The following is a 57,671-nucleotide window of genomic DNA, read 5'->3' on the forward strand; positions in this document are numbered from 1 at the left end:
GCTTGCGGAGGCAAGCGGCGCCACCCCCACTCCTCACCTCTCTCCGCAAGGGGGAGGGGACCACGCGCAGCCTGACGGATGCGCGGATCCATCAAGAATCGTGACCTGTGAAGCCGGGAGGTATTCGCGATGGCGATGCTGAGTTTCGAACGAAAATACCGCGTCCGCGGCGGCACGCTGCTTGGCGGAGACCTGTTCGATTTCTGGGTCGGGCCGTTCTATGTCGGGTTCTTCGGCGTCACGACGCTGTTCTTCTCGGTGCTCGGCACCGCGCTGATCATCTACGGCGCCGCGCTCGGGCCGACCTGGAACATCTGGCAGATCAACATCGCGCCGCCCGATCTCAAATACGGGCTGGCGCTCGCCCCCCTCAAGGAGGGTGGCCTCTGGCAGATCATCACCTTCTGCGCGGTCGGGTCGTTCGTCTCCTGGGCGCTGCGCGAGGTCGAGATCTGCCGCAAGCTCGGCATCGGCTACCACGTGCCCTTCGCCTTCGCGGTGGCGATCTTCGCCTATGTCTCGCTGGTGGTGATCCGGCCGTTCCTGATGGGCGCCTGGGGCCACGGCTTCCCCTACGGCATCCTGTCCCATCTCGATTGGGTCTCGAACACCGGCTACCAGTATCTGCACTTCCACTACAATCCAGCGCACATGCTGGCGGTGTCGTTCTTCTTCACGACGACCTTCGCCCTGTCCCTGCACGGCGCCCTGATCCTCTCGGCCACCAATCCCGGCAAGGGCCAGGTGGTGAAGACGCCCGAGCACGAGGACACCTTCTTCCGCGACACGATCGGCTACTCCATCGGCACGCTCGGCATCCACCGGCTCGGCCTGTTCCTCGCCCTCTCGGCGGGCTTCTGGAGCGCCGTCTGCATCATCATCAGCGGCCCGTTCTGGACCCGTGGCTGGCCGGAATGGTGGGGCTGGTGGCTCAATCTCCCGGTCTGGCGCTAGAGGGGGGCACGACCATGGCCTATTACCAGAACATCTTCACCGAGGTCCAAGTCCGCTCCACCATTCCGGAACTCGGCGTTCCCGTCGATGTCGACCGGCGCTGGGGCACCCCGTTCCACAGCTACCTGTTCGGCCTGTTCGGCAACGCCCAGGTCGGCCCGATCTATATCGGCTATCTCGGGGGGCTCTCGGCCGTCTGCTTCCTCATCGCCTTCGAGATCGTCGGCCTCAACATGTGGGCCTCGGTGAACTGGGACCCGGTCCAGTTCGTGCGCCAATTGCCCTGGCTCGCCCTGGAGCCGCCGCGACCGCAATACGGTCTCAAGATCCTGCCGCCGCTGCAGGAGGGCGGATGGTGGCTGATCGCCGGCTTCTTCCTCACCGCCTCGATCCTGCTGTGGTGGGTGCGGCTCTATCGCCGCGCCCGGGCGCTCGGCCTCGGCACCCATGTGGGCTGGGCCTTCGCCTCCGCCATCTGGCTGTTCCTGGTCCTCGGCTTCATCCGGCCGGTCCTGATGGGGTCGTGGAGCGAGGCGGTGCCCTTCGGCATCTTCCCACATCTCGATTGGACCGCCGCCTTCTCGCTCCGCTACGGCAACCTGTTCTACAACCCGTTCCACATGCTCTCGATCGTCTTCCTCTACGGGTCGACGCTGCTCTTCGCGATGCATGGCGCCACCATCCTGGCGGTGAGCCGCTTCGGCGGTGAGCGCGAGATCGACCAGATCGTCGATCGCGGCACCGCCACCGAACGCGCCGCCCTGTTCTGGCGCTGGACCATGGGCTTCAACGCCACGATGGAATCGGTCCACCGCTGGGCCTGGTGGTTCGCGGTGCTGACCACCCTCACCGGCGGCATCGGCATCCTGCTCACCGGCACGGTGGTCGACAACTGGTACCTCTGGGCGGTCAAGCACGGCGTCGCCCCGTCCTATCCTCAGGTCTATGCGCCGGTCGTCGATCCCTTGAACATGCCGGGGGCGGTCCCATGAAGACGTTCTTCACTGTCCTCGGCGCCTCGATCGCCTTCTTCCTCACCATCGCGATGTTCGGCACGTCCGGCTGGGACCGGCCGCCGCTCCAGACCACCCAGAACGGCTTTCGCGGCACGGGGATGGACCAGATCCATACCCGCGACGGGGTGGCCGAGACCAAGGCGGCCAACGTCGCCCCGGCGCCGGCCGACCCGGCCGAGCCCGGCGAGGAGCTCGCCGGCGCCACCTACGAGAACGTCCAGGTCCTCAAGACCATCAGCGTCAACGAGTTCAACCGCCTGATGGTCTCGATGACCGAATGGGTCAGCCCCGAACAGGGCTGTACCTACTGCCACAACACCGAGAACATGGCCGACGACAGCCTCTACCAGAAGAAGGTCGCCCGCCGGATGCTGCAGATGACCCAGCACATCAACGAGAGCTGGAAGGACAACCATGTGGGGGGCACGGGCGTCACCTGCTTCACCTGCCACCGCGGCCAGCCGGTCCCGGCCCATGTCTGGTTCACCGATCCCGGCCCGAACCGGCCCGGCGGCTTCACCGCCCGCAACAACGGGCAGAACCTGGCCAAGGCCTCGGTGGGCCTCGCCTCGCTGCCCTACGACACCCTGACCGAATACCTCGCCGACAAAAACATCGACAACAACGCCATCCGGGTGAACGCCACCACGGCGCTTCCCACCACCAAGGGCAAGCCGATCCAGGATGCCGAGAAGACCTACGGCCTGATGATCCACATGTCGGAAGGTCTCGGGGTCAATTGCACCTTCTGCCACAACACCCGGGCGATCTCGAACTGGTCGCAGAGCACGCCCCAGCGCACCACCGCCTGGCACGGCATCCGCATGGTGCGGGACATCAACGGCAACTTCCTCGAGCCGCTGACCTCGACCTTCCCGACTGCCCGCCTCGGCGTGCTCGGCGACGTGCCCAAGGTGAATTGCACCACCTGCCACAACGGCCAGAGCAAGCCCCTCAACGGCGCATCGATGATCGAGGCCTATCCGGAACTGGCGAAATCCACCGAGACGGCGAGCGCGGCGGATCCCGTGCCCGCAGCCCCGGCGCCAGCCGACACAGCTCCGACCCCCGCGCCGCAATAGAAATCGGTGCGCATTCCCCTCTCCCCGCACGCGGGGAGAGGGCCGCGTCTCCCCCCCGTCGGGGAGCGCGGCGAGGCGGCAGCCGGCGGTGAGGGGACTGGAACGGAGATCTACGAGTTCACACGTCTCGCGGACACCGCAGGTCCCCTCTCCTGGAAGGAGAGGGACAGGGTGAGGTGTGTGACCTCTCCGGAGATGGACCACACCTCACCCCAACCCTCTCCTTCCAGGAGAGGGAGCCCGTCGCGCCTCATAGCGATGCGTGCGGCCAGAGAGAACAGCCGTCGAGCAGATCGGTGAACGAGTGCCCGGCCCCCCTCACCCTCGCCCTGACGGGCTCACGTCGCCTCCCGACGAGGGGAGGACGACGTCCTCTCCCCGCCGGGCGGGGAGAGGGGGGAACTGCCTCTTCCTGATCTGGGCGTTCTCCATGGCGGCTGTTCCGGAAGGCCGGTGCGCATTCCCCTCTCCCCGCAGGCGGGGAGAGGGCCGCGTCTCCCCCTCGTTGGGGAGCGCGGCGAGGCGGCAGCCGGGGGTGAGGGGGCTCGGCCGGAGATCTACGAGTTCACACGTCTCGCGGACACCGCGGGTCCCCTCTCCTGGAAGGAGAGGGACAGGGTGAGGTGTGTGACCTCTTCGGAAACGGACCACACCTCACCCCAACCCTCTCCTTCCAGGAGAGGGAGCCCGTCGCGCCCCATGTCGAACGCTCTGGCGTAGGGGCCCAGCTGTCCAGCAAATGTGTGAATCCGGTCGCCCGCAGAGGGGGGAGGGAATGCGCGGTTCTACGGCACCCGGCTGCTGGGGTCGTCGAGCATGCCGCCGGAGCCGGGACCGGCCATAACCCCCTCAGGCGACGGCGTGCTTGGCCCGGCCGCGCCGTCCGGACCAGCGCTGCAGCACCTCGGGGATGCTCCCGGCGTCCTCGGGGCGGCCGATATAGTAGCCCTGGCCCTCGTCGCAGCCTTCCTGGCGCAGGCGCTCGAACTGGATCTCGTTCTCGATCCCCTCGCCGGTGGTGCGCATGTGCAGGCTCGATCCGAGGCCGATGACGGCGCGGACGATGAAGGCGGATTCATCCGCCGCGGTGATGTCCCGGACGAAGGACTGGTCGATCTTGATCTTGTCGAAGGGGAAGCTGCGCAGGTAGCTCAGCGACGAGTAGCCCGTGCCGAAATCGTCCATGGCGATCTTCACGCCGAGGCGACGCAGGGCGTGGAGCGTGGCGAGGGTCGCAGCGTTGTCCTTAAGCAGGACCGATTCCGTGATCTCGAGTTCCAGGCGTGCGGCCGGAAGCCGGCTCACGCTCAGCGCGTCCTTGACGGATTGGATGACGATGCCGTCCCGGAACTGGGCCACCGAGACGTTGACCGCGACCCTGATCCCGTCGGGCCAGCGCATGGCCTCGATGCAGGCGGTGCGCAGGGCCCAGTCGCCGAGCGGCACGATCAGGCCGATTTCCTCGGCGACCGTGATGAATTCCGCGGGCGAGACGAGCCCGCGCTCCGGGTGGCGCCACCGCATCAGCGCCTCGAACCCGCCGACGCGCCGGCCGCGGAAATCGTAGATCGGCTGGTAGAACATCTCGAACGCGCCCTGGGCCACGGCCTCGCGCAGGTCGAGTTCGAGGGCGCGGCGGGCCTGGAGCCGGATGTCCATCTCCACCTCGAAGAAGCGCCAGGTGCCGCGCCCGTCGGCCTTGGCGCGGTAGAGGGCGACGTCGGCGTTCTTGAGGAGCTTGTTGCAGCTCGTACCGTCGCCGGGGGCGAGGCAGATGCCGATGCTGACGCCGACCGCGACCTGCTGGCCGTCGAGCTCGTAGGGGTTGCTCACCACGTCCACGATCCGCCGTGCCAGGATGGTGGCCTCCTCCGGGTAGGTCACGCCCGCGAGGATGATGGCGAATTCGTCGCCGCCGAGCCGGGCCACGGTGTCGACCTCACGCAGGCAGGCGGTCAGGCGGTTGCCCACCGCTTTCAGGAGTTCGTCTCCCACCGGGTGACCGAGGGTGTCGTTGACCTCTTTGAAGCGGTCGAGATCGAGGCAGAGCACGGCGAACATCCCGCCGCGCCCGAGATGCGCCAGGGCCTCCTCGATCCGCTCGCCGAACATGGCCCGGTTGGGCAGGCCGGTGAGGACGTCGTGGCGGGCCATGAAGGCGATGCGGGCATCGGCCTGGCGCCGGTCGGTTACGTCCTCGTAGGTGGAGACCATGCCGCCCCCGGCCACGGGCTTGTGCGTGACGGCGAGGACCCGTCCGTTGCTCATCTGGCGGAAGCCCGAACCGGCGGCCGAGATCTGCCGGCCCTCGATCTCGAAGACCGTGCCCTCCTCGGCCGAGGCCAGGTAGAGCGCCGCCACGTCCTCGTACGGAGTGCCGAGCGGCAGGTCTCCCGGCGCGAGATCGAACAGCTCGCAATAGCGCCGGTTGACGACGATGAGGTGCCCCTCGGCGTCGAACAGGCACAGGCCCTGGGACATGTTGTCGAGGGCGGTGTCGAGGCGAAGGTTGGTGGATTGGAGATGCGCCTTCTGGACCTTGAGCAGGGTGATGTCGCTGCAGACCGCGATGAAGCCGCCGGTGCGCGTGCGGCTGCGGCTGATCCGGAGCCAGCGCCCGTCGAAGAGCTGCGTCTCGCGCGGCGTCGCCCAATCGTCGTCCTCGGAGAGGAGGGTGCGGGCGAGCGCGTTGCCCTCGAAGGCGACGCGCGCCATCGAGGTGTCCCGCGGCAGAGGCTCGTGACCGAAGCCGAGGAAATCCTCCGCCTGCCCGTTGATGAGCGCGATCCGACCGGATTCGTCGACCACGACGATGCCTTCGAGGGAGGTCTCGAGGGCGTCGGCGAGATGGGCCTCCGCCGAGATGCGCTGGGCGACCTCCTGCTCCATCGCCCGGCGGATGTTGTCGCGCATAACGCCCATGGAGGCGAGGAGGGCGCCGAGCTCGTCGGCGCTGCCGGACGGGATCGTCACGCTGAGGTCGCCGGCGGCGATCCGCGACGCGACCATAGAGGCATCCGCCACCGGCCGCATGATGCGCCGGGCCAGCAGGAAGGCGACGGAGGCGGACATGAGCAGGGCGAGCAGGGTGCCGAAGAGGTTGATCTGGGTCTCGCGGGCGACGACGGCCCGGGCCTGCTGCCGGTAGATGAAACCGTCGCCGGCCGTGTGGTTGATGAAGAGGTCGAGATGCTCCTCGACGGCGCCGGCATGGCGGTCGACGGCGTCCCAATCGGAATCCGTGGTCTCGCGGCCGGCGAGGACGGAACGGGCGGCGTCCCAATCCTTCACCGCCCGCTCAACGGCCGCGGCCGCCTGGGTCGCACGCCTCGATTGGGCGCGCTCGACCGCCACGGCGAGATCCTCGGCGAAGACCCGGCGAAGGCTGTCGAGTCGGCCTTCGAGTTGCGCCTTCACGCCCGGATCGGCGCTCATGCGTCGCCGGGCCTCCAGCGAGCGCATGTTGGCGAAATCGGCGGCGGCGGCCCGCGCGTAGTTGATCGACATGAGCGACTGGTCGAAGGTCCGGCTCACGAGTTCGTCGGCCCGGCGAATCCCCGAGGCCGCCGACAGGCCGAGGATGCCCGTAATGGCGCTCATGATGAGAAAGGCGATCAGAATCCGACCGCGGATGGTGCCGGCGAAGGAGACGGCCGCGGCGACCGGGCTCGGCCATCGCCTCTCGCCTCCCTGAGCGGATTTCCAACCGTAGATAGATGTCATCCAGCGCGTCTCATCCGGCCCATCGTAAATTGTTCGCCTGCAATAGTTAAGTCGGGCTTGAAATCGCACTACATTTTGGCGAATTAACAGCCTGTTTACTTGACCCGGCGAGGGTGCGATCGGGCGGAATCGTATTGGCAGATGGCATGAGACGCATCACTTCACTCGGTCTCGCGTTCGCCCTCGTCGCCACCGGTGTGGCCGCCTTCGCCCTCCATGCATCGGCAGCGGGACAGGTCTACCGCATCTCGCAGAAGGGCCGGGCGTTCCAGCCGAGTGCGCTTGTGATCAAGAGAGGGGAGACCGTCCAGATCGTCAACGACGACGGCGATCTCCTGCATCACGCCTATGTCGACTCGCCGACGTTCCGCTACGATTCGGGCGATCAGGAACCGGGCGGCAAGGCCGAGATCGTCTTCCCCGTGAGCGGAACCTTCGCGGTCCTGTGCGGCATCCACCCCAAGATGAAGCTGGCGGTGCGCGTCGACGGCAACTGACCGCGACGCGTCGGGACGCCGGACCGGGCTATAGGGCCCCGGCCGCGGACAGCACGGAATGGGCGCCGTAATAGAGCCCGATGAAGCTCGCGAGGGCGGCCCCGTACCCCAGAGGAAGCGCCGCCAACTGGCGCACCCGCAGGGGAACCCTGACATCGTCGGCGGCGATGGCGACCATCGCCACGATGATCGGGGAATGGCCGATGGCGTCGACCTTGCCGAACTCGAAGATCGCCGAGACGAAGGCCGCCGCGAGCATGATCGCCGCCACGCGGCGCACCAGCGGCGTGCAGATCAGCGCGAAAGCGAGGGCGAACTCCACCGCCCCGGCGGCCTTCATGAAGAAGGCGCCGTCGAAGCCCATCGTCAGTTCCGGGCGGTCGATGAAGAGCGGGAACGACCATTGCGGATAGGCCCATTTCTCCACCGAGGCCCACATCAGCGTCACCGCGGCGGAGTAACGGACGATGTCGAGGGGGCGGATCCCGAACAGGTCGCGCCGGAGCCCCGTCAGGGCGAGGTAGGCGGCGACCCCGAGGAAGACGGGATAATCGGCCAAGTGGAACACGCCGTAATTCGCCACCGCGATCCCGAACAGGATGACGATGCCGAGAGCCGAGAGCGGCATCGTCTGCCGCCACAGGAACCCGGCCGCGATGGCGAGTTGGAACCAGGGCAGGGCGGTGCTGGTGGTGGTGAGTTCGGGCGTGAGGATGATACCGCCCAGCGTCCAGAGCGACACGAAGAAGCCGCCGCAGACGGCCCGGAACATCAGCTCGGTGTTCTCCCGCGCCCAGACGGTGACCCGGTCGAGGGACCGCATCATCGCCTCGCCGAGGATCGTCCGCTCGAGCAACGCGCCGACGAACAGGGCCAGGAACGAGACGATGACGAGCTGCTCGAAGCTATCGCACAGTACCTCGGCAAGGCCGACCGGCGAACCAGCGACGTCGAAAGCACAGAACCATTTAACGTGAGCACTGGCACCAGTGGAGCCCGTGACGAGAACAAACAGGGCGGCGGACAATGCACTGGGGCCGGGCAACCGACAACGCAGACTCATGTGATGAAGCCTTAGCGAGAGCTGAAACGCCGACGACCGGCGGCAGCGACATCGTTCTACGTAGTTTTGAGTGATCCTGGAAGGATTTCGTTAATGATTTTTAAGCATCGTTAACACGTTCGGCGATGTGTCGCTCCCGCCATGATTCCGGCGCCTGCCGGCATGATTCCGGTGCCCGCCGCTAGGATTCCGGCGCCCGCCGCCCGTGGACGCTCGCGGATGACGGGCGGTCGGCGTATGCGTTCTGGTGAGAGAGGGACCACCGCGTCACCCCCGAGCAAAAGCGTCGCCGTTCGTCGAGACCAGCGTTGGGATCATCGACGGGATCATTCGGCAAACTCTGATAGTCATGGAGAGGCGGGGTCCAAGCCCTCGCTTCGCATCAACCAGAAAGGCTCTCGCGTGATTACAACACTCAGCCTGTCCACCCTGATCGCAGGCGGCAGCTTCGCTTATGCTTCGACGCGGGTGGCGGCACGGGCCGCGACCTACGAGACCTGGGGCGGATCGCTGATGATCGTGGGCCTGTCGCTCGCCGGCGTCGGCTTGACGTTGTTCCGGTAAAACCGAAACGGGACTGCGCGGCAAACGGTCAGCGCAGTCGGCAGCGACGTCAACGGCGCGCTTCGAGACTGCGAAGCCCGCGCCGGAGACTCACTTCGATGCGGCTCTCTTCTTGGGCTCCGCGGCCGTCAGCGTGTCCAGGAACGCCAGGAGATCGGCTTTCTCGGTCTCGGAGAGGTGGAGCGGCCGGATCTTGGGCGATCGGCTCGGGCGTTCGATGCCGCCGCGATCGTAGAGATCGATCACGTCGCGCAGGGTCGGCACCGAACCGTCATGCATGTAGGGGCCGCGCTGCGCGACATCGCGCAGGGTCGGGGTCTTGAAGGCGTATTGCAGGCTCTTCGAGGTCGGGAACAGGCGTCCCCGTCCGATATCGTCGTCCCGGCCGACGCCGATATCGTGGAACGATCCGTCGGTGAACGCCCAGCCGCCATGGCATTCGTGGCACCCGGCCTTGCCGTTGAAGAGCGCGAACCCCGCCTTCGCGGAGGCCCCGATCGCCGAGGCATCGCCATCGCGCCAGCGGTCGAACGGCGCACTTTCCGAAACGATGGTGCGCTGGAACGCCGCCAGCGCCCGCTCGATCCCGCCGCGCGTGATCTGACGATCCTCGAAGGTCGCGGCGAAGGCGGCGACGTAATCCGGATCGGCGCGCAGGCGCGCGATGAGCTCCTCCTCCGACAGATTCATCAGGTAGGGGCCGGTGATCGGCGTGAAGGCGACGGATTCGAGATCCGGGAACTTGCCGTCCCAGCCGAGCGGCGCGATCCAGCCGATGTTGAGCAGGGTGGGCGTGCGCAGCTTCAGCTCGATCCCGGGCTCGCCGATGCCGCGCATGCGCCCGTCGCCCCAATGGCGCGACGGCTCGTGGCAGGTGGCGCAGGCGATGGTGCGGGATCGCGAGAGGACCGGATCGAAGAACAGCGTCCGGCCGAGGTCGACCTGCGCCTCCGTATCAGGACCGCCCTCGGGCACGGCCAGTTCGGTCGGGCGCGCGAAAGCGCTGCGCCAGGCGGTGGCGTCGTCGGTCATGCCATGGGTGGCGAACAGGCTGGCGCCGATCACGGCCGCGACCGAACCCATCAGTGCCACTTTGACGAACGCCGAGCCTGCCTTTCGATTCATCCTGCTCTCCGGCTGCGCAGCGTAGGATGCTTCATTTAAGATTGTCTTGCGTCACGGGTTTTTGACCGGGGGCGCGTCCTCACGCCGCGGAGCCCGTCCCGCGAACCGGAAGCGGTGCGAGAAACAGAACGGTAGCACCGGCGATCATGCAAGACACGGATCCGAGGAGCACGCCGATCTTCGTCTTGGCCTCGAGATCCGGGCTGTCGGCGAAGGCGAGGAGGCCGATGAACAGGCTCATGGTGAAGCCGACGCCGCAGAGCAGCGACAGGCCGTAGATCTGCCCCCAGCCGGCATGGGCCGGGCGCTGGGCGAGGCCGAGCTTCACGGCGGCGACGACGGCGCCGAACACACCGATCTGCTTGCCGGCGAACAGGCCGAGGCCCACGCCGAGGGTCACCGGATCGGACAGCATCGCCGGCGACAGGCCGCTGAACGAGACCCCGGCATTGGCAAAACCGAAGACGGGCAGGACGAGATAGGCCGACCAGGGCTGGAGCGCATGTTCCAGCCTGTGGAGCGGCGAGGCCGGATCGTCGGGCCTCGCCGGGCTCGGGCGCAGGGGAATGGTCAGCGCCAGGAGCACCCCGGCGATGGTGGCGTGGATGCCCGATGTCAGGACGAGGACCCACAGGACCGCACCGAGGGCGAGGTAGGGCGAAAGGCGGCTCACGCCCGCCCGGTTGAGCCCGAACAGGATCGCGACGACGACGCCCGCACCGGCCAGGCTCGGCAGCGACAGGTCGGCGGTATAGAACGCGGCGATGATCAGCACCGCGCCGAGATCGTCGAGGATGGCGAGTGCGGTGAGGAACACCTTCAACGAGACGGGAACCCGCGACCCGAGCAGGGCGAGGACACCGAGCGCGAAGGCGATATCCGTGGCGGTGGGGATCGCCCAGCCCCGCAGGGTTTCCGGCGAGGAGCGGTTGACGAGGACGTAGATCAGCGCCGGCGCGACCATGCCCCCCAACGCCGCCACCCCCGGCAGGACACGGTCCGGCCAGGTGCGCAGGCGCCCGTCGAGCACCTCGCGCTTGATCTCCAGGCCAACGAGCAGGAAGAACAGCGCCATCAGGCCGTCATTGACCCAATGCAGGACGGAAAGCCCGCCGACATAAGCCCCCAGCAGCGCGAAATAGCCCGGCGCGAGGGGCGAATTGGCCACGATCAGGGCGAGCACGGCGCTCGCCATCAGGATCAACCCGCCGCCGGCCTCGCTCCGGAGGACGTTGCGCAGGGCAGAGAAGGGACGGCGGGCGGGCGCGGTTTCCGGCATGGATGACGCCTGCCAGTGGACGAGCCCGACGGCAAGCGGGTGGGGGGGGGATTGGAAGGAAAAGCCGGGTCGGCTGCTGTCGACACCTCCAACTCTTCCAGCGAGTCGGCTGCCAATCCCGCCCCCCGTCATCTCTGATCGATGAGGCTCATGGCACGAGGGATCAGAGCGAGCAGCCGATCCCTTGGAACGCCATCGCGGGCCTGAACGGACAAGCCGTGCAGTAAAGCCGCGTAATGGTCGCCCAGCGCCCCTACGTCGGCATCGGGCGGCAACTCGCCATTGGCAGCCGCGCGTTCCATGCGCGCGGTGATCGATGCTGTCCGCATTCGGCGGCGCTCGGCCAGCCATTCGGCCACGGCCTCGTTCTCGGCGGTACAATTGGTCGCGGCCGACACGACCATGCAGCCCTTGGGACCCCCGGGACGCGTATAGAGGTCGATCGCTTCGCGCAGTATCCGCTCAATCGCTTGTCGCGCGGTGCGCTCCTCCTCGAGCGCGCGCGTGGCAAAACCTCCGTCCTCGATTTCGTAGAGTGCCACCGCTTCACGGAAGAGTGCCTCCTTCGAGCCGAAGGCCGCATAGATCCGCGCCGACGCTATTCCGAGCGCAGCGACGAGATCGGCCATGGAGGTGCCTTCGTAGCCACGCGTCCAGAAGGCCCGCTGAGCCTTTCCGAGCGCCGCGTCCCTGTCGAACTCTCGCGGCCGACCGGCCATTCAAACTTCCCTTTTTGGTCGATCAACAAATAATTCTCTTGACGACCCTCTACAAGCGTCTCATTCTTTGTTGATCGACAAAGAATGGCGATACGATGAGAACGATCAAAGGTCCGAGCATTCATCTTGCACAGTTCAGCGACGCACAGGCGCCTTTCAGCAGTCTCGACGCGATCGCCGAGTGGGCCGCAGAACGTGGATTCGCGGCGTTGCAGATTCCGGCGTGGGATACACGCCTGTTCGACGTGCGGAAGGCGGTCGAAAGCCGCGACTATTGTGACGAGGTCGTCGGCGTCGTCGCAAAGCATGGTCTCGTCATTGGCGAGCTGACCACGCACATCCTGGGTCAACTCGTCGCCGTTCATCCTGCCTACGATTCGATGTGCGACGCTTTTGCGCCCGAAGCGGTGCGGGGCAACTCCGGTGCGAGGAGTGAATGGGCGCTTCAGCAAATCCGGTTTGCCGCGCAGGCATCCCGGCGCTTGGGGCTGACTGAGATGGGGACGTTCTCGGGGTCGTTCGCCTGGCCGTATGTCTTCCCGTTTCCGCAGCGGCCCGAAGGATTGATCGATGCTGCCTTCGATGAGCTTGCGCGACGTTGGCGCCCCATCCTCGATGTCTGTGACGAGCAGGGCGTCAATCTCTGTTACGAACTCCACCCGAGGGAGGATCTACACGACGGCGTGACGTTCGACATGCTTCTCGACCGCGTCGGCAACCATCCCCGATGCCGGATCCTGTTCGATCCGAGCCACTTCGTCCTCCAGCATCTCAAGTATCTGGACTTCATCGACCTTTATCACGCGCGCATCGGCATGTTCCACGTGAAGGACGCCGAGTTCAATCCAACCGGACGCCAGGGCATCTATGGTGGCTATCAGCCCTGGATCAACCGGGCCGGTCGGTTCCGCTCGCTGGGCGACGGGCAGGTCGACTTCAAGGCGATCTTCTCGAAGCTGGCCCAGTACGATTTCAGCGGGTGGGCTACCCTCGAATGGGAATGTTGCTTGAAGGATCAAGACGATGGCGCACGCGAGGGCGCCGCGTTCATCCAGGATCACATCATCCGCGTCACCGACAGAACTTTCGATGACTTCGCCGGCACGCCGCTCGATGCGGCCAGCATGACCACGCTTCTCGGCATCGCCTGAGCGGAATGGAAGGACAGCTCCATGATCGACGAGTTTCACGCCGACGACGTGCGGCATCGCTACGTCCGGCTGGACGATACCCGCATGCATTGCGCGACGATGGGAGAGGGCATCCCGGTGCTGCTTATCCCGGGATGGCCGCAGACCTGGTACGCTTGGCGTCACATCATGCCGGTCCTCGCGGCGAACGGCTTCGAAGCCATCGCGGTCGACCCGATCGGCTCCGGCTATTCCGCCCGCCCCGATGCGGGCTACGACACGGGCGCCGCCGCTTCCGTCCTGCATCGATTGATGGCGGCGCTGGGGCACGAGACCTACCATGTCGTCGGGCACGACGTCGGCATGTGGGTGGCCTACGCCCTCGCGATGGACCATCCGGCGACCGTGCGCCGCTTGGCCCTGACCGAAGCGGTCATTCCCGGCCTCGCGCCAGCGCCGACGATCTTCGCGCCTCCAGACGAAAACATCTTCCTCTGGCACTTCATGTTCAATCAGGTCCGCGATCTGCCCGAGTTTCTGACCGCCGGGCGCGAGCGGGGATATCTGGAATTCATCTTCGACAATTGGTCCCATCGCCGCGACCGCGTCGCCGTCGATGTCTATACGCGGGCCTATGCGAGCCCCGGCGGCATCCGGGCGGGCCTCGCCTATTACCGGGCGATTCCGGAGACCGTTCGTCAGAATGCCGAGCGCTCGAAGCGGCCTCTGACGATGCCGGTCCTCGCCATCGGCGCCGAACATGCGACGGCGGATGCGCCGATGGCGACGCTTCGGCCGCATGCGGCCGACCTGCGCGGCGACATCGTCGCCGGGTGCGGGCATTTCATCATGGAGGAAAGCCCTCGGGACTTCGCCGACCAGCTGCTCCCATTCCTGCTGGAAGCGCCCGCGTGATGCCGCTCGATCCGGTGCTGATGGCACGAGACCGCACGGGACGGAAGGATCGCACATCAACGGCAATTCTATCCGCGCTGCCCTCATGGGAGCGACACGGGACATGAGCCTCATTGTTGTGCGAAGAAACCATGCACCGATCGATAGAAAAGATATCTCATTTTCGTGCTAAAAATGTAACATATTCCATCGTCTTCGAGAAGACTTACAGCTGCAAGCGACCGGTGACTGGCCTAAATCCAAACACGCGTAGCCGATCGACGTCGACGCACATCGAGGATGAAGGTGTCGTATGTCGGGATTGCCAAGTGACGCGCGAAGTCAGGGTTCTTCCGCCGAGATCGGGGGCTACCGACAGGAACTGAAGCGAACCTTGGGTTCGTTTCAAGTCTTTGCCGTCTCCTTCGCCTTCATTTCGGTGGCCGTTGGTATATTCGGTACCTTCGACGACGTCCTCCGCACTGCGGGACCCGTCGGAATTTGGCTTTGGGCCATCGTCGCCATCGGGCAAACCTTCGTGGCCCTCGTCATCGCCCAGTTCGCGGCCCGCATTCCGCTGACGGGCTCGTCCTATCAATGGGCCTCGCGGCTGGCCAATCCGGCGATCGGCTGGTGGTTCGGTCTGTTGAGCTTCTGCTACCTCGGCATCGGCGTGGTGGCGGTGGACAATGCCCTCGCGAGCCAGGCGCTCATGCCCCTGCTCGGCATGGAGCCGAACGAACAGACGGCCCGGTGGATCACCCTGGCGATCCTGCTGGTTCAGGCCGTGCTGACCATCGTCTCGACCCGCGTCGTCGGCCTGATCAACGGGACGGCCGTCGGCGTCGAGGTGGTCATCGTCATCCTGCTCGTGATCCTTCTGCCGATCGCCATCGCGATGAACGGGACGGGCTCCTTCTCCAACCTCACCTCCCGCGGGACGGCCGTCGCCGACGCCGATTATTTCAAGGTCGGCGGCGGCCTGATGCTCGCCATGCTCATGGGGCTCTCCACCCTGGTCGGCTTCGATGCGGCGGCCAACGTCGCCGAGGAGGCCAAGGACCCGTTTCGCAGCGTCCCGCGCGCCATCGTCGGATCGGTGATCGCCGCGGGCGTCCTGGGGCTTCTCTTCCTCATCGCCCTCACCGTCGCCATTCCGGATGTCGAGCGGATCACGCTGAGCGATTCTCCCGTCGCCGAGATCCTGCACGACCAGTTCGGTCCCACGATGAAGGCGGTCATGATGGCCGCGGTGACCTTCGCGTTCTTCGCCTGCGGGATGGTGGTGATGGCCACGGCCGCGCGGCTCGTCTACGCGATGTCGCGGGACGGCCGCTTTCCGGCCTCGCGCCTGATGAGCCAGGTCCATCCGCGCACGCAGACGCCGATTCCCGCAACCATCCTGGTCTTCGTCGGGGGCGTCCTGCTGATGCTCGCCCTTCCGGGCGAGGCCCTGCTGCAGCTGATCACGGCATCGACGATCCTGCCGATCCTCAGCTATGGGGTCACGGTCATCCTGTACCTCGCCGTGAGGAAGAAACTCGACAAGAAGATCGGCGCCTTCGATCTGGGCGCCTTCGAGATCCCGGTGGCCGTCATCGCCCTGGTCTGGCTGATCGGCGCCTTGTTCGTCCTGGTCACCCCCGCCGCCGCCTGGGTTCCGGTCCTGATCGTGGTGGGCCTGCTCCTGACGGGCGGCCTCTATTTCCTCTACCTGCTGACGTTCGATCGCGCGGTCCTCGAGATCGAACCGTCCGCCGCGTCTCCCGTCACGTCGTGATCTCACGGGAAGGCGGCCGGGGCACCCGGCCGGCAAGACCTTCGCTTGGCGACGCAAGACCCGCGCTTGGTGACGCAAGACCTTCGCTTGGTGACGACCGGAAAGTAAGCGCCGTGATACAGTCAGCCACCGGGTTCATCACCTCGCGGGCCATGGCGGGATGGCTGGGCGTCGCCCTGGCGACGTCCCTGTCCGGTCCGGCACGGGCCGACGAGGGCGGCGCGAACCTGTATCTGGCCGGCTCCTTCGCCAGCATGGCGGCGGTGCCGGGCGTGGCGGGGTGGTCGACGAGCCTGACCTATTACCATGCGACGGCGAAGATCCGGCCCGTCACCGAGAAGGCGGATCTCGCCTATGCGGGCGTGACCTATTCCTTCGCCACGCCGGTGCTCGACGGGCAGCTGGCGCTCAGCCTGTTCGGCGCGGTGGGCCGGATGGATGTCGGGATCGCCGACATCCGGAACGATACCCGGCTCGGAATCATGGACGTGACGCCGGCCGCGTCGCTGCGCTGGAGCGCCGGCAATCACAACTACCTCGTCTATACCCTCACCAACGCCCCGTCGGGCACCTACAACGCGTCGCGCCTGGCCAATTTCGGCATCGGGCACTGGGGCCAGGATGGCGGGTTCGGCTACACCTATTACGACAAGGACCTGGGCTACGAACTCTCGGCCGTCGCCGGAATGACGTACAACTTCGAGAATCCGAAGACGAAGTACCAGAACGGCATCGATGCCCATATCGACTTCTCCGCGTCGAAATTCATCGGGACGCAGTATCAGCTCGGTCTGGTCGGCTACGTCTACCAGCAGGTGACCGGCGATTACGGGCGAGGCGCCACCCTCGGTCCGTTCAAGGGCCGGGTCGCCGCCCTGGGTCCCCAGGCCGGCTACCTGTTCCCGGTGGGCGGCGCCCAGGGGTACATGAACCTGAAATTCTACCGCGAGTTCGCCGGGGAGAACCGTCCGGCGGGGTGGAATCTCTGGCTGACGATCTCGATCTCGCCGCAGGGCGCATAGGGGCCCGTCCGAACCGGCGGCGGCACCGAGGCCCGCCGCTTCGCTCAGCGCTGCGCGGGACCTGCACCGTCCGCCTCTGAACCTTCTGCCTTCTCGGGTCTCTGCGCCTTCTGATGCAGCAGGTTGAGGATCAGCGCCGTCCAGCCGGTCTGGTGTGAGGCGCCGAGGCCGCGCCCGGTATCGCCGTCGAAGAACTCGTGGAACAGCAGGGCGTCTTCGGCACCGGGGGCCGGGGCGATCGGCGGGCGGTCTCCGAAGGCCGGCCGCCGCCCGTCCTCGCCCTTGGCGAAGAGGGCGATCAGGCGGTCGGTGAGGGCGTCGGCGATGGCGTTCAGGGTGAGGAACGTGCCCGATCCGGTGGGATATTCCACCAGGAAGTCGTCGCCGTAATAGGAGTGGAACCGCCGCAGCGCCTCGACGACGAGGTAGTTGACCGGCATCCAGACCGGACCGCGCCAGTTCGAATTGCCGCCGAACATGTTCGAGGTCGAATCGGCAGGATCGTAGCGCACGGTGAACGCATCGCCGAACCCGTTCAAGGAATAGGGCCGGTCGAGATGCGCCTTCGATAGGGAACGCACGCCGTGGTCCGAGAGGAACTCGGCCTCGTCGAGCATGCGCCGCAGCAGCGCCTTCATCCGGTGCCCGCGCAGGAGCGACAGGAGCTTGCGATCGCCGACGCCGCCTTCGTCCCAGCGCGAGACGAGGCGGGCAAGGTGGGGGCGGTTCTCGAGGAGCCAGTTCAGGCGCCGGGCGAAATCCGGCAACCGCTGCAGCACCGAGGGCTCGATCACCTCGACGGCGAAGAGCGGCACCAGCCCCACCACGGAGCGGACGCGCAAGGGCAGCATGCCGCCGCCGGGGATGTCGACCTCGTCGTAGTAGAACTCGTCCTCCTCGTCCCACAGGCCGAAGCCCTCGCCGCCCATGTCGGTCATCGCCTCGGCGATGAGCAGGAAATGCTCGAAGAACTTCGAGGCGGTGCTCTCGTAGACGTCGTTGTGGAGCGCGAGTTCGAGGGCGATGCGCATCATGTTGAGGGAATACATCGCCATCCAGGCGGTGCCGTCGGCCTGATGGATGCGGCCGAAGCCGGGGGGCGGGCGCGACCGGTCGAACACGCCGACATTGTCGAGGCCGAGGAAGCCGCCCTGGAAGACGTTGCGGCCGTCGGCATCCTTGCGGTTCACCCACCAGGTGAAGTTGATCAGCAGCTTGTGGAAGACGCCTTCGAGGAAGGCGAGGTCGCCGCGCCCGCCGCGCCGGTCGCGGTCGATCTCGAACACCCGGTAGGTGGCCCAGGCATGGACCGGCGGGTTGGCGTCGCCGAATTCCCACTCGTAGGCCGGCAGCTGGCCGTTGGGGTGCATGTACCATTCGCGGGTGAGCAGCAGCAGCTGCTTCTTGGCGAAATCCGGGTCGAGCAGCGCCAGCGGGATGCAGTGGAAGGCGAGGTCCCAGGCGGCGAACCAGGGATATTCCCAGGTGTCGGGCATGGACAGCACGTCGGCCCCGGCGAAGTGGCGCCAGTGGACGTTGCGTCCGCCGTCGCGCTCGCGCGGCGGGGCCGGCTGGAGCGGATCGCCCTTCAGCCAGAGCCGCACGTCGTAGCAATAGAGCTGTTTCGACCAGATCAGCCCGGCGGCGGCCTGACGGAAGATCGTGCGCGAATCCGCATCGGCGATGCCGTCCTGAAGGGCGTCGTAGAACGCGTCCGCCTCGGCGATCCGGCGCAGCAGGATGGCACCCTCGCGGTCGACCGGGCGGGGCCGCGCGCCGGCCGACAGTCGCAGGGTGACCCGCTTCGATTCACCGGGCTCGAGGCGAAGGGCGTAATGCAGGCCGAGCTTGGTCCCGCCATCCCGCCGCACGGCGGATTCGTCGCCCCCGACGATGGCCGCGTGGAGCCCGTCCTTGAACGGGCCGGGGGCGTCGGGCTGGCAGCCATGCCGGCGCAGGTTGGTGTCGTTCTCGCAGAACAGGACCTCCGGCTCGCCGTCATAGGAGAGCCGGTAGCGGCCGAGGCGCGGATGCTCGCAGGCGATGCTGCCATCGGGCTGGACCGCCATCCTGGGGCGCGATTCCGGCGGTCCCTCGCGCCACGACCAGATGTTGCGGAACCACAGCTGCGGCACGAGGCGCAGATCCGCCGCCTCCGGGCCACGGTTGGTCGCCGTGATCACCGCATGGATGTCGTCGATCTCCTCCTTGGCGTATTCCACGGTGACATCGAAGAAGCGGTCCTCGGCGAAGGCGCCCGTCTCCTCGATCTCGTATTCCGGCTGGTCGCGGCCCCGGCGCAGCCCCTCGCGGACGAGTTCGTCATAGGGATAGGCCGCCTGCGGATAGCGATAGAGGAATTTCAGGTAGGCATGGCTCGGGGTCGCGTCGAGGTAGTGATAGACCTCCTTGACGTCCTCGCCGTGGTTGCCTTCCTCGTTGGTCAGGCCGAAGAGCCGCTCCTTGAGGATGTAGTCGCGGCCGTTCCACAGGGCTACGGACAGGCACATCTGCCCGCGCTCGTCGCAGATCCCGGCGAGCCCGTCCTCGCCCCAGCGATAGGCGCGCGAGCGTGCTTCCTCATGCGGCAGCGAGCGCCAAGCATTGCCGTCGCGGCTGTAATCCTCCCGCACCGTCCCCCATTGGCGCTCGGCGAGATACGGCCCCCACAGGGACCATGCGCGCTCGCCGCGCGCCTGCTCGGCGATGCGGCGGCGCTCGGCCCAGGCGTCGAGCTCGCTCACGCCCGGCCCCCGCGTCGAAGACCTAGCCGGAGGGCCGGCCGCGACGCCGGATGCGGTCCGGCAGGGCGAAACATCGTGCTGACGTACGAAGGAAGCAGAGGGTGGGCGGTCATCGGTCCCGGCGGGCTGTGGCTCAGTCGGGGCCGAGATGCACCATCGGAGCCAAGCTTGGAACCGCTCAGCGGAAAAGCACCGAAGAGGACGGCCCGTCGCGATCCGGACGGGTGTCACGGATCAGTGTGGAGTGTGGACCGCCTGAGCCGGTTCGCATCGACACAGGCTACGATGACGCCGCGCCGCGCGCCCCGGCCGGGGAACGCGCCCATGCCCGTCGCACCTCCTGTCAGTCGAGCGCCTGCCTGCTCAGCGACGCGTGTTCTGAACACCCTACGGATCAAGGTACCGCAGCCGGTGCAACCCGGGGCTCATCACCAGGCCCGCGATCCGGCACCGAAGGTCATCCTCGTTGGGCCGATACATTTCTGACATCATTAACAATATTTCCCTCAAGGTAGATCGGGGAATTGTCAAAATGGTACATTCTTTTGGTATCATTTAAAACCTTGAATAAGTAACAAATATTAATTACCCATGGGTCCGACGGCAACGTCCTGATCCTTGCACCCTCTAGTAGTGCTCTTGCTTGAAGAACTCGTCGGCCATGCGGCGCAGACGTCGATGATGGCCGTGCTTTGGAAGCACGGACCATAAGAGATCAGCCTCCTGACTGATCAATTCAACACATTGAGAGCAATAATGAATCAGTTGCTTCGCAGCGATCCGAGTCATGCCCAAGTAACACCGTCGCTGGCGCCGGAACCCGCCACCCTGACACGCCATGACGGGACGATCGTCGCCCGGGACGGCGATGTCATTCGCAACCTCGACATCTATGTCGATAGCGGGCCCGGCATCGACGTCGATCACGTGAAGAATGTGACCATCGAGAACGTCCGCATCCATATCAATGGGAACGGCGGCGCGGAGGAAGGTGCCGGCATCCGTGTCATGCGGGGCGACAACGTCACCATCAAAAACGTCGAGGTCTTCAACGAGGGCGCGCCAGCCGCAGGCGCCGAACGGACCCCGGACCATTACGGGATTTCGGCCTTCGAGGCGAACAAGCTCAGCGTGACGAACGCCACGTTCCACGACACGTCGTCGGGCATCCTCCTGCAATACTCGCCGGGTGCCGAACTGGAGGGCATCGAAGGCTACGATATGCGTGGGCCCTTCCCCCGCGGACAGCTCGTGCAGTTCGGCAACTCACCGGATTCGACCCTCAATAACTTCTACGTCCACAACGATCCGAAGGTCGCCTGGACCGAAGACAACATCTCGATCTACTTCAGCGACAACGTCACCGTCTCGAACGGCGTCATCGACGGCAACAATTCGCCGAGCGGTCAGGGAGTCATCTTCGAAAACTCGAACAACGGCACCGTCCGCAACGTCGACGCGATCCATATGGGCAACGGCGCCTTCGCGGATTACGGGCAGAACAACACCTTCGAATCCACGCGCTCCTTCGACAACATCGCGGGGGACCAGGGGCGTGGACATCCGCTTTCGAATGCCCTGATCTGGAGTGTGAACGAGAATACGGTGGTGACCGATTCCTCGTATCAGAACGCGGGCAATCCGAACAACATCGTCTGGGGACCGGGCAATATCGGCGCCGGTATCGATGTGACGGAAGTGACCGGCCAGAGGCCCGTGGCGCATTTGACCAACGCGTTCATGTGGAATGACGATGGTCTCGCCGACCCCGTGACCGGCAACGGAGGGGACGACCGCCTGACCGGTGGCGCCGGCGACGACGTCCTCACCGGCAATGGCGGCAACGATACGCTCCTGGGCGGCCCTGGCGCCGATACCATGCACGGCGGCACCGGCAACGACACCTATCAGATCGACAATGCCCGCGACCGCGCCATCGAAAAATCGGGCGACGGCTTCGATACCCTTCGCACCTCGGTCAGCCACTCGATGGAAGCCAATATCGAGAAGATGGTGCTCTACGGCTCCGCCGATCTGACCGCCAACGGGAGCAAGGGCAACAACCAGATCTACGGCAATGCCGGGGACAACACGCTCTACGGCGGCGACGGCCGCGATCTCCTCTACGGCCGCGGCGGTGCCGACACCTTCGTGTTTAAGACGATCACCGACAGTGACAAGGCAGCTGCCGGACGCGATATCATCAAGGACTTCAGCCACGCACAGGGCGACCGGCTCGACCTGCACTTGATCGATGCGGTCGCGGGCGGTTCAGTCAATCAGGCCTTCACGTTCATTGGCGGTGCCGACTTCCATCACCGGGCAGGCGAATTGCGGGCGGACGTCCATCACGGCAACACGCTGGTCAGCGGCGACGTCAATGGCGACGGGGCGGCCGACGTCTCGGTCCTCCTGAAGGGCGCGATGTCCCTGCATGGCGGGGATTTCATTCTCTAATAAAGCAGGCAGGGTCGCTCCATGTGATTCGTGGGGCTACCCTGTCTTCGCTCTTCGAATCATGGCCCGCATGCTCAGCCGAGCGCACCGTCGCGGGGTCATGCTCGGCCATCGGACGCCTCGTCGACACCGACACACCGGACGCATGCGCCCACGTCTCTGCCGCCGCAGGATACGAGCCGGACGATACCGAAAAACGCTCTGGCCTCCGCCACCATGACGACATACTGATTTTGGCGCCATGAATCAGACCGCCACGCTCGGGCTCATCGCCCTCTTCGCCCTCGCGCCCGCTCACGCGCGGGCCCAATCGGCGACGAATCTCGAAGCTCTGCGCGGGCTGGCACCGGTGAGTGCCCTGGCGACGACGCTGGAGGGCAAGGCCGCCCTGGCGGCGAACCTCACGGTCACCGGCGACATCCAGATGGGGCGGCATGACCAGCCGCTGCTGCTGCCGTTCGCCGAGCAGCAGCACCTCGCCCTGCGCGACTGCTTCATCACCGACGGCAACGCCACCCAACTCGCCGACGGCCTCGGCACGTCCCTCGGGGAAGCCTATCAGGCGAAAGCGCGCTACGAGGACTCCAAGACCTTCACCAACGTCTCCGGCAGCCTCGCGCGGCTGATCGGCTACACCAACAACATCACCAAGTCGGATTCGAATGCGGGGAAGTACTTCTTCGCCAATGCGACGACCAATGGCGAGGCGCCGGTCTCCGAACCCGCCCGCGCCATCCTCACCAAGGTCGGCGGCACGACGGATGTCTTCGGCAAGGCCTATGATCGTCCCGCCGGAACACCGGGTGCCGACGCCTTCGGCAATTCGCGCCCGTTCCAGACCGAGCCGAGCGTCCTCTCGTATCGGGGCAAGGATTACTTCGGCGCCGCCTCCCACAGCATGGACTGGCTGCGCGGCCCGAAACAGAACCTGACGGACAGCCCGTCCTATCCGAGCGGCCACACCACCTACGGCTATACGGAATCGCTCCTCCTCGCCCTGCTGGTGCCGGAGCGCTACCAGCAGATGGTCGCGCGCGGGGCCGAGTACGGCAACAACCGCATCGTCGTCGGCGCCCATTACGCCATGGACGTGCTCGGGGGTCGGAGCGTCGCGCTCCATGCCGTCGCCCATCTGCTGGCCAACGACCCGGCCTATGTGGGTCAGACCCGCGCGAACCCGGCCATCGACAACGAGATGAGCCGCGCCACCGACGGCGCGGTGACCATCACCGACTATCCGGAGGCCCTGAAGGCGGCGCGCGCGGAACTCCAGGCCTTCCTTCGCGAGCGCTGCGGCGACACGGTGGCCGCCTGCGCCGCCGCCGACCGGAGCCGGTTCAAGGATGCCGCCGCCAATGCGGCCTTCTACGCCTCGACCCAGACCTACGGCCTGCCGGTGGTGCATCGGGACCGATCGGGCCAGGCGGTGGACGTCGCGCGGGTCGCGCCCGAGGCCGGCCACCTTCTCACCGCCGCCTTTCCGGCCGTGACACTCGCCGAGGCCAACGCCATCCTCACCGATACCCTCGGCCCGGCCGGCGGCTTCCTCGACGACGGCTCGGTCTTCGGCCTGTATTCCCGGCTCGACCTCTACGCGGCCGGGGGCAAGGCGGCGGCCCTCGCCGCCACCCGACGGGCCGCTGCCCCGTAGCACTGACCGCGAGGGCGCATGGTGTGGCGGATGACACGCCGCGCCTCCTCACTCGGACACGCGCTTGACCATGTGGACGATGCGGGGATGGCCGGATTCGGCGTCGGGATTTCGCAACTCACGCATTCCCGGCGCCCGGCCGGTGGTCAAGAAGACCAGGACCGTCAACGCAAGGACCCATTTGGCGGCCATCGCCGTTTTTCCTTCTCGGGGGAGAGAGAGCAGGGCTCTACGCCGGGAAGCGGGCCGACGGGTTGCGCCGGCGCACATCCACGCGGACGAGTCCTGGTGGGCGCTTCGAGATGAAGAGCGGACGGGACATGCCGTCGTCTTCCAAGCGTTCAGGCTTTCTTAGCCGTGCCGCCGGAGAATGCGGGCTCATCAACCTGCTGCGAGGGCCTCGTCCGTGCTCGACCTCATCCTCTACATCAGCGCTTCGGTCTGTGGCGTGGGATGCCTCGGGCTCTGGGCACTGCGCGAGCCGCCGGTCTCCTATCCGCGGGTGGAATGGGACGACGACGTCATCGGCTGATCGCGGCCCCTGCACGGCCGTCCTCTGCGTCGTTCCGCGCGATGGCGTCACCGACAAGGCTGCGGCAGCACTCCATCGCGAAGGACGCCCCATGAACGGGCGGAACAGGACCCGTCGGATGCGCGACAGCCGCCCCCATTTGGGTTAGGGAGCCGACCGCCGTCTCGACCGTTGGGCTCCCTCGAGCCCGGATGAACGCGGCGGCCGGATGGGAACGGGCGGTATGGAGGACGACATCGACCGGTTGCGTCAGCGCGAGGCCGAACTCGAAGCCGAGATCACGCGGCTGAAAGCCGAGATCGCGTCCGGTATCCATTCCCCGGACAGGGATCAGAAGACCTCGGCGGCGGGGCCGGAACTGCTGTTCACGGCGGCGGAGAAGACCCGCATGCCGCAGATCATCACCGATCCGAACCTGCCCGACAATCCCATCGTCTTCGCCAACCGCGCCTTCCAGGACCTGTGCGGCTACTCGGCGGAGGAACTCGTCGGGCGTAATTGCCGGTTCCTGCAGGGGCCGGGAACCGACGCGGCCGACGTGGCGCGCCTGCGCGACGCCATCGCGGCGCGGCGCGACGTGGTGGTCGAGATCGTCAACTACCATCGCGATGGGACGCCGTTCCGCAACGAACTTTATATCAGCCCCGTCTTCGACCGGGACGGGCGCCTGCGCTACTTCTTCGCCAGCCAGCTCGACGTCACCCGCTTTCGCACCGAGGAGGGCAAGCTCGCCGAGAGCGAGGCCCGGTACCAGACGCTGTTCGACGCCATCGATGCTGGGTTCTGCATCGTCGAGATGCGGTTCGACGCCACCGGCCGCGCCATCGACTACCGCTTCATCGAGGTCAATCCGGCCTTCGAGCGTCAGGCCGGCCTCGGCAATGTCGAGGGCCGCTGGGTCAGCGAGGTCATTCCCGGCATCGAGCCGCGCTGGCTCGACATCTACGGTGAGGTCGCCCTCAATGGCGAACCTGTCCGGTTCGAGAGCGGGGCGGTGACGCTGGGCCGCTGGTTCGACGTGCACGCCCTGCGCATCGGCGAGCCGGTGCAACGGCGCGTCGCCATCCTGTTCAACGACATCACCGACCGGCGCGAGGCCGAGACCGTACTGAGGACGACGGCCCGCGAGCGGACCACGGAGCGCGACCTCGTCTGGCGTGCGAGCCGCGACCTCCTCGTGATCTGCGGCTTTGATGGAGTCTATCGGTCGGTCAATCCGGCCTGGAGCGAGATGCTGGGCTGGCCCGCCGAGGCCCTAGTCGGCGCGCGGTTCGACGCCTTCGTGCATCCCGAGGACCGCAAGGCGGCCGAGCAGGCCATGGACCAGCTGCGGAGCGGCGCCGTCCTCGACAACCTCGACATCCGGCAGAGGGCGGCGGATGGCAGCGAGCGCTGGATCTCCTGGAACGCGATCCCGCAGGGCGACCATTTCTACGCCGCCGGCCGCGACGTGACCGAGCGCAAGGCCCTGGAGGAACAGCTCCGCCAGTCGCAGAAGCTCGAAGCCGTGGGCCAGCTCACCGGCGGCGTCGCGCACGACTTCAACAACCTCTTGACCGTGATCCGGTCCTCCACCGACCTGCTGCGCCGTCCCGACCTGCCGGAGGAGCGCCGGCGGCGCTATGTCGACGCCATCTCCGACACGGTGACGCGCGCGGCCAAGCTCACCGGCCAGCTCCTGGCTTTCGCCCGGCGGCAATCCCTGACGCCAGAGGTCTTCGATGTCGCCAAGGGCGTGGCCTCCGTGGCCGACATGGTCGGCACCCTCACCGGTGCGCGCATCCAGGTCGTGACCCAGATCGAGACCGGCCGGGACGATGCGGGACAGCCGCTGGCCTGCCTCATCGATGCCGATCCGAGCCAGTTCGACACCGCCCTCGTCAACATGGTCGTCAACGCCCGCGACGCCATGGACGGCGAGGGCCGGCTGACCATCCGGGTCCGCCGCGCCTCGATCATCCCGGCCGTCCGGGCGCATCCCCGCATCCGGGGGGATTTCGTCGCCGTCTCGGTCACCGATACGGGTTCGGGCATCGCGCCGGAGGTGCTCGACCGGATCTTCGAGCCGTTCTTCACCACCAAGGGCGTCGGGCAGGGCACCGGCCTCGGCCTGTCGCAGGTCTTCGGCTTCGCCAAGCAATCGGGCGGCGAGGTGGTGGTGGAAAGCCGCCTCGGCCAGGGGACGACCTTCACCCTCTATCTCCCGCGCGCGGCGGGAGAGGCCGTGGCGGCCGAGCCGGTGCAGGAGCCCGCCCCCCTGGCCGAGCGGCACGGCACCCGCGTCCTCGTGGTGGAGGACAACGCGGAAGTCGGCGCCTTCGCCACCCAGGCCCTGCAGGAACTCGGCTACGTCACGCATTGGGTGACGGATGCGCGGCAGGCCCTCGACGCGCTCGCTCGTACGCCCGCCGGTTTCGAGGTGGTCTTCTCCGACGTGGTGATGCCGGGCATGAACGGCATCGATCTCGGCCACGCCATCGGCCGCAGATGGCCGGATCTGCCCGTGGTGCTCACCTCCGGCTACAGCCACGTCCTCGCCGAGGAGGGAAGCCACGGGTTCGAGCTTCTGCGCAAACCCTATTCGGTGGCCGACCTGTCGCGCATCCTGCGGCTCGCCGTCTCACGCTGAAGCCACCAGGTTGGCGGGCGCGACCGGGCGACGCGGCAACCTCTGTTGCAGTGCAACGTTTTGTCCTCATCAACGCCAGCGCGCGGCCACGGCGTCGATGGGCCATGCCCGTCGTCGTCGGACGGTCCGTCGTCACCGCCTCGCCCGGTTCCCGGGCATTCCAGGCCGGCACCGAACGAAGCCCGCCCGATACGGATATCCGCATGAGCATCGCCTCCGCCCTCGGCCTGACATCCTCGAAAAAGGTCCGCTACGCCTTCGTCGCCCTCGGCGACATCACGCAGGAAGCGATGCTGCCCGGCGTGAAGCACACCGGCAATTCGGAGATCGTCGCCTTCGTCACCGGCGATCCGGAAAAGGCCCGCGGCGTCGGCGCACAATACGGCGTCACCGACACCTACGGCTACGAGGAGTTCGACGCGTTGCTGGCCTCGGGCACGATCGAAGCGATGTATCTCGCCACGCCGAACTGGCGCCACGCCGAATTCGCGGTGCCGGCGCTAAAGGCCGGCATCCATGTCCTCGTGGAGAAGCCGCTGGAGATCTCGGCGGAGAAGTCGAGGGAGATCATCGCGGCGCAGAAGGCCTCCGGCGCCAAGCTCATGGTGGCCTACCGGCTGCATTTTGAGCCCTGCACCCTGGCGACCATCGATCTGATCCGGTCCGGCAAGCTCGGCGAGCTCCTGACCTTCTCCTCGACCTTCACCCAGATGGTCTCGCCCGAGAACCACCGGGCGACGAGCGGCATCGAGGCGGGGCCGATCTTCGATATGGGTCCGTACCCGATCAACGCCGCCCGCTACATCTTCGGCGACGAGCCGACGGAGGTGGTCTCCGCCGTGGGCCTCCGCCACAAGGAAGCCGGCCTCGGCGATTTCGACGACACCGTCGCGGTGACGCTTCGCTTCCCGCGGAACCGCATCGCCCAGTTCGTGCTGTCCTATTACGGCAATACCCTCGACAGCTATTCGGTCGTCGGCACCGAGGGCAGCGTCGAGGTCAACCCGGCCTTCATGTACGGCAAGCCGCTGGAGCACACGGTTACCATCGGCGAGGACAAGAGCCACGCCAGCTTCAAGAACACCGACCATTTCGGCGGCGAACTGAAATACTTCTCCGATTGCATCCTTCAGGACCGGGAGCCCGAGCCGGATGGCGAGGAAGGCCTCGCCGATCTCCGGGTGATCGAAGGCATCGTCCGCGCCCTGCAAACCGGGACGTCGCAGAGTCTCGAACCCTTCACCCGCACCAAGCGCATCGACACGAAGGCCCAGGAGCAGACGCTCTCGGCACAAAAGTCGCCGGAGCTCATCAACACGTCGAATCCCGGCAAGGGCAAGGACAAGGTTCCGCTGAACTAAGCAGGTTTCTCACAGGTGGACTTCGGTTCTGCACACAGAACCCACTTAGCCCGGCCGCTTCGAGACCGTTCCCGTCCCTCGCTCCACAAGTCTCCGCGATGAATGACCGAGCCCAGGCGGGCGCCGACCTCACCGTCGATGCCCGGCACATCGACCCGGACGGCAGGGAGTATCCGATCCAGGATTACGCGCCGCTCGGCGACGGCCGTTCCGTCGTCCTCGTCGGCCCGGACGGTGCGGTGGCGTGGTGGTGCGTCCCCGAGATGGATTCGCCGCCCCTGTTTGACCGGCTTCTGGAGCCGGAGGGCGGCGGCTATTTCCAGCTCTGCCCCGAAGACGCGTTCACGATGGAGCGGCGCTACCGCACCGACAGCAACGTCCTCGAGACGACTTTCACCACCGGGTCGGGCACGGCGCGGCTGACCGAATCCCTCAACAGCAGCCGCGCCGGCCGCCTGCCCTGGTGCGAACTGGCGCGACGGCTGGAGGGTGTCTCGGGCACAGTGACGTTCCGGATCCGCGCCGTCTTCGGCACGCGCGGCGATTCCCTCTCGCCCTGGCTCCAGCCGAATCCCAACGGCTGCGTCTTCCATGTGGGACCGGTCCTCGGGGTGGTCCGCTTTAGCGACAACATCCGCGTCCTCGAGGAGGAGGACCGCACCGTCTCCGCGACGGTGACGCTGGGGGAGGGGGAGCGCGCGCTGGTGGCGCTTCTGGCCGGCGAGAACGAGCCCCTGGGCATCCCCACCATCGCGGAGATCGACGAGCGCATCGATGTCAGCGACGACGCTTGGCGGCACTGGGCGGAGGGGCTGCATTACGACGGCCCGCACCGCTCCGAGGTGCGGCGCAGCGGCCTCGCCCTGAAGCTGCTACTCTACTCGCCGACCGGCGCCATCGCGGCGGCCGCCACCACCTCCCTGCCCGAGCGGATCGGTGGGCCGAAGAACTACGATTACCGCTATGCCTGGATTCGCGACGCCGGATACACCGTCAACGCCTTCCTCCGCGTCGGCGCGATGCCGGAGGCGAAGGCCGCCTTCTCCTGGCTGATGAAGCATCTCGGCGCGCATGGGGCGCAGGTCTTCTACACCCTGCGCGGGGGCAAGGTGCCGGAGGAGACCTCCCTCGACTTGGCCGGCTATCGCGGGTCGCGCCCGGTCCGGGTCGGCAACGCGGCGGCCCGCCAGCACCAGCACGGGATCTACGGCGACATCTTCGAGACCGCGACCCTGTTCGTCGCCGACGGCAACATCCTCGACCAGAAGAGCGCGACGGTTCTGGCGGATCTCGCCGACGAATGCGCAGACCGCTGGCGCCAGAAGGATGCCGGCATCTGGGAACTCGAAGTCCCGCAGCATTACACGATGTCGAAGATCAGCGCTTGGCAGGCGCTGGCCCGCGCCGTCGAACTGGCGGAGGCCGGCCATATCGCGGCCACCTGCGTACCGCGTTGGTCGCGGGAGCGGGACCGAATCCAGGCCTGGATCGAGGAGCATTGCTGGTCGGAGACGCGCCAAGCCTATACGTTCTATCCCGGCACCGACCGCCTCGACGCCTCCCTCACCCTGGCGGTCCGGTTCGGCTTCGACGGGCGCGACCGCCTGTCCTCCACCCTCGATGCGATCCGTGAGGAGCTCGGGCGCGGCCCGCTCCTCTATCGCTATTCGGGGGCCGAGAAGGAGGAGGGCGCCTTCATCGCCTGCTCGTTCTGGCTGGTGGAGGCCCTGGCCGAACTCGGAAGGCAGGACGAGGCCGAGGCGGTCTTCACCGGCACGCTCCACGCCGTCACCAGGGGCGTCGGCGTGATGAGCGAGATGGTCGATCCCGACACCGGCGACCATCTCGGCAACACACCGCAGGGCCTGAGCCATCTCGCCCTGCTTCACGCGGCCTGCTCCCTGCGCGGCGACCGCGAACGCGATCTGAAAGCGGCCCGATGACCGGCACCACCCTCGACACCCGTTCCGGCGCTCTCAGCCTGCCGGACGCGGCCCCCAGCCGGCATCCCGGCCTCGTCCTCACCGCCCTGGCTATGGGCGGCTTTGCCATCGGCACCACCGAATTTGCCACGATGAGCCTGCTTCCGGCCTTCGCGCCCGATCTCGGCATCGACGCGCCGACGGCCGGCCACGTCATCAGCGCCTATGCCCTCGGTGTCGTGGTCGGGGCGCCGGTCATCGCGGTGCTCGCGGCGACCATGGCCCGCAGGACGCTCCTCGTCGGGCTGATGGTGCTGTTCGCGCTCGGCAACATCCTGTCGGCCCTGGCCCCGAACTATCACGGGATGCTGCTGTTCCGGTTCCTGGCGGGCCTGCCGCACGGCGCCTATTTCGGTGTCGCCGCCCTCGTCGCCGCCTCCCTCGTCCCGCGGGAGCGGCGGACCCAGGCGGTCTCGCGGGTGATCCTGGGTCTCACCCTCGCGACGGTGGCGGGCGTGCCCCTCGCCAATGGGATCGGCCAGCTCGTGGGCTGGCGCTGGAGCTTCGGGCTCGTCGCCGTCCTGGCGCTGCTGACGGCGGTGGCGGTGCGGATCCTGGCGCCCCTCGGACGTCCGGCGTCGGGCGCCAGTGCGCTCCGCGAACTCGGGGCGCTGCGGCGCGGGCAGGTCTGGCTCACCCTCGCCATCGGCGCCATCGGCTTTGGCGGCCTGTTCTCGGTCTACACCTATCTCGCCTCGACCCTGATCGAGGTCACCCATGCCGCGCCGGTGGCGATCCCCCTGGTCCTCGCCGTGTTTGGCCTTGGCCTTACCGCGGGCAACCTCGTCTGCGCCTGGGCCGCCGACCGCGCCCTGATGCCGGCGGCCGGGCTGACCCTGGTCTGGGCGGCGGCGGCCCTGGCCCTCTACCCGTTCGCGGTGGGCAGCGTCTGGACCCTGGCGCCGGTGGTGTTCCTCATCGGCTGCGGCGGCGGCCTCGCCACCATCCTGCAGACCCGGCTGATGGATGTGGCCGAGGATGCCCAGACCCTGGCGGCCGCGCTCAACCACTCGGCCTTCAACTTCGCCAACGCCCTCGGCCCCTGGCTCGCCGGCCTCGCCCTCACCGCGGGTTTCGGCCTGCCCTCCACCGGCTGGGTCGGCGTCGCCCTGGCGCTCGGTGGCTTGGCGCTGTGGGCGGTCTCCGCCTTGCTTGAGCGGCCCCGCGCCGCCTCGCCGACACTCCGGGGACAGTGAGCGGCGGGCCGCGCCGCCTACGACGTCAGCGGCTGGATATCGAGCTGCATGCCCCGGCCCCTGAGAACGCGGACGAGGCGGTCTTCGAGTTCGTCATCGAGCCCGTTCACCTGCATGTGCAGGCGGCTTCCTTTCGCCGTGCCCGTCACCCAGAGACGATAGACCAGGCCCTCTTCGCGCAACTGCGTCAGAAGCCGCTCGGACCCGATCCGGTTGGCTTCGTCGTTCATTGCGATGAGGCTCGTGTCCATTCCGATCTCCCTTTACGACTAGGACAACGTCCCAGGGCTCTGTTTCGTCCTGATGTCTCGGGTCCCTTCTTCGAACGAGGATAACGATCGGGACACGGCGTGCCTGTGGTCATCGAGGGAACGAATGTTTCGCGCGTCCATCCGACGCCGGTCGACGGAGCCTAGCAATCGGCGGACCGGCACTGTCTCGCCCGACATAGGCACGACCATGCAGGGTGCCCGAGGGACCCGAGGCGCGCTCGCCGGCGGCATGCGCAGGTTTCCGCCCTGCGGAAGCTGCCTTAATCGTTCTTCAGCATAGAAATTTACTGTCGTTTATCGCCCCCGGCTCGATAAGCTCTACCGACGGAGCCGACGCGGCACCTGGAGGCACGAGATGAAGTTCGGATACGCTATCCTGCTGGGACTCTTCGCGGCCTCCCCGGCCGCCGAGGCGCTGGCCCAGAGCCCGCGCGACGTGCCGATCACCCAGGATCTGCGCCGCGAGGAGCGCATCGAGCGCCGCCTCGACCGGGACATGCCGCCGCCGGTGGACCCCAACGTGTCACCGGACAATCCGGACGGCGTCGTCGGTTTCGACGGTCCGCCCGGCATGTTCGAGAACGGTGTCGAGAACGGCAGCCCGATCCCCTCCGGATCACCCGCAGACGCCGACGACGATTGAGCATCGCAGCGGCATCCCCTTTCGCGGGGGCGTGCGCTCGTCACGGTCCGTGCCGTCCCGTTCGAACAGCTGTGCCCCTACGCCAGAGCGCTCAACATGAGGCCCGACGGACTGTCTCTCCTTCCAGGAGAGGCAGTCCGAGCGGCCCGCGAGATGTGTAAATATCGTAGGCCTCGAACGCCCGGGAAAATTGGGGGCGGTCCGACCGCTTTCGGTTGCGTGATCTCGTCACGACGATGCCGCCCGCAGGGACCGACCTGAACGGCCCTTTCTGGGCCGCTGCGCACCTGCCGTCCCGAGCCAGGAACGGAGAAGGCGAAGCCAGCGCCGCGGGTCGGAGGATGACGCGGGTGTGAGGGAGCAAATCGCTACCAAACGGCTTGTCCCCCCGGCGATGCGACCGGCATCGCCGATGTTCAGGGATCGATCAGGACTTGCATGGCCGAGGATGTGACGTCGACGGGCTACGAGTGGACGCTGGCGAGCTTTACCGACACCATCCATCGCGGCGGTGTCGCCCTATGGGCTTGGTCGCCCACGCGTAGGCTGGCCCAGCTCGACGGGCTCTGCCGCGAGTTCTGGGGTACGTCCGAGTCCGTCGTTCCCATCGACGACCTGTTCGAGCGCGTGAACGCGGAGGACCGCAGCGCGATGATGCGCGAGTGGGCGGCGAGCGAGGCGGATTCGCATCCCTACAGCTTCGACTTCCGCATCGGCGACGGCCCTCACGCACGCTGGGTCTCCGCCCGCGGGGTGGGTGGGGAGGCCGGCAAGGTCGGCGAGTGGGTCCAGGCCATCTTTCTCGACGTCACCCGGCAGAAGCGCGCCGAGGAGGCCGAGCACCTCCTGACGGCGGAGCTCGCCCACCGCGTCTCGAACATGTTTTCCGTCGCCCGGGCGCTGACCGCCATCGTCGCCCGGGGCGCCACGTCGACCCCGCACTTCGCCGAGGACCTGTCGCAACGCTTCGGCGTGCTGCACGAGGCGACCACCCTCGCGACGCGGGCACAGGCCGGGGACCACGGCAAAGTCAGGTTGCGGACGCTGGCCGAGCGGATCCTGTCCCCCTATCTCGACGGCGGCAACATCGCGATCGTCGTCGAGGAGGCCGCCGTGGCGCCTCCCGACAAGGTCAACGACTACGCCATGATCCTGCACGAACTCGCCACCAACTCCGCCAAGTACGGCGCCCTGTCGGGAGGCGGCACGCTGACGGTGACGGGTCGCGTGTCTGACGGGACGCTGACGCTCGATTGGCAGGAGACCTCGGCATCCTCGGGGACGGTCGCGTCCGATGGTGGCGGGTTCGGATCCCGGCTGTTGAAACAGACGATCGAGCGCAGCCTCGGCGGCCGCTTCACCCGCCGGATCGACGAGGCCGGTCTCAGCTTCGCGATGCACGTCCCGGTCGCCTGAGCGACCATCCGTCCCTCCTCACCTCACCGACCAGGAAACCGGACATGGCCCACGTCCTCGTCATCGGCGCCAGCCAGGGCATCGGCCTGGAAACCGTGAAGGCGGCCCTGGCGGCCGGCCATCGCGTGCGGGCCTTCGCCCGGTCCGCCGCGACCCTGTCGCTGTCGGGCCAGGGGCTGGAACGCTTCCCCGGCGACGCCCTGAACGCCGCCGACGTCGCGTCTGCCCTGGAGGGCATCGACGTCGTGGTGCAGGCGCTGGGTGTGCCGGCAAAGTCCCTGCTCGGGCCGGTGACCCTGTTCTCGGCCGCGACCAACGTGCTGGTGCCGGCCATGGAGACAGCCGGCGTAAGGCGCATCCTCTCCGTCACGGGCTTTGGCACCGGCGACAGCCGTGACGCCATCGGCCTGCTGCAACGCATCCCCTTCCGCCTGGTGTTCGGGCGGGCCTACGACGACAAGGACGCCCAGGAGATGCGGATCCGCCGAAGCGGCCTGGACTGGACCTTCGTCCGGCCCGGCGTCCTGACGCCCGGCTCGGCCACGGGACGCTACAAGATCCTGACGGAGCCCGCATCCTGGCGGAACGGCCTGATCTCCCGGGCCGACGTGGCGCATTTCATCGCCGGCGAGATTGACGGGCGATCCTACGAACGCAAGGCCGTCGTCCTCATCGGCTAGAGCGCGCTCCGACGAAGGGGATGCCGGTTTGGGGGGGAAAAGCGCGACGCAGCAAGGGTCTGGTGGCTAAAAATTGACCGATGGTACCCGCCCTGAGCGTCGGAGATGGAGGGGGAGCAGTGTCTGCTTCGAGCTGGGAGTTTGCAGAAGCAGACACAGCCGTCGCGCCCGCATTCGCCCCCTAGCAGGCCCTGGCAAGGGCCGCTTTCAGGCAACTTAACGGGAGAGATACTACGACCGAGTTCGGTCGGAACACGTCCGTCTGCACTACGACTGCAAAACTAATGACGGTCTGCGCGATGGCGGCTCGGACGGCACTGTTTCGATATCGTGAACGGGATCCGGTATTTGTCTACGCGCCGAATCGTCAGGTTGAGGACAACCTGTGTACATTCGATCTAGAATGAGACTTAGGTCTCGCGCTCGCGTAAGGAGATCACGTCCCGTAGCCGGATTTTTACCGTCAACAGGTAAATGACATCCTCTTTACGGGCTGATCGACGCAATAGTAATCGGTTCTGTGGCTCGCTACACGAACCGGACAATGATGCCGCCTTGCAATCCCGTCCGTGAACGATCTGGTTCCTTATCCCTCGCGCTTCTGCTCGCCGGGATCCAACTGCTTGCCTTCAGCGAGCGGTTTCTCCTCACCGTGGTGGCACAACCGCTCAAACTCGAGCTTTCCTTAACGGATGCGCAACTCGGCTTTCTTCAGGGCTCGGCCTTCGTCCTGCTGCACGCCCTCAGCATGCCGTTTTGTGGCCGGATCGCCGACCGCGGGCATCGCCGTGCGCTGCTCATCGGAGGCATCGTTCTGTGGAGTGTGGCCGGCATCGCATTCGCGCTCGCGGGATCCTTCGCGCTCATGGTGGCCGCACGCATGGTGCTGGGGCTCGGACAGGCGGTGGTCGCGCCCGCCGCGCTCTCGCTGCTGGCCTACCGCCTTCCGCCCCACCATATGGGGCGGGGCCTGTCCTGGCTCACCGCCAGCACGAGCCTGGGGCGAAGCCTCGCCCTGCTCGGAGGGGGTGCGGTCCTGGCGCTGCTGACCGCCGCCGGAGGCCTGGACCTGCCGGGCGCCGGCCAGCTGTCGCCGTGGCGGGCCCTGCTCATCCTGTCCTGCCTCCCCAACCTTCTCGCCCTCGTGGCCGCCCTGTGCATCGCCGAGCCCCCGGCCCGAAGGCACGCCGGCACGCCGCGCGACGGTCGGGCGTGGGCCTGGATCTGGCGCCATCGCGCCGTCTACCTCGCGCTCTTCGTGGCCGCGGCCTGCGCGGCCCTCGTACCACAGAGCCTCGGGGCCTGGGCACCGACGTTCTACGTGCGCGTCCACGGGTTGACGCCTGCCGAAAGCGGCGTGCGCCTCGGCTTGCTAAGCATGCTGATCGCACCTTTGGGCCACCTCGTGGGTGGATGGCTCCTCGACAGGGCCCGCGCGTTCGGCCGGCGGATCACCGCCGCACGAATGCTCTTGGCCGGATTGCTCCTGGTGCCCCCCTGCACCGCGGCGATGACGCTGGCCCCGACCCTGCCGCTCTCGCTCGTAGGCTTCGGCGCCCTGGCAGCGACGCTGGGTTTCACGGGTCCGGCTTACGTAGCCTGCCTCCAGTTCCTGACGCCGGCCTCCATGCGCGGGTTCGTGAGCGGGGTGTTCATCGCGGGGGTGGCACTGACAGCGATCGGCGTGGGACCGTTCCTGATCGGACTCCTCAACGATCGCGTGTTCGGGCAGGCGGGAGTCGGGTCGACCATGCTGGCGGTCTTCGTCGTGGTGGCCCTGCTCGGTGCGGCGCTCGCCCTTGCGCTGGTCAGGTCCATCCGCGCGCAGCCGCGACCGGCGGTCGGCGCGGCGGGGCTCGGACGGACCTCAAGCCCATACCGGCCCGCGTCGGAAGCGGCGCATTCTCCACGCTTGTAAGCTCCAACATAATTTTAAGCACCAAAGCGGAGTGTGCTTCCGAACTTTGACGGCCGAAGCTTAGCAGCAACTGATTCTCATTGAGGAAGACATGTAGGCGCTTTATTTAACGCCTTTAAGGCCTCGGTTCGTATTCCGATTGGACGTCCGGTCCTCGATCAGGGATTTAGCGTTTCTTGACCAGTTCGCCTTTCGTTCACACGCTTGTTCAAAGCACGGCTGAGGTCGAGTCGAAGCGAGCGTTCGAGTTCTGGCGCGACACGGCGCTTTCCATGTCCGGCGTCACCAGCGCCGGGGCCGAGGAACGGCGTTCGTTCGCAGCCAGTCGCCTCGTCGCCGTCACGGCCCATAGCACCTTGCTGCACACCGAGGGCCCGCGGGTCGATGTCGAGCGCACGGCGCGCCATGTCCGCCAAGACGGGCGCGACACCATCACGATCGCCCTGGTCCTGCGCGGTACCCAGTACTTTGAACAAGGGACCCGCGGCGGGCGGATGGCTCCCGGCGACATCAGCGTCACCGACTCCGGACGCCCGTTCCTGATTGGGGCCTACGAGGATTACGAGGAGATCCGGCTCAGCGTGACGCGCGCGGCCTTCAGGGCCCATGTCGGCGAGCCGGAAGCCTACGCCGGGCGCCTGATCGGCGACGGCCCCCTCAATGCCCTGTTCGCGACCTACCTGCGGTCCTACGCGGCCTTGGTGCCGGGCATGACGGAGGCCGAGGCCGGCATTGCGGTCGAGGGCACCCTGCACCTGTTCCGGGGTTTGGTGGGCGCTCGCACGGGCGCCGTCACAGCGAACGCGTTGCGGTCGCTGGCCGCCGTGCACATCGAACGCAGCCTACACGATCCGGGTTTTGGTCCCGACGCTCTGTGCCGAGCGTTGTGCGTCTCCCGCAGCCGTCTCTACGCCGCCTTCGCAGACGGCGAAGGTGTCGCGGCGACCATCCGCGACGCTCGACTGGATCGCGCACGTGGGTACCTGTCCGACCCGGCGCTGGCGAAAGAAAGTATCGCGACCATCATGATCCGTTGCGGTTTCACCGACCCGTCGATGTTCAGCAAGGCATTCCGTCGACGTTTCGGGATGTCGGCGCGCGATCTCAAAACCTCGAACACCTGAGGGCGGACGCTTTACCGGAACTGTGTCGGCCACCAACCGCGTCACCGGCCGAGCCAGGACGCCGCGTCGCCAGGAAGGAGGGGCAACACGTCGCGCGAAGGGACGAAGGCTTCTTGAACGACCGCGATGGGCGCAGTGCGGAAGGTCCGGTTCCGGGTATAAGGCCAACGTCCGCTTCCCACCCCGAGCCGAAGTTGCCGGCCGGCCAACAGATGATTGCTTGTGGGGAGTGCCCGTGGCGAACCAAGCGGCCGGGTTGGGTCAAAAGCTCCGCCGACGGCGGGTACCGAACGTCAGATCTTCATCGCTGGAGCTGCGCTCGACGCAACGTGGTCGGGCGCAGCTCTAGGATAGGGACTTCCCCCGGAGCGTGATGCGCGTCAGCTCGGACGACGGCCCGAGCCGCAAGGCGAAGCCCGGCCACAGCCCCGTGCCGTTGTTGACGTAGAGCGTCATGCCGCCTACCGCGTAGGCGCCGGAGACGAAGCCGGCATTGGCGCGCGCGACCAGCCGGTCGAGGCCCCAGATCATCCCGCCATGCGTATGCCCGGAGAGTTGCAGGGCCACCCCCTTGGCGGCTGCCCGTGCCGCATCCTTCGGCTGATGGTCGAGGAGGACGATGGGGGCATCGGGCGGCGCACCGGCCAAAGCGGCGTCGAGGTCGTGCACCGGCCGGCCCGAATGCGACGCCGACAGGTCGGTCACGCCCGCAAGGACCAAGGCATCGGTGCCGCGCCTCAGGATCGTATGCCGGTTCTCGAGCACGCCCATGCCCAGCTCGGCATAGCGGCGCATCCATCCTGCATAGTCGAAGAAATACTCGTGATTGCCGGGGATCACCCAGACCCCGTCCGGAGCATGGAGACCCCGCAACGGTTCGACATCGGCGCGGCGCGATGCGAGGGCCCCGTCGATCAGGTCGCCGGTGACCACCACGAGATCGACGCCGAGCGCGTTGGATCGCGTCACCACCTCCCGCGCCCACGCCACCGGGAACAGGCGGCTGAGATGCAGGTCCGTCAGCTGGAGCAGGGTGAAACCGTCGAAGCCGGCGGGAAGGTTCTCGATCTCGACGGTGACGTCCTTGAGCGGGGGCACCCGCACCGCCTGCTGCACCGCCATCGCCGACAGAAGCATGGCCAGCGCCGCCTCGGAATAGCGCCAGCCGACCGGGATCGTCCAGCCTCCGCCGGGCACGAGCCGGGAGGCCAGCGCCACGACGTCGAGGGCCAGCTGCATCGCCGCCAGGAGGAAGATCGCCCCGAAGGTCCAGTTGAACAGCACGATCAGCAGCCGCGGAAACTCGGGCGCGAAGACCGAGCCGGACGAGAGGCGGCTCCACAGATGATACTGCGACGCGATGAGCAGGAGGACCGCAACGCCGGCCTTCACCGCGAACGGCCATGGCAGCGGCCACAGTACCCTGGTGATGACGTACAGGCAGGGCAGACCGAAAATCAGGTGGAACATGCTCTCGTATCGGCGACGGTGGACAATCGGCACGGAGCCGATCCTGCTCCCGCATGGAACGAGGCCATATCACCGACCGCGCGACGTGGGACGCGTCGATCCACCTCGCACGCACCCTCACGTGCTTCCGAGCACACTCGCTGTCGTCGACGGGTCGGGGGATTCGGCGCCCGACCGCCTGCTCTCGTGGAGCGACCTGACGAGGTGGAGGAAGCGCGGGAAGAGCCCTCCCGCACGTTCCATAGGCCCGCCGCAGGCGCGCGCCCGCCTTTTGCATGTGCGACACCAGCGCCGAGGCGCCCTCGTTCGAGGTGGACCGTTGTCACTCCGGGAGCCGTCGCAGGGAATGGCCCAAAATCGGCCCGCTCTTGCCATGTGTGAATGTCCCACCGCCGGGGCCATGCCATGGCCCCATCCACACGACACGCGACAAACGCGAAGCGAGGCCGGCGGGCGATGCTGAAACAGGGTTCGGATGAAGCAGGGTCCGCGCATGGCGCGGCTCTTATAAAACGAGATCCGACGGACCGCGCCGCCGGACCGACATTCGATCAGATCCGTCGGCGCGCCTATGAACTCTGGGAGCGTAATCACCAGCCGATGGGGTTCGAGATCGAGTTCTGGCTCATGGCCGAGAAGGAGTTGCGGGCCGAGCGCGACCGTGCGGCGAAGGCCGAAGCGACGGAAGCCGGCGATTCCCTGCCGCCTTCACGAAGCTGGAGCGGGCCGTAAGACGAACTCTCCCGCGATTTGACCAGCTGCACATATCGCTCATAGCGAAAGCGCATCAACGCATGATCACCTTCGGATAATTGTTGATCGATGATCATCAAACCGCATAACTAGCGAGCATTCGCGCCAGGACTTGGAGATAAAGTTCACAACAGGTCGCCGTGTCGCTTTAGGAATTCTTTAGGTGTTTTGCGTATCTTCGAGGCGGATACCATCAGGGGATGGTCTCCCGTCATCGGAACGCTTTTTATGCTGAGCCGCCTTTCCCTGCGCGCGCGCCTCATCGGCGCCTTTTCGATCACGACGCTGCTTCTTTTGAGCATGGGGGCCGTGGCGTTGACCGCCACCCGGACGATCAACGGACATCTGGTGACGGTGCAGTCGGACGCTCTGCCGAGCGTCGCCAAGGCCGGTGAGATCTCGGGCTGGATCGGGCGCTACGCGATCAGCATCTATCGCCATCTCGGCGCGATCGATCCGGATTCGAAGAAGCGCTACGATGCCGAGATCATCGACCGTCAGGGCAAGGTCACGCGCATCCTGGCTGAGTATGCGAGCCTCGCCACCTCCCCCGGCGAGAAGGCCGTCTACGACACGCTCAACACGACCTGGCTCGAGTACCAGACGGAGAACAAGGCGATCCTCGATCTCTCGCGCAGCGGGATGAACGAGGACGGGCTCGAGCGGCTGCAGGGGCAATCCACCGAACTCCAGCGCCTGTGCACCTCGCTGGCGGACCGGCTCGTGGCCATCAACAACGAGGCGGCGGAGACGTCCCGGCTCGCGAGCCGGGAGGCCTTCGACCGCACCGAGACCCTCGTCCTCGGCGCGGGCCTCGGCGGCCTCGTCCTGTCGGCCCTGCTCGCGTTCTGGATCATCCGCGGCGTCACCGGGGGCATCGACTCGGTGGTGCGGCCGATGCAGGCGCTGGCCTCGGGCGACCTGTCGGTGGCGATCCCGCGCCAGGGGGAGGGGACCGAGATCGGCACGATCGCGGATGCGGTGCAGGTGTTCAAGACGCGCCTCGTCGAGATGCGCGCCCTGGAGGAGGAGACCGTGCTCGCGCGCGCCGGCGCCGAAGCCCAGCGGCAGGCCGCCATGCACACGATGGCGGGGGATTTCGAACGGGCCGTGGGCGGCATCATCGGCACCGTGGCGGCGGCAGCGAGCCAACTCCAGGGCACCGCCCGCTCGATGACGGCGACGGCCACGCACACCGCCTCGCAATCCCTGACCGTGGCGGCAGCCGCCGAGGAGGCGGCCTCCAACGTCAACACCGTGGCGGCGGCCGCCGAACAGCTCGGCTCCTCGGTCCAGGAAATCGGCCGTCAGGTCGACGGATCGGCCAACCTCGCCACCCTCGCCGTCAGCGAGGCGGCACGGACCGCCTCCCTCGTCGAGGAACTCAGCCTGGCGGCGGGCCGGATCGGCGACGTGGTGTCGATCATCTCCGACATTGCCGGGCAGACCAACCTGCTGGCGCTGAACGCCACCATCGAGGCGGCGCGGGCCGGTGAATCGGGCCGGGGCTTCGCCGTGGTCGCCGCCGAGGTGAAACAGCTCGCCAGCCAGACCACGCGCGCGACCCAGGAGATCGGCGATCAGATCGGCCGCATCCAGGCCTCCACCGGACAGGCGGTCTCGGCGATCGGAACCATCACCTCGCGGATCGGCGAGATCAGCACCGTCGCCACCTCCATCGCCGCCGCCGTGGAGCAACAGGGCGCGGCGACCCAGGAGATCGTCCGCAACGTGTCCCAGGCCGCCCTGGGGACGGGACAGGTCACCGCCAATGTCGCCAGCGTCGCGAGTGCGGCCGAGGAGACCGGCGCCGCCGCGAGCCAGGTCCTGGCCTCGGCCTCCGCGCTGTCGCAGCAATCCGACCATCTCAGCACGGAGGTGGCCCGCTTCCTCGCCACCGTGCGAGCCGCGTGACCGGTCTCACGCGAGGCCATCCGCGCCGATGCGGCGCATGCGCGATCTGTGGCTTTCGTGCCTTGAGGCGAGGCGAAAACGCGCCTCGCCTGCCTATGGAGGAGGCATCCGGCCCACTCGCCCGATCCTGCCCGTAATGTGAGATTTGTTGGCATCGATCTTGTTACGTCACCCGCCAGACCACTGGCCGCTTCCATCGGGCGGACGGCACGAAGCGGAGTGATTGTTGATGACCAAGGGCACGATGAACCGCCGCCATGCGCTCAAGCTCGGTTTGGCAGGGGCGGGCGGTGCGGTGGCGATGCCGTTCTTCGCACGCCACGGCCTCGCGGCGGAGCCGATCAAGCTCGGCAGCCTCCTCGACGGGACCGGGGCGCTCGGCCTCGAAGGCAAGCGGATGATCGAGACCACCGAATACACGGTGGAGCTCATCAACAAGGCCGGCGGCCTGCTCGGACGGCCGATCAAGCTGATCGCCTACGACACCCAGTCCAACATGCAGCTCTATACGCAATACGCCCAGACCCTGGCCCTCAAGGACAAGGTCGACGTCATCCAGGGCGGCATCACCTCGGCCTCGCGCGAGGCGATCCGGCCGATCTTCGGCCGTTCCAAGACCCTCTACTTCTACAACACCCAGTACGAGGGCGGCGTCTGCGACCGCAACGTGTTCTGCACCGGCTCGACCCCGGCCCAGACCGTCAACCACATCGTCGATTACGCCCTCAAGAACTGGGGCAAAAAAGCCTACATCGTCGCCGCGGACTACAATTACGGCCACATCACCGCGAGCTGGATGACGAAGTTCATGAAGGATGGCGGCGGCTCCGTGGCCGGCACCGACTTCTTCCCCCTCGACGTCACGAACTTCTCCTCCGCCATCAGCCGCATCCAGCAGGCCCAGCCCGAGATCGTGCTCTCGGCCCTCGTCGGCGCCAACCATTCGGGCTTCTACCGCCAGTGGGACGCCGCCGGCATGAAGGGCAAGATTCCCATGGGCGCCACCGTGTTCGGCCTCGGCGACGAGCTGACCACCATGGACACCTCCACCACCAACGGCATCCTCACCTGCTACGGCTGGTACAACGACCTCGACACCCCCGCGAGCAAGGCCTTCGTCGCCGGCATGCAGGGCAAATTCGGCGCCGACGTCACCGATCTCAGCGAGCTCGATACCGCCACCTACGAGGGCATCATGTTCTGGGCCGAGGCGGTCAAGAAGGCCGGCTCGATCGAGCGCGACGCCGTCATCGCGGCGCTGGAGAGCGGCATCAGCATCGACTCGCCCACGGGCAAGGTGACGATGGATCCGGGCACCCACCACACCATCCGCAACACCTATCTCGCCCGGCCCAAGGACCGGAAATGGGAGCAGCTGGCGACCTTCCCGGATTCGTTCCCGGCCGATACCGGCGGCGCCTGTGATCTCGTGAAGAACCCGCGCATGAACAAGCAGTTCACGCCCGACCTGAAGGGCTGAGGCGCCTCTTCATGGATCTCGCGGGGCTCCTGACCTTCAACGTCCTCACCGGCATCGCCACCCTGGTACTGATCACCCTCGGTCTCGGGGTGATCTACGGCATGATGCGCATCATCAACCTGGCGCATGGCGAGTTCATGATGCTCGGCGCCTACACCGCCGTGATGGCGAACGGCGCCGGGGTGAACATCTGGATCGCCATGCTGGTCCTGCCGCCCCTGGTGGTGGGGGCGGTGGGGCTGATCCTGGAGCGCACCGTCATCCGCTTCCTCTACGGGCGGATGATGGACACGATGCTGGCGACCTGGGGCATCAGCCTCGGGCTGATCGGCCTGATCACCACCCTCTACGGCAACGTCGTGCGCGGGGTCTCGACCCCGGTCGGGAGCTTCGAGATCGGCCGCTACGGCGCCAGTCTCTACAGCCTCGTCATCGTCGCCACGGCTCTGGCCGCGCTCACGGGCATGTTCCTGCTGCTGCGCATGACGAAGTTCGGCCTGATCCTGCGCGCCACCATGCAGAACCCGCGCATGGCCGCCGCCATGGGCGTTTCGCCCGACCGCATCTACATGGCGACCTTCGGCCTCGGCGCGGCTTTGGCGGGCCTCGCCGGCGGCGTGCTCGCCCCGATCTCCGGCGTCTCCCCCTCCATGGGCGCGGCCTACATCTCCCGCGCCTTCATCACCGTGCTCGGCGGCGGGCCGGCCATCGTCACCGGGACCGGCCTCGCCTCGTCGGTGTTCGGATTCATCAACGAACTGGTCTCGTTCCGGACCACGCCCGTCATCGGCGACGTCGCCCTCCTCGTCGCAGCGATCCTGCTGATCCGCGTGCTGCCCCAGGGCATCACCGGCCGCTACCTGAGGCGCAGCCTATGAACCCCGTCGCCCGCCGCTCCGCCATGGGGTTCCTCGTCACCCTCGGCGTCATGCTCACCATCCTGTTCGGGGCGCCGCACGCCCTCGACACGTTCGGCCTCGTCCAGGCCACGGGCTTTGCAGCACTCGCCATGTTCGCCCTGAGCCAGGGCTTCATCTGGGGCTATGGCGGCGTGATGTCCTTCGGCCAGGCCGCCTTCCTCGGGCTCGGCGGCTACGCCTATGCCGTCTCCGTCATCAACATGGGCGACAGCACGCTGCCGATCCTCATCGCCATCCTGGTGCCGACCCTGTTCGCGGGGCTGCTCGGCTATTTCATGTTCTACGGCCGGATCTCGGACGCCTATATCGGCGTCATCACGCTGACCGTCTCGGTGATCCTGTTCCAGCTCGTGAACACCACCTCCGGCAGCCAGTACCGGATCGGCGAGGCGGAACTCGGCGGGTTCAACGGCATCCCGGCGATCCCGGCGCTGAACAAGCTCGGGGATGCGGGCAACCCGCTGGACAATGACGGCATCTGGTACGCCGCCATGGGGGCGCTGATCCTGGTCTACGCCACCTTGCGCTGGGTGCTGGCCAGCCGTTTCGGCCGTGTCGTGGTGGCGATCCGCGAGAACGAGACCAGGGCCCAGCTCATCGGCTACGACCCACGCCTGTACAAGCTCCTCGCCTTCATGATCTCGGGCGCCGTCGCCGGGCTCGCGGGCTGCCTCTACGCCAATTGGGGCGGCTTCATCAGCCCCACCGTGTTCGGCCTGTCGATGTCGGCGCAGGTGATCATCTTCGTGCTGGTGGGCGGCCTCGGCACCCTCGTCGGGCCGATGCTCGGCGCGGTGCTGATCCAGTGGCTCATCATCGAGGCCGGCTCGCAGAACGTGGTCGATTCCAATCTCGGCCTCGGCATCGTCTTGGTCGCCTTCGTCCTCCTGATCCCGCAGGGGCTCCTGCCGGTGGTGAGGAACCTGCTGATGCGGGTCCCCGATCTCGTCGCGAAGGCCCGCCCGGCCAGGGACGAAGCGTCCGACCCCGTCCGCGACGCCCGGCCTGCGGAGGTCCGTCCATGAGCGAGACCATAAGCGCGAAAGCCCCGCTTCGCCCCCTCGTCGAGGCCAAGGGCGTCACCATGCGCTTCGGCGGCGTGACGGCGGTGGGCAATGTCGACTTCACCCTCGGCGAGGTCGAGCTGCGCTGCCTCATCGGCCCGAACGGCGCGGGCAAGAGCACCTTCTTCAAGATGCTCACCGGGCAGTTGACGCCGAGCGAGGGCCGCATCCGCTTCCGCGACACGGACATCACCGGGGCGGAGCCGCACCGGATTGCGCGGCTCGGGGTCGGCATCAAGACCCAGGTGCCCAACGTCTTCAACGGCCTGTCGGTGCGCGAGAACGTGTTCGTGGCGGCGGGGCGGCGCAAGTCCATCGCCCGGACGCGTTCCATCGTCGACGAGACGCTCACCCGGCTCCAGCTCACGGCCATCGCCGAACGCAATGTCGGCCAGCTCGCCCACGGCCAGCGCCAATGGGTCGAGATCGCCACCGTTCTCGCCCAGGAGCCGGAACTCATCCTCCTCGACGAGCCCGCCGCCGGCATGACCCATGACGAGGTCCACCGCACCGCCGAGCTCATCCGCGAGATCAACCGCACCCATGCCCTCATCGTGGTGGAGCACGACATGCCCTTCATCCGGATGATCGCCAGGACCGTCACCGTCTTCAACCAGGGCCGCATCCTGATGGAGGACAGCGTGGAGCGCGTGCTCGCCGACCAGCGCGTCCGCGATGTCTATCTCGGCAAGCAGGCCGCATGAGCCGCCCGATGAACGCGATAGACCCCATCCCGCTCTCCACCTGCCCGAATGCCGTGGCGACGGCGGCACGGCCCGCGCTCCTCGCCGTCGAGGGCCTGCATTCCGGCTACGGCCGCATCCCGATCCTCGGCGGCGTCTCGCTCACCGTGGGGGAGGGCGAGTTCGTGGGCATCCTCGGCCATAACGGCATGGGCAAGACGACCCTGCTGCGCACCCTGATGGGCTACCTGCCCGTCACCGCCGGCCGCATCCGCCTCGGGGACGAGGACATCGCCCGGCGCTCGCCCACGGCGCGGGCGCGGCTCGGCATGGGGTTCGTGCCGCAGGGGCGGGAGATCTTCGCGACCTTGAGCGTGCGCGAGAACCTGCGCATGGGCTGCCTCCTCTCCGACAGGGACGAGGACGAGACCATCGCGGACATCCTCGGTGTCTTCCCCCGGCTCAAAGCCTATCTCGACCGGCCGGGCGGGGCGCTCTCTGGAGGCGAGCAGCAATTGCTGGCGCTGGCCCGCTGTCTCTGCGGCAATCCCCGCATCCTCCTCCTCGACGAGCCGACGGAGGGGATCCAGCCTTCGATCATCGAGGAGATCATCGAGACGCTGCAGGCCATCGGCCGGGCACGCGGCCTGACGATCCTCCTCGTCGAGCAGAACCTCACCTTCATCGCCGGCCTCTCCGAGCGGGTGCTGATCCTGCAGAAGGGCGTCGTCACCCGCGAGATCCCGCCCGAGATCGCCCGCGACCGGGCGATGATCGAGGAGTTCGTCGGGATGGAATGAGGCCGCCCGCCCCATCCCGTCCCACACGCCAATTTCCCTTCCCACCAAGGAGACGTCCCGCGATGGCCGCCGCCCCGACCCCAATTCCCGACCTCGACATCGTCGAGATGACCCTCGCCGACGTGGCCGACGCTTTCGCCAGCGGCGTCACCTCGGAGGCGCTGACCCTGGCCTTCCTCGACCGGATTGCCGCCTACAACCCGCATTACAACGCGATCATCGTCATGAACCCGCAGGCGCTGGACGATGCCCGCGCCATCGACGCGCGCCGCGCCGCCGGCGAGACGCTGGGACCGCTGGCCGGCGTGCCGGTGGTCATCAAGGACCCGATGGACATGGCCGGGCTGCCGACCACGGCGGGCTGGCGCTTCCTCAGCGCCAAGGCCGGCGGCGTCGATCTGATCCCCGAGACCGACTCGCCCGTCGTGGCGCGGATGCGGGCGGCCGGCTGCGTCATGCTCGGCAAGACCAACGTCCCCGTTCTCAGCGCCACCGGCAGCCACGCCAATGACAGCTGGGCCGGACCGACCCTGAATTCGGCGGCGCCCGATTGCCTGCCCGGCGGCAGCAGCGCCGGCACGGCCACGGCGGTGGGCGCCAGCCTCGCGGTGCTCGGCCTCGCCGAGGAGACCGGCGGCTCGATCCAGAACCCGGCCTCGGCCCAGGGGCTGGTCGGCATCAAGCCGACCTTCGCCCTCGTCCCCAATGCCGGCGTGGTGCCCCTGGCCGGCAGCACCCGCGACGTGGTCGGCCCCATCGCCCGCTGCGTGCGCGACGCGGCGCTGACCCTCGACGTGCTGGCCGGCTACACCGCCGCCGATCCCAAGACGGTTGCCGGCATCGGCAAGCGGCCCAAGGGCGGCTACACCTCGAAACTCGACCGGAACGGGCTCCAGGGCAAGCGCCTAGGCCTGTTCGGACCCGGCTGGCGCGACCTGCCGCTCTCGCCGGAGGCGACGGAGCTATATGCGCGGGCACAGAGCGAGATCACCGCCTGCGGCGCCACGCTCGTCGCCGATCCCTTCGCCGGCACGGGCTTCGCGGCGCTTGCCGAGCCCACCGAGGGCCTGAACTATTTCGACGCCCGCGGCATGGAATCTGTGCCGTATGACCTGCACCTCTACCTGCAGCGGCTCGGATCGAGCGCGGCGCTTCGCAGCGTCGCTTCCTTCGCCGAGGCGACGGCGGAGGAAGATGCGTTCGGCCCCAGGGGCGTGCTGCGCTACCTCCACCAGTATCCGGTCTTCGAGGCGATCCTGGCCGATCCGACGCGCCCGCCCGATTTGTCGGACTTCCTTGCCCTCAGAGAGGCTTACCTCGACATCTTCAACCAGGTGATGGACGAGCATGGGCTCGACGGGCTGGTCTTCCCGCAGATGCGCAACGAACTGCCGCCGCTGCATGGCGACCTCGCCATCAACGAGACCACGGTGTGCGAGATCAACATCGCCGGCCTACCCGGCGTGACGCTGCCGGCCGGGGCCTATGCGAGCGGCTCGCCGTTCAACCTGATCTTCGTGGGCCGGATGTGGAGCGAGGCCGACCTCCTCGCCTACGCTTATGCCTTCGAGGCGGCCACCGGCTACCGCAAGGCGCCGAGCCTGGTGACCGCAGGCTGAGGGCAGGCGCGCGCCCCACCCGAGGCCCTCCTCCCCCTACGCTCCGCTATTCACACATCTCGTGGGCAGCGCGGGTCCCCTCTCCTGGAAGGAGAGGGACAGGGTGAGGTGTGTGACCTCTCCGGAGATGGACCACACCTCACCCCAACCCTCTCCTGGAAGGAGAGGGGACCCGTCGCGTCGAACCCTCTCGGATAGAGGGAAGAGCAATCGGGCAGATTAGTGAATCCTGTGAATCGAGGATTCCATAGGGGGAGGAAAAACCCTTACCCAAGGGCAACACCATCCGCCGTGGCGATCGTCCCGCCCTCGACGACCTCGCAATAGATCCCGAGGTCCACATGCCCGAAATGCTGCTTGATCGCCTTGGGCAGGTTGGCGTCCCGCTCGGCGGTCGCCGGGTTCACGTTGACGGCGCCGCAGCGCGGTGTGCGGGCGAGGCCGCGCAGGCGCACCGGGCCGATGCTGACCTCGCGCCCGACCCAATCGAGTTCCTGCCACGGCTCCAGACCGACGAGATGGATGTTGGCACGGAAGCGCAGGGGGTCGAGCTCCCGCCCCGTCGCCTCGGAGAGCGCCCGCACCGAGGCGAGGTTCACGACCGAGATCGCGCGCATCATCACCGGCGAGAGCACGCTGGCATCGGTGAACTTGTGGTTCTCGGCCCGCACGAGGCGGGGCCGCCCGCGCGTTTCCTCGCCGAGATAATCGGCGAAGAACGCCTCCGTCCCGGCGCGCCCGGCCTCCGTGGAGAGGTCGGCGGCAAACACCTCCTCCCCCTCGCGCCGGATCGTCAGGCAGTGGCTTTCGGGGTCGAGCCGCGTCGTGAGAGCCGCCAGCGCCGTGTTGTTACGCAGCATCAGGAAGAAGCCCTTGTCCAGGGGCTCCGGCTTGTCCGGGTCGAACAGGGTGGTCCCCAGCGCCAGGGCGTATTCCCGGTCATGGGCGAGCCCCGCCTCTGGGGTCACGCTCATGCTTGTCAGCGCCTCGGCCGACAGACCCTTGATCGGATAGCGGTAGAGGGCGTCGACGGCGGGCATGGCGAATTCCTGGAGAGGGTGCGCCCCTCGATGCCGGGAGACGGCGCGATCCGCCATACGCTGTTTTGCGCAAGCGGTCGGACACCGCATCGGCGAGGCGCCGGGGACGAAAAAGCCGGCTCCGCGCGAACGGAACCGGCTGTCGGACGAAATTGGAGCCGCAGGCCTCCAAGAGCCTAGCCCGGCGCGAGGCCCAGCAGCGTTCCGAGGGGAACGACGAGGGTGAAGCCGCCGTAGAACCCGTCCTTGGCGCGGCGCGCCGTATAGGGGTTGTAGTAGGAATTCGGGTTGACGACGTACTGGACCACCGGCTCGAGGATGACGCCCGCGCCGAGATCGAAATGGGCGTTGACCTCGAACACGAACTTGTCGCGCGAATAGGGTTCGCCGGTGCCGCCCGAGATGAAGTTCGCATCCGACAGGAAGTCGGCATAGTTCTGGTTCAGCCGCTGCCAATTGGCCTTGATGCCGTAGGTGTCGTTGGGCCGGCCCTGGTCGGGCGCCGACAGCAGCAGGCCGGCGAAGGAGTTGAAGCGGATCGGGATCGTCGGGTCGAAGGCGTAGCCGGTGCCGGTATAGGCCGAGATCGCGGTGGGATGCGGGTTGCTCGCATCGCTTCCGCCATCGGCCCGCCATAGGGTCTGCGTGCCGGTGAGGACGACGCCCGACGTGCCGGATTTCTGCAGGGACGGGGTGCCCGGGTTGAGGCCCTTCGAGGTGCCGGCGATGGTCTTGAAGTTATCGTCGTGGTCGGCGGTGTTGTAGAAGCCGGTGAGCGAGACGCGGCCGGGATAGGCCTCCATCGTGTAGTCGGTCTTGCGCCCGATCTCGGTCATCACGACGGCGCCGGACAGGCGCTCGTAGCCGAAATCATACCCAGACAGGACGTTGGTGTTGGGGTTCACGCTGAAGGCGCCAGCCTGGATATAGGTGGTCGGCGAGAGCTTGTAGGCGATGTTGGCGCCCCAGACGCCGAAGAGCGGCGAGGTGAAGCCGGCATTGAAGTAGAACATGTCCTGGAAACAGGAATTGATCGAGTTGCACGGCGGCAGGCCGTAATAACGGTCGGGATGGGTGCGGCCGACCTCGACCACGAGGCGGTCGTCGAGGAGCTTCTGCTGGTAGGTCAGCAGCGAGAGGCGGGTGCTGTTGGGCGTGTAGGGCGGCTGGTAGCCCACCGTGGTGTCGCCGATGTCACCGGCCATGTTCAGGTTGCGCACGAGGCCGAAGAACGTTTGCGTGAAGTTGATCGAGCCGCCGGCGATGCCGGCGAGCTTCTGCATGTCGGCCGTCATGCTGAGCACGAAATAGGCGGCGTTCGATTGCTCGCCGGTGCGCAGGCCGGCGCTCGGATTGGCCTGGTAGAAGTCGTAGATGTTGACGTCGAAGGTCAGTCCCCGCGCCGCCATGTCGGTGGCCCAGGGCGCGAGGGGCCCGGTGCGTACGGGATCGGCGGGTTTCGAGGCGATGTCCCGGTCGGTGCGCGGCTGCGTCTGATTATTGAGTTCGCCGACGGGCGAGGCGGTCTGAGCCTCGGCGGACAGCATGCCCGCGGCGAGGAACGCACCGCCCAGCAGAACCGGAAGCCCGGTGCGGCGAGCCGGGCGCGCGAAGGCGGCGCTTCCGGGTCTTCCTGTCGCGTCTGTCGGCATGGTCGAACGTCTCCCTGCTGCTGTTCCCCGCGCCTTTCGGGTCTCGTGCTCGTCGAAGGAGCCCAGGCGCGGGGAATTGTGAGATTGGGAGGGTTCAGCAAGGCCAATGCCACATCAGGGAGCGCACTCAAGAAAAGTTCCATGTCTCACCCGAATTCTTTGGACAACACCGGCAGATTGCGTTCTCGACGCTGAATGACTGATGCTCAACCAGAAGAAGCATGGTCAAGAAACCTGAAGCGGCGGACATGCCGGTGCCGAAGGGATAAGGTCGGCACGGAAACGGGCATGTGTGATCCCACAGATGGCAGAAGGCAGAAAATTCAGGCAAATACGCATAAATCCCACAAACCGGTCAGAATCAGATTGACAGGCGGCCTGCGCCGGGGACCTTTCCGATGATGTCCGGCCGTGACGTGTGTTCATGGAAAGCGGCACCGGCACCTTCGTCATCTCGGCTCAGGCAGCGTGATTCTGGCGGCATGATCAATCGGACAGGACAGGCCGACGCGTTGGATCTGCCCGATCCCGCTCATCCGGCTCCAGCGCGGCTCCCTATCGCCGGAGGTTGCGGGAAACCGACATCGACGACGGCTTCCCCTGGTATGAGCGACGCGATTGCAATCTCCGTGGGAAACACCCTGCGGGACACGCGTTTTCCTGCGGCCTCGGCTCACCAAAATCGCTACTCTTCGGCGGATTGGGGAGACGCCGACGCCGATGCTGACCGACCACCGCTATCAGGAGATCCTGTCCCGCCTGAACGGGACGGGTCGGGTCGGCGTCTCGGACGTGGCCGCCTATCTCAGGGTCTCCGAGGAGACCATCCGGCGCGACCTCAAGGTGCTGGAGGAGCGCGGCGTCCTGCGGCGTATCCACGGGGGCGCGGTGCCGCCCCGCCTGGACCAGGACCGGCCGCTTCAGGAGCGGGGCAAGACCAACCCGCGCGAGAAGGCGAAAGTAGCGGCCAATGCCGAGGTGCTGATCCGCGACGGGATGTCGATCTTCATCGATACCGGCACCACGACCCTCGCCTTCGCCCGGCGCCTCAGCGGCCGCAACCTCACGGTGACGACGAATTCCATCGACGTGGCGCTCCATCTCGGCAGCGGTCCCGCACGGGTGAACCTGACGCCGGGGATGCTGCGGGCGCGGGACAACGCCCTCGTCGGCTACGAGACGGTCGCCTACGCGCAGCGGTTCTATTTCGACCTCGCCTTCATGGGCATCGCGGCCTGCGACCTCACCCATGGCTGGATGGATTACGAGGAGCACGAATCCGCCCTGCGCAAGGTGCTCCGGGGCCAGGCGCGCCAGAGCGTGCTTCTGGCCGATTCCCGCAAGTTCGGGCGTCAGGCCAACCTCTGCACCTTCGGGCTCTCGGAACGGCTCACCCTCGTCACCGACCGGCCGCCGCCGCAGCCGTTCCTGGATCATTTCACCCAGCATGACATCGATCTCATCAGTTCCTGACACGGCAGCGGCAGCCCGCGCGTTCCACGCGCTCTTTGCCGACATCTCCGCCTGCGGGGCGACGCCGGGCGGCGGCATCACCCGGCTCTGCGCCTCGGCCGAGGACGGGCAGGCCCGTCGCCTCTTCGCCGAGGCCGCCCGCGAGGCCGGCGCCGAGATCCTCGTCGACGGGGTCGGCAACCAGTTCGCGATGTTCCGCCTCGCGGACGGTCCCGGCGCCCCCCTGGTAATGATGGGCTCCCATCTCGACAGCCAGCCCAAGGCCGGCCGCTTCGACGGGACCTACGGCGTGGTCGCGGCCGCCGGCATCGGCGCCGTCCTGATGCAGGCGCGGCGGGCGGGCGAGACCTTCGGCGCGGATTTCTGCGCGGTGAACTGGACCGGCGAGGAGGGCGCGCGCTTCCGGCCGAGTCTTCTCGGCAGCGGCACCTATGCCGGGGCGCGTAGGATCGAGGAGGCGCTCTCCTCCCGCGACGATGCCGGCATCACCCTGCGCGAGGCCCTGGGCGGGATCGGGTTCCTCGGCACCGACCGCCCGCCGCCGCTCCCGGCCTGCTATCTCGAACTTCACGTGGAGCAGGGCCTCGTCCTGGAGAAGGCGAAGGCGAGCATCGGCATCGTCACCCGCAACTGGGGGGCGGCGAAGATCGACGTGGTCTTCACCGGCGAGCAGGCCCATACCGGCCCGACCCCGATGCGGCGCCGGCGCGACGCGCTGCTCGCCGCCGCCTATCTCATCGCGGAGGTGAGGGAGATCGCCGAGCGCTGGCCCGGCCGCTTCCATTCCTCCGTGGGACGCATCCTGGTGGAGCCGAATTCCCCCAACGTGGTCCCCGCGCGGGTGGAGCTCAGCGTGGAGCTGCGCTCGGCCGACAATGCCCTGCTCACCGATGCGAGCCTCTTGGCGGAGGCGGCGATCACGCAGGCGGCGGAGCGCGCCGGCGTCGTGGCGGCGATCACCGGCCGGACCCTGCGGCCGATCCGCAGCCTGCCGGAGGCCGTGTGCGATCTCGTCTCGACCTGCGCCGAGGAGGCGTCCCTGCGGTCGCTGCGCATGGATACCGTGGCCGGCCACGACGCGATCAGCCTGCTCGGCCTGTGCCCGACCGGCATCGTCTTCGTGCCCAGCGTTGACGGCATCGCGCATAACGAGGCCGAGCTGACGCGGACGGCCGATCTCGAAGCCGGGCTCTCGGTGGCCTTGCGCGCCGCATGGCGCCTCTGCCGCGCCGGCGGATCTCCGGAACGGGCCTTGCTCGTCAGGCGGCCGAACGACGCGTTCGGAGGGGAGCGATGATAGCCTACGGCGAGGCCGGTACCGCTTTCGACCACCGCGTCGAGGCCGTCATCGCCACGCGGGCCGATTGGGTCGCGCGCCAGCCTCGCTATGGGCTGGCCGCAGCGCCCGTGGCATCCCCGACCCACCGGGCCGTGGCCTCGGATTGCGTCCGGGTCGCGTTCCGCGAGGGCGAGCCCGTCTTCCTCAAGCTCCGCCACGCCGACATGGCGGACGACGTGACGCCCGTGGCCGGGCAGGCGGCCCGCAAGGCCGCACGCCTCGGAATTGCCCCGGAGGTGATCTTCGAGGCGGACGGGGCGCTCGGCCTCGCCTACTTGCCCGAGCCCTGGCGCTATGCCCGCGTCGGCGACCTTCAGGACAGGACGATCCTGGCCAAGGTGCTGGATGCCAAGGCGCGCCTCCATGGCGACGGTCGTCTCGGCCATCGCGTCTGCCCCTTCGCACGGATCGACAGCCTCGCCGCCGAGGCCCGTGCCGCCGGCGCGCCGCTTCCCGACGGGACCGACCGCCTCGTCGCCATCGCCGCCCTCATCCGCGAGGCCATCCACGCGTCGGGGATCGACCTCGCCTTCTGCCACAACGACGGCCTCGCCTCGAACGTCATGATCGGGGAGGGCGAGGTCCGCCTCGTCGATTTTGATCTCGCCGGCGACAACGACCCCTGGTTCGACGTCGGCGCCCTCCTCAACGAGGCCTGCGCCTTCGAGCCGGAGCGGCGCGAGGCGGTGGAGCATTACGCCGGCCGGTTCGACGAGCGTCTCTACAATCGCTGCCGCCTCTACGGCGCCGTCGACGACGTGATGGGCGGCCTCTGGGGCGTCACCCGCGCGGTCACCTCGGCGCGGAGCGGGATCGAGTTCTACAAATACGGAACCTGGCGGCTCCTGCATGCGCGCACGACCATCGGCGCACGTGACTTCGAAAGCTGGCTGCGCCGGCTGTGACACGGGCATTCGAGACGGGAGGCACCGAACGGCGATGAGCTGGACAGGCTTGGGCGACGGCATCAGCGAGGGCGAGCGCGCCTTGGAAGGCGTGCTGGCCGGCATCGCCTCCTGGCAGGGCCGGCCGATGCGCTACCGGCCGGTGGCGGGCGGGATCAGCAACACCAATTGGCACGTCGCCATCGGGGACGCGCGGGATGTCTTCGTGAAGATGCCCGGTCGCGGCACGGAGATGTTCATCACCCGCGACCATGCCAACGAAGCCAGCCGCCGCGCCCATGCCTGCGGCTACGGCGTCGAGGTCATCGACTACCTGCCCGATGCCGGCGTCGAGATCTTCGCCTTCGTCGAGGGCTACCGCGCCTCCTCGAATCTCGACTTCCTGCGCCCCGCTCTGCGCCATAACGCCGTGCGCGCCCTCAAGGCGTTCAACGATTCCGCGCCGCTCGGGCTGACGAAGACGATCTTCGAAATGATCGAGGAGCATGTGGTCCAGGTGGCGGAGGTGGGCGGCCGACTTCCCGCCGACCAGGCCCATCTGATGCGCTGCGTAGCCGAGGCGAAGGCGGCGATGACGGCCTCCGGCCTCGATCTCGTGCCGTGCATGAACGATACGCTCGCCGGCAACTTCATGATCGACGCGGCCGACAATGTCCTGCTGGTCGATTTCGAATACGCCTCCAACAACGAGCGCGCCTACGAGCTCGCCCTCTGGTTCGACGAGATGGCGTTCCCCGACCTCATCGAGCGCGAGATGATCGAGGCCTATTTCGGCCGCTGGACCCCCGCAATCGACGCGCGGATCGCTGTCCTGAAGGCGCTCGGCGATCTCAAATGGGCGACCTGGGCGATGATCCAGGAGGCCGTCTCCACCCTCGATTTCGACTATTACAAATACGGAACCTGGAAGCACATGCGGGCCCGAACCCTGTTCCACCATCCCGACTGGCCGCTCTGGCTGAAGCGCCTGTGATGAGCATGGACGCAGGGTCGCCCCCGGCCGGGAACGCGGCGACGAAGGCGGATTTCCTCGCCTTCGCCCATCGCCTCGCCGATTTCGCCGCGCCGCTCGCCCGGCACTATTTCCGCACCGAACTGCCGGTGGAAGCCAAGGCCGATGCGAGCCCGGTCACCGCCGCCGACCGCGCCATCGAATCCCTGCTGCGCGCCGAGATCCGCAGCGTCTATCCCGACCATGGCATCCTCGGTGAGGAGGAGGGCGGCGATTTCGAGCGGCCGCTCACCTGGGTGATCGACCCGATCGACGGCACCAAGAGCTTCATCACCGGCATGCCCCTGTTCGGCACGCTCATCGCCCTGGTCGCGGACGGGCGGCCGATCGTCAGCGTCATCGACATGCCGGCGCTAAGTGAGCGCTGGTGCGGCACCGGCGAGGCCGCGTGGTTCGGCGGTCGGCCCGCCCGGACCAGCGACAGGCACCTGTCCGAGGCCCGCCTGTTCGCCACCTCCCCGGACATCTTCGCAGGAAGAGATTCGGAAGCCTTCGCCCGGCTCAGCGAGGCAGTCGGCCTGCGCCGCTTCGGCGGCGATTGCTACGCCTACGGCCTCCTCGCCAGTGGTCATTGCGATCTCGTGGTGGAAGCGGGGCTCCAGATCTACGACGTGATGGCCCTCGTGCCGGTGGTGGAAGGGGCGGGCGGGGTGATCACCGACTGGGACGGACGAGCCCTGACGCCCGCCTTCGACGGACGGGTCGTGGCCGCGGCCAATGCCGGCCTCCACGCCGACGCCCTCCGACACCTGAGGACCTAACTCCCGCTCCTGTCATCCCTCGTCCAAACTGGTATACCTGATGCCAATTTGACGAGGGGAGATGTCCGATGACCGTCCTGTTCCATCACGCGGCTTCGCTGGAGCACCGCACGCCGCACGGACATCCCGAGCGGCCGGAACGCATGAAGGCGGTTCAGGAGGCCCTGGGCACGGCGGACTTTGCCGGCCTCGACCGTCGCTCGCCCGAGGCCGCCGCCCTCGAAGCGGTGTTCCTCGCCCATCCCGAGGAATGGGTCCGCGCCATCCTCCGCTCGGTGCCGAGCGAGGGCCTCGCCCATCTCGATTCGGATACGGTGCTCTCGCCCGGCACCATGGATTGCGTCCTGCGCGGCGTCGGCGCCGCGGTGCAGGGCGTCGACCTCGTGATGACGGGCGCGGCCCGCAACGCTTTCTCGGCGATGCGGCCGCCGGGGCATCACGCGGAGCGCACCAAGGCGATGGGCTTCTGCGTCTTCAACAACGCGGCGATCGCCGCCCTTCACGCCAGGACGGTGCACGGGGCGGAGCGCGTGGCCATCGTCGATTGGGACGTGCATCACGGCAACGGCACGCAGGACATCGTCTGGTCCGACTCGTCGGTGCTGTTCTGCTCGACCCACCAGATGCCGCTCTATCCCGGCAGCGGTGCGGTCTCCGAGGAGGGCGAGCACGGCACGATCGTCAACGCGCCGCTCAAGCCCTTCGCCGACGGCGACGCCTTCAAGGAGGCGATGCGAAGCCGCATCCTCACCCGTCTCGAGGCGTTCAAACCCGACCTCATCGTCATCTCCGCCGGGTTCGACGCCCATTGGCGCGATCCCCTGGCTAACCTGATGCTGGAGGCCGAGGATTTCGCCTGGGCCACGGCCCAGGTGATGGAGATCGCCGGCCGCACCTGCGACGGCAGGATCGTGTCGCTGCTGGAGGGCGGCTACGACCTGAAGGGGCTCGGCGATTCGGTCGCCGCCCACGTGTCGGTGCTCATGGAAGCGTAAGCAGGATCGAGAGTGGGATCGATCCGGGCAAGTCGTCCCTATCAGTCCAGGCAAGCTCCGATCAACACAATCCTGTTTGTATGAAAGCACACATAGCCGGTGGGAAAACTATGTGTGGCGTCGATATGGCAAAGCTGCATAGAGTCACTAGATAAATCCCCGTCCATCTTCGGCGGTCGATGGATGCCCTCCCCCAGCGTGCCTCTACGCTGCGGGATGGTCTCAGCGAACCGCCCCCGTTAGCCGTCAGCGGAAGATCTTTCTCCGGAGACGCGGCTCAGGTGTTTCGAGAGGGCGGCCGTTCAGGCTTCCGACTGCCCGCAGACGCTACAGAATGG

Annotated in this window: 46 protein-coding genes; 35 read left to right on the forward strand and 11 right to left on the reverse strand. The window is 67.2% G+C overall.

The window, feature by feature from the left end:
* The first annotated feature begins 129 nt into the window (after positions 1 to 129).
* The 3 genes from pufL to pufC are packed head-to-tail and all read left to right on the forward strand — an operon-like array spanning position 130 to position 3,052.
* On the forward strand, positions 130 to 954 hold the full coding sequence (gene pufL, locus FPV16_RS16240; protein ID WP_227439428.1) for a photosynthetic reaction center subunit L: 825 nt from the start codon (positions 130 to 132) through the stop codon (positions 952 to 954).
* A 14-nt stretch (positions 955 to 968) separates the two neighbouring features.
* The gene (gene pufM / locus FPV16_RS16245) at positions 969 to 1,946 is read left to right on the forward strand and encodes a photosynthetic reaction center subunit M (protein WP_227439477.1); all 978 of its coding nucleotides are present in this window, start codon (positions 969 to 971) and stop codon (positions 1,944 to 1,946) included.
* Positions 1,943 to 3,052, forward strand: coding sequence for a photosynthetic reaction center cytochrome PufC (pufC, locus tag FPV16_RS16250; protein ID WP_227439429.1), 1,110 nt, complete (start codon positions 1,943 to 1,945; stop codon positions 3,050 to 3,052). The genes pufM and pufC overlap by 4 nt, the downstream gene beginning before the upstream one ends.
* A gap of 849 nt (positions 3,053 to 3,901) precedes the next feature.
* Here pufC and FPV16_RS16255 read toward each other — a convergent pair.
* Positions 3,902 to 6,775 (reverse strand): EAL domain-containing protein, encoded by a 2,874-nt coding sequence (locus FPV16_RS16255; protein WP_227439430.1) that lies wholly within the window; start codon positions 6,773 to 6,775, stop codon positions 3,902 to 3,904.
* Between the two features lie 146 nt (positions 6,776 to 6,921).
* Between FPV16_RS16255 and FPV16_RS16260 the strand changes: the two genes are divergently transcribed.
* The gene (locus tag FPV16_RS16260) at positions 6,922 to 7,272 is read left to right on the forward strand and encodes a hypothetical protein (RefSeq protein ID WP_227439431.1); all 351 of its coding nucleotides are present in this window, start codon (positions 6,922 to 6,924) and stop codon (positions 7,270 to 7,272) included.
* A 28-nt stretch (positions 7,273 to 7,300) separates the two neighbouring features.
* Here FPV16_RS16260 and FPV16_RS16265 read toward each other — a convergent pair whose 3' ends face one another.
* Positions 7,301 to 8,335: a hypothetical protein gene (locus tag FPV16_RS16265; protein WP_227439432.1), complete on the reverse strand. Its 1,035-nt coding sequence runs from the start codon at positions 8,333 to 8,335 to the stop codon at positions 7,301 to 7,303.
* Between the two features lie 402 nt (positions 8,336 to 8,737).
* Between FPV16_RS16265 and FPV16_RS16270 the strand changes: the two genes are divergently transcribed.
* On the forward strand, positions 8,738 to 8,899 hold the full coding sequence (locus tag FPV16_RS16270) for a hypothetical protein (protein WP_200919063.1): 162 nt from the start codon (positions 8,738 to 8,740) through the stop codon (positions 8,897 to 8,899).
* Positions 8,900 to 8,989: 90 nt separating this feature from the next.
* Here the strand turns inward: FPV16_RS16270 and FPV16_RS16275 are convergent, their stop codons facing one another.
* From FPV16_RS16275 to FPV16_RS16285, 3 genes are all read right to left on the reverse strand, one after another.
* Positions 8,990 to 10,024 (reverse strand): cytochrome-c peroxidase, encoded by a 1,035-nt coding sequence (locus tag FPV16_RS16275; RefSeq protein ID WP_227439433.1) that lies wholly within the window; start codon positions 10,022 to 10,024, stop codon positions 8,990 to 8,992.
* A 79-nt stretch (positions 10,025 to 10,103) separates the two neighbouring features.
* Positions 10,104 to 11,303, reverse strand: coding sequence for a Na+/H+ antiporter NhaA (gene nhaA / locus FPV16_RS16280; protein WP_227439434.1), 1,200 nt, complete (start codon positions 11,301 to 11,303; stop codon positions 10,104 to 10,106).
* A gap of 128 nt (positions 11,304 to 11,431) precedes the next feature.
* Positions 11,432 to 12,022 carry a TetR/AcrR family transcriptional regulator gene (locus FPV16_RS16285; RefSeq protein ID WP_227439435.1) on the reverse strand — a complete coding sequence of 197 codons (591 nt, stop codon included), beginning with the start codon at positions 12,020 to 12,022 and terminating at the stop codon, positions 11,432 to 11,434.
* 95 nt (positions 12,023 to 12,117) lie between these two features.
* On the opposite strand from FPV16_RS16285, the gene FPV16_RS16290 reads away from it, so the two are divergent.
* The 4 genes from FPV16_RS16290 to FPV16_RS16305 all read left to right on the forward strand — a co-directional run bounded on the left by FPV16_RS16290 (position 12,118) and on the right by FPV16_RS16305 (position 16,848).
* Positions 12,118 to 13,173 carry a sugar phosphate isomerase/epimerase family protein gene (locus tag FPV16_RS16290; RefSeq protein ID WP_227439436.1) on the forward strand — a complete coding sequence of 352 codons (1,056 nt, stop codon included), beginning with the start codon at positions 12,118 to 12,120 and terminating at the stop codon, positions 13,171 to 13,173.
* A 21-nt stretch (positions 13,174 to 13,194) separates the two neighbouring features.
* Positions 13,195 to 14,067 (forward strand): alpha/beta fold hydrolase, encoded by an 873-nt coding sequence (locus FPV16_RS16295; protein WP_227439437.1) that lies wholly within the window; start codon positions 13,195 to 13,197, stop codon positions 14,065 to 14,067.
* Between the two features lie 373 nt (positions 14,068 to 14,440).
* Positions 14,441 to 15,826, forward strand: coding sequence for an APC family permease (locus FPV16_RS16300; protein ID WP_227439438.1), 1,386 nt, complete (start codon positions 14,441 to 14,443; stop codon positions 15,824 to 15,826).
* 113 nt (positions 15,827 to 15,939) lie between these two features.
* A complete protein-coding gene (locus FPV16_RS16305; RefSeq protein ID WP_227439439.1) occupies positions 15,940 to 16,848 on the forward strand; it encodes a transporter in 909 nt (302 codons plus the stop codon).
* 44 nt (positions 16,849 to 16,892) lie between these two features.
* Here FPV16_RS16305 and FPV16_RS16310 read toward each other — a convergent pair whose 3' ends face one another.
* A complete protein-coding gene (locus FPV16_RS16310) occupies positions 16,893 to 19,592 on the reverse strand; it encodes an MGH1-like glycoside hydrolase domain-containing protein (RefSeq protein WP_227439440.1) in 2,700 nt (899 codons plus the stop codon).
* Between the two features lie 756 nt (positions 19,593 to 20,348).
* Here FPV16_RS16310 and FPV16_RS16315 point away from each other — a divergent pair.
* Both FPV16_RS16315 and FPV16_RS16325 read left to right on the forward strand, forming a co-directional pair.
* Positions 20,349 to 22,049 carry a calcium-binding protein gene (locus FPV16_RS16315; RefSeq protein ID WP_227439441.1) on the forward strand — a complete coding sequence of 567 codons (1,701 nt, stop codon included), beginning with the start codon at positions 20,349 to 20,351 and terminating at the stop codon, positions 22,047 to 22,049.
* 241 nt (positions 22,050 to 22,290) lie between these two features.
* A complete protein-coding gene (locus tag FPV16_RS16325; RefSeq protein WP_227439442.1) occupies positions 22,291 to 23,700 on the forward strand; it encodes a phosphatase PAP2 family protein in 1,410 nt (469 codons plus the stop codon).
* Between the two features lie 48 nt (positions 23,701 to 23,748).
* Here FPV16_RS16325 and FPV16_RS16330 read toward each other — a convergent pair whose 3' ends face one another.
* On the reverse strand, positions 23,749 to 23,892 hold the full coding sequence (locus FPV16_RS16330) for a hypothetical protein (RefSeq protein WP_227439443.1): 144 nt from the start codon (positions 23,890 to 23,892) through the stop codon (positions 23,749 to 23,751).
* A gap of 214 nt (positions 23,893 to 24,106) precedes the next feature.
* On the opposite strand from FPV16_RS16330, the gene FPV16_RS26120 reads away from it, so the two are divergent.
* The 5 genes from FPV16_RS26120 (at position 24,107) to FPV16_RS16350 (ending at position 31,400) form a co-directional block, all read left to right on the forward strand.
* Positions 24,107 to 24,232, forward strand: coding sequence for a hypothetical protein (locus FPV16_RS26120; RefSeq protein ID WP_264483889.1), 126 nt, complete (start codon positions 24,107 to 24,109; stop codon positions 24,230 to 24,232).
* 223 nt (positions 24,233 to 24,455) lie between these two features.
* The gene (locus tag FPV16_RS16335; RefSeq protein WP_227439444.1) at positions 24,456 to 26,861 is read left to right on the forward strand and encodes a PAS domain S-box protein; all 2,406 of its coding nucleotides are present in this window, start codon (positions 24,456 to 24,458) and stop codon (positions 26,859 to 26,861) included.
* Between the two features lie 203 nt (positions 26,862 to 27,064).
* Positions 27,065 to 28,222, forward strand: coding sequence for a Gfo/Idh/MocA family protein (locus FPV16_RS16340; protein WP_227439445.1), 1,158 nt, complete (start codon positions 27,065 to 27,067; stop codon positions 28,220 to 28,222).
* Between the two features lie 98 nt (positions 28,223 to 28,320).
* Entirely contained in the window at positions 28,321 to 30,165 is a 1,845-nt protein-coding gene (locus tag FPV16_RS16345; protein WP_227439446.1) for a glycoside hydrolase family 15 protein, read from the forward strand.
* The gene (locus FPV16_RS16350) at positions 30,162 to 31,400 is read left to right on the forward strand and encodes an MFS transporter (RefSeq protein ID WP_227439447.1); all 1,239 of its coding nucleotides are present in this window, start codon (positions 30,162 to 30,164) and stop codon (positions 31,398 to 31,400) included. The genes FPV16_RS16345 and FPV16_RS16350 overlap by 4 nt, the downstream gene beginning before the upstream one ends.
* A 17-nt stretch (positions 31,401 to 31,417) precedes the next feature.
* Here the strand turns inward: FPV16_RS16350 and FPV16_RS16355 are convergent, their stop codons facing one another.
* Positions 31,418 to 31,651: a hypothetical protein gene (locus FPV16_RS16355; protein ID WP_227439448.1), complete on the reverse strand. Its 234-nt coding sequence runs from the start codon at positions 31,649 to 31,651 to the stop codon at positions 31,418 to 31,420.
* 376 nt (positions 31,652 to 32,027) lie between these two features.
* On the opposite strand from FPV16_RS16355, the gene FPV16_RS16360 reads away from it, so the two are divergent.
* The 5 genes from FPV16_RS16360 (at position 32,028) to FPV16_RS16380 (ending at position 37,453) form a co-directional block, all read left to right on the forward strand.
* Positions 32,028 to 32,315, forward strand: coding sequence for a hypothetical protein (locus FPV16_RS16360; RefSeq protein WP_227439449.1), 288 nt, complete (start codon positions 32,028 to 32,030; stop codon positions 32,313 to 32,315).
* 438 nt (positions 32,316 to 32,753) lie between these two features.
* Positions 32,754 to 33,731: a sensor histidine kinase gene (locus FPV16_RS16365; RefSeq protein ID WP_227439450.1), complete on the forward strand. Its 978-nt coding sequence runs from the start codon at positions 32,754 to 32,756 to the stop codon at positions 33,729 to 33,731.
* 44 nt (positions 33,732 to 33,775) lie between these two features.
* Positions 33,776 to 34,411 (forward strand): NAD(P)-dependent oxidoreductase, encoded by a 636-nt coding sequence (locus FPV16_RS16370; RefSeq protein ID WP_227439451.1) that lies wholly within the window; start codon positions 33,776 to 33,778, stop codon positions 34,409 to 34,411.
* 544 nt (positions 34,412 to 34,955) lie between these two features.
* A complete protein-coding gene (locus tag FPV16_RS16375; protein WP_227439452.1) occupies positions 34,956 to 36,329 on the forward strand; it encodes an MFS transporter in 1,374 nt (457 codons plus the stop codon).
* A gap of 176 nt (positions 36,330 to 36,505) precedes the next feature.
* Positions 36,506 to 37,453, forward strand: coding sequence for a helix-turn-helix domain-containing protein (locus FPV16_RS16380; RefSeq protein ID WP_227439453.1), 948 nt, complete (start codon positions 36,506 to 36,508; stop codon positions 37,451 to 37,453).
* A 345-nt stretch (positions 37,454 to 37,798) separates the two neighbouring features.
* Here the strand turns inward: FPV16_RS16380 and FPV16_RS16385 are convergent, their stop codons facing one another.
* Positions 37,799 to 38,923 (reverse strand): metallophosphoesterase, encoded by a 1,125-nt coding sequence (locus FPV16_RS16385; protein WP_227439454.1) that lies wholly within the window; start codon positions 38,921 to 38,923, stop codon positions 37,799 to 37,801.
* A gap of 456 nt (positions 38,924 to 39,379) precedes the next feature.
* Between FPV16_RS16385 and FPV16_RS16390 the strand changes: the two genes are divergently transcribed.
* The 8 genes from FPV16_RS16390 to FPV16_RS16425 all read left to right on the forward strand — a co-directional run bounded on the left by FPV16_RS16390 (position 39,380) and on the right by FPV16_RS16425 (position 48,156).
* Positions 39,380 to 39,655: a DUF2934 domain-containing protein gene (locus tag FPV16_RS16390; protein ID WP_264483890.1), complete on the forward strand. Its 276-nt coding sequence runs from the start codon at positions 39,380 to 39,382 to the stop codon at positions 39,653 to 39,655.
* Between the two features lie 249 nt (positions 39,656 to 39,904).
* Positions 39,905 to 41,590: a methyl-accepting chemotaxis protein gene (locus FPV16_RS16395; RefSeq protein ID WP_227439455.1), complete on the forward strand. Its 1,686-nt coding sequence runs from the start codon at positions 39,905 to 39,907 to the stop codon at positions 41,588 to 41,590.
* A 229-nt stretch (positions 41,591 to 41,819) separates the two neighbouring features.
* The gene (locus tag FPV16_RS16400; protein WP_227439456.1) at positions 41,820 to 43,070 is read left to right on the forward strand and encodes an ABC transporter substrate-binding protein; all 1,251 of its coding nucleotides are present in this window, start codon (positions 41,820 to 41,822) and stop codon (positions 43,068 to 43,070) included.
* A gap of 11 nt (positions 43,071 to 43,081) precedes the next feature.
* On the forward strand, positions 43,082 to 43,948 hold the full coding sequence (locus FPV16_RS16405; protein ID WP_227439457.1) for an ABC transporter permease subunit: 867 nt from the start codon (positions 43,082 to 43,084) through the stop codon (positions 43,946 to 43,948).
* Complete coding sequence (locus FPV16_RS16410; RefSeq protein ID WP_227439458.1) at positions 43,945 to 45,015, forward strand: branched-chain amino acid ABC transporter permease; 1,071 nt, start codon at positions 43,945 to 43,947, stop codon at positions 45,013 to 45,015. Before FPV16_RS16405 ends, FPV16_RS16410 begins: the two co-directional genes overlap by 4 nt.
* A complete protein-coding gene (locus FPV16_RS16415) occupies positions 45,012 to 45,758 on the forward strand; it encodes an ATP-binding cassette domain-containing protein (RefSeq protein ID WP_227439459.1) in 747 nt (248 codons plus the stop codon). The genes FPV16_RS16410 and FPV16_RS16415 overlap by 4 nt, the downstream gene beginning before the upstream one ends.
* Before the next feature lie 8 nt (positions 45,759 to 45,766).
* Positions 45,767 to 46,537: an ABC transporter ATP-binding protein gene (locus FPV16_RS16420; protein ID WP_227439460.1), complete on the forward strand. Its 771-nt coding sequence runs from the start codon at positions 45,767 to 45,769 to the stop codon at positions 46,535 to 46,537.
* A 62-nt stretch (positions 46,538 to 46,599) separates the two neighbouring features.
* Entirely contained in the window at positions 46,600 to 48,156 is a 1,557-nt protein-coding gene (locus FPV16_RS16425; protein WP_227439461.1) for an amidase, read from the forward strand.
* A gap of 266 nt (positions 48,157 to 48,422) precedes the next feature.
* Here the strand turns inward: FPV16_RS16425 and FPV16_RS16430 are convergent, their stop codons facing one another.
* Together FPV16_RS16430 and FPV16_RS16435 are read right to left on the reverse strand one after the other, a co-directional pair.
* Entirely contained in the window at positions 48,423 to 49,196 is a 774-nt protein-coding gene (locus tag FPV16_RS16430) for an MOSC domain-containing protein (protein WP_227439462.1), read from the reverse strand.
* Positions 49,197 to 49,372: 176 nt separating this feature from the next.
* The gene (locus FPV16_RS16435; protein ID WP_227439463.1) at positions 49,373 to 50,848 is read right to left on the reverse strand and encodes a carbohydrate porin; all 1,476 of its coding nucleotides are present in this window, start codon (positions 50,846 to 50,848) and stop codon (positions 49,373 to 49,375) included.
* A gap of 720 nt (positions 50,849 to 51,568) precedes the next feature.
* Between FPV16_RS16435 and FPV16_RS16440 the strand changes: the two genes are divergently transcribed.
* The 6 genes from FPV16_RS16440 (at position 51,569) to FPV16_RS16465 (ending at position 57,333) form a co-directional block, all read left to right on the forward strand.
* A complete protein-coding gene (locus tag FPV16_RS16440; RefSeq protein ID WP_227439464.1) occupies positions 51,569 to 52,321 on the forward strand; it encodes a DeoR/GlpR family DNA-binding transcription regulator in 753 nt (250 codons plus the stop codon).
* Positions 52,296 to 53,618 carry a Zn-dependent hydrolase gene (locus FPV16_RS16445; protein ID WP_227439465.1) on the forward strand — a complete coding sequence of 441 codons (1,323 nt, stop codon included), beginning with the start codon at positions 52,296 to 52,298 and terminating at the stop codon, positions 53,616 to 53,618. Before FPV16_RS16440 ends, FPV16_RS16445 begins: the two co-directional genes overlap by 26 nt.
* The gene (locus FPV16_RS16450; protein WP_227439466.1) at positions 53,615 to 54,565 is read left to right on the forward strand and encodes a phosphotransferase family protein; all 951 of its coding nucleotides are present in this window, start codon (positions 53,615 to 53,617) and stop codon (positions 54,563 to 54,565) included. Before FPV16_RS16445 ends, FPV16_RS16450 begins: the two co-directional genes overlap by 4 nt.
* 34 nt (positions 54,566 to 54,599) lie before the next feature.
* The gene (locus FPV16_RS16455; RefSeq protein WP_227439467.1) at positions 54,600 to 55,538 is read left to right on the forward strand and encodes a choline kinase family protein; all 939 of its coding nucleotides are present in this window, start codon (positions 54,600 to 54,602) and stop codon (positions 55,536 to 55,538) included.
* Positions 55,539 to 55,543: 5 nt separating this feature from the next.
* On the forward strand, positions 55,544 to 56,338 hold the full coding sequence (hisN, locus tag FPV16_RS16460) for a histidinol-phosphatase (protein ID WP_413629312.1): 795 nt from the start codon (positions 55,544 to 55,546) through the stop codon (positions 56,336 to 56,338).
* A gap of 68 nt (positions 56,339 to 56,406) precedes the next feature.
* On the forward strand, positions 56,407 to 57,333 hold the full coding sequence (locus tag FPV16_RS16465; protein ID WP_227439469.1) for a histone deacetylase family protein: 927 nt from the start codon (positions 56,407 to 56,409) through the stop codon (positions 57,331 to 57,333).
* Positions 57,334 to 57,671 lie beyond the last annotated feature (338 nt).

Source organism: Methylobacterium sp. W2, assembly GCF_020662345.1.
GTDB lineage: Bacteria > Pseudomonadota > Alphaproteobacteria > Rhizobiales > Beijerinckiaceae > Methylobacterium.

Bases quoted from the DNA above. Each gene is read 5' to 3' on its own strand.
- pufL (WP_227439428.1), top strand. From the start codon at position 130: ATGGCGATGCTGAGTTTCGAACGAAAATACCGCGTCCGCGGCGGCACG.
- pufM (WP_227439477.1), top strand. From the start codon at position 969: ATGGCCTATTACCAGAACATCTTCACCGAGGTCCAAGTCCGCTCCACC.
- pufC (WP_227439429.1), top strand. From the start codon at position 1,943: ATGAAGACGTTCTTCACTGTCCTCGGCGCCTCGATCGCCTTCTTCCTC.
- FPV16_RS16255 (WP_227439430.1), bottom strand. From the start codon at position 6,775: ATGACATCTATCTACGGTTGGAAATCCGCTCAGGGAGGCGAGAGGCGA.
- FPV16_RS16260 (WP_227439431.1), top strand. From the start codon at position 6,922: ATGAGACGCATCACTTCACTCGGTCTCGCGTTCGCCCTCGTCGCCACC.
- FPV16_RS16265 (WP_227439432.1), bottom strand. From the start codon at position 8,335: ATGAGTCTGCGTTGTCGGTTGCCCGGCCCCAGTGCATTGTCCGCCGCC.
- FPV16_RS16275 (WP_227439433.1), bottom strand. From the start codon at position 10,024: ATGAATCGAAAGGCAGGCTCGGCGTTCGTCAAAGTGGCACTGATGGGT.
- nhaA (WP_227439434.1), bottom strand. From the start codon at position 11,303: ATGCCGGAAACCGCGCCCGCCCGCCGTCCCTTCTCTGCCCTGCGCAAC.
- FPV16_RS16285 (WP_227439435.1), bottom strand. From the start codon at position 12,022: ATGGCCGGTCGGCCGCGAGAGTTCGACAGGGACGCGGCGCTCGGAAAG.
- FPV16_RS16290 (WP_227439436.1), top strand. From the start codon at position 12,118: ATGAGAACGATCAAAGGTCCGAGCATTCATCTTGCACAGTTCAGCGAC.
- FPV16_RS16295 (WP_227439437.1), top strand. From the start codon at position 13,195: ATGATCGACGAGTTTCACGCCGACGACGTGCGGCATCGCTACGTCCGG.
- FPV16_RS16315 (WP_227439441.1), top strand. From the start codon at position 20,349: ATGAATCAGTTGCTTCGCAGCGATCCGAGTCATGCCCAAGTAACACCG.
- FPV16_RS16325 (WP_227439442.1), top strand. From the start codon at position 22,291: ATGAATCAGACCGCCACGCTCGGGCTCATCGCCCTCTTCGCCCTCGCG.
- FPV16_RS16330 (WP_227439443.1), bottom strand. From the start codon at position 23,892: ATGGCCGCCAAATGGGTCCTTGCGTTGACGGTCCTGGTCTTCTTGACC.
- FPV16_RS16335 (WP_227439444.1), top strand. From the start codon at position 24,456: ATGGAGGACGACATCGACCGGTTGCGTCAGCGCGAGGCCGAACTCGAA.
- FPV16_RS16340 (WP_227439445.1), top strand. From the start codon at position 27,065: ATGAGCATCGCCTCCGCCCTCGGCCTGACATCCTCGAAAAAGGTCCGC.
- FPV16_RS16345 (WP_227439446.1), top strand. From the start codon at position 28,321: ATGAATGACCGAGCCCAGGCGGGCGCCGACCTCACCGTCGATGCCCGG.
- FPV16_RS16350 (WP_227439447.1), top strand. From the start codon at position 30,162: ATGACCGGCACCACCCTCGACACCCGTTCCGGCGCTCTCAGCCTGCCG.
- FPV16_RS16355 (WP_227439448.1), bottom strand. From the start codon at position 31,651: ATGGACACGAGCCTCATCGCAATGAACGACGAAGCCAACCGGATCGGG.
- FPV16_RS16360 (WP_227439449.1), top strand. From the start codon at position 32,028: ATGAAGTTCGGATACGCTATCCTGCTGGGACTCTTCGCGGCCTCCCCG.
- FPV16_RS16365 (WP_227439450.1), top strand. From the start codon at position 32,754: ATGGCCGAGGATGTGACGTCGACGGGCTACGAGTGGACGCTGGCGAGC.
- FPV16_RS16370 (WP_227439451.1), top strand. From the start codon at position 33,776: ATGGCCCACGTCCTCGTCATCGGCGCCAGCCAGGGCATCGGCCTGGAA.
- FPV16_RS16375 (WP_227439452.1), top strand. From the start codon at position 34,956: ATGATGCCGCCTTGCAATCCCGTCCGTGAACGATCTGGTTCCTTATCC.
- FPV16_RS16385 (WP_227439454.1), bottom strand. From the start codon at position 38,923: ATGTTCCACCTGATTTTCGGTCTGCCCTGCCTGTACGTCATCACCAGG.
- FPV16_RS16390 (WP_264483890.1), top strand. From the start codon at position 39,380: ATGCTGAAACAGGGTTCGGATGAAGCAGGGTCCGCGCATGGCGCGGCT.
- FPV16_RS16395 (WP_227439455.1), top strand. From the start codon at position 39,905: ATGCTGAGCCGCCTTTCCCTGCGCGCGCGCCTCATCGGCGCCTTTTCG.
- FPV16_RS16400 (WP_227439456.1), top strand. From the start codon at position 41,820: ATGACCAAGGGCACGATGAACCGCCGCCATGCGCTCAAGCTCGGTTTG.
- FPV16_RS16405 (WP_227439457.1), top strand. From the start codon at position 43,082: ATGGATCTCGCGGGGCTCCTGACCTTCAACGTCCTCACCGGCATCGCC.
- FPV16_RS16410 (WP_227439458.1), top strand. From the start codon at position 43,945: ATGAACCCCGTCGCCCGCCGCTCCGCCATGGGGTTCCTCGTCACCCTC.
- FPV16_RS16415 (WP_227439459.1), top strand. From the start codon at position 45,012: ATGAGCGAGACCATAAGCGCGAAAGCCCCGCTTCGCCCCCTCGTCGAG.
- FPV16_RS16420 (WP_227439460.1), top strand. From the start codon at position 45,767: ATGAACGCGATAGACCCCATCCCGCTCTCCACCTGCCCGAATGCCGTG.
- FPV16_RS16425 (WP_227439461.1), top strand. From the start codon at position 46,600: ATGGCCGCCGCCCCGACCCCAATTCCCGACCTCGACATCGTCGAGATG.
- FPV16_RS16430 (WP_227439462.1), bottom strand. From the start codon at position 49,196: ATGCCCGCCGTCGACGCCCTCTACCGCTATCCGATCAAGGGTCTGTCG.
- FPV16_RS16435 (WP_227439463.1), bottom strand. From the start codon at position 50,848: ATGCCGACAGACGCGACAGGAAGACCCGGAAGCGCCGCCTTCGCGCGC.
- FPV16_RS16440 (WP_227439464.1), top strand. From the start codon at position 51,569: ATGCTGACCGACCACCGCTATCAGGAGATCCTGTCCCGCCTGAACGGG.
- FPV16_RS16445 (WP_227439465.1), top strand. From the start codon at position 52,296: ATGACATCGATCTCATCAGTTCCTGACACGGCAGCGGCAGCCCGCGCG.
- FPV16_RS16450 (WP_227439466.1), top strand. From the start codon at position 53,615: ATGATAGCCTACGGCGAGGCCGGTACCGCTTTCGACCACCGCGTCGAG.
- FPV16_RS16455 (WP_227439467.1), top strand. From the start codon at position 54,600: ATGAGCTGGACAGGCTTGGGCGACGGCATCAGCGAGGGCGAGCGCGCC.
- hisN (WP_413629312.1), top strand. From the start codon at position 55,544: ATGGACGCAGGGTCGCCCCCGGCCGGGAACGCGGCGACGAAGGCGGAT.
- FPV16_RS16465 (WP_227439469.1), top strand. From the start codon at position 56,407: ATGACCGTCCTGTTCCATCACGCGGCTTCGCTGGAGCACCGCACGCCG.